Origin of the sequence: Pseudobacter sp. (assembly GCF_051955275.1) — a bacterium.
In the GTDB taxonomy this organism is placed as follows: Bacteria; Bacteroidota; Bacteroidia; order Chitinophagales; family Chitinophagaceae; genus Pseudobacter.
Window position 1 is genome coordinate 1 of record NZ_JBQCGW010000007.1, and the last position, 43,594, is coordinate 43,594.

Consider the following 43,594-nt stretch of genomic DNA (forward strand, 5'->3'; position numbering starts at 1 on the left):
CTGTTCCAGGTAGCGAAACGGATCAGGGGGATCATGGTGGTATCACCGTGTCCGCCAACCACTACTGCATTCAGATCGGAAGGGCTGCAGTTCAGGTGCTGGCTCAGTTGGTATTTGAAACGTGAGCTGTCCAGTGTGCCACCCATACCGATGATGCGGTTCTTGGGAAGTCCTGTTGCGGTCAGAGCCAGGTAAGTCATGGTGTCCATCGGATTGCTGATCACAATGATGATGGCGTTGGGAGAATATTTCAGGATGTTCTCGCACACGGTCTTAACGATACCGGCATTGGTACCGATCAGTTCTTCGCGCGTCATTCCTGGTTTGCGGGGAAGACCTGAAGTGATCACCACTACATCAGATCCGGCAGTTTTAGAATAATCATTGGTGCTGCCAGTGATCCTGGTGTCAAAACCCAGGAGGGTAGCGGTCTGCATCATGTCCTGTGCTTTTCCTTCTGCCAGTCCTTCTTTGATATCCAGCAATACGAGCTCTGTGGCCAGTTCCTTACGGGCGATATTATCGGCACAGGTTGCTCCTACGGCACCAGCACCTACAACAGTTACTTTCATCTGAAAACAATTTATTAATAAAGTGATTCAATGTTTGCGAGGGCAAAGGTAGGGAAGTTGAGGTCATTATTTCAAGGCTTGTAACAGCTTTGAAACTTTCACATTCCCTTCATATGTAGTGATCAGATCGCCTTTTTTATTGTACAGTGCCAGGTAGGGCAGGCTGCGGATATTATAAAATGGAGGAAGGAGGTACTTGCTGTCTCTTCCGATCTTGATATTGGGATACTTTGCCAGCTGGTATTGGTCGTAGAACTTCTTCACTTCATCAGCGGGCTGGTAGGTGGCCAGGATGATCTGCGTGTTGCCGAATTTGTCCATGGATTCCGTCATTTCCTCGATCTGGTGCTGACAGTGATCGCAGGTTGGGCTGAAGAACATGATGATCAGCGGTTGTTTCTTCACATTGGCTTTGGTAAAGCTGGTACTGTCCAGCATTTCCAGCTGTAAAGGCGGAACTGTGGGAAAGCGTTTGTACGGAGGTTCATTGTTGGTCTGAGCCATTGCCAGTTGTACTATCAGAACGGTGCCGAGGAAGAGAACCCATTTTTTCATAGAGTGATCCTTTTTATTGGTTAGTGCGATGGTCAAAATTAACAGTAAAAAACTTTGCTGTTCTACGAATGTTTCGTAGGTTTACGAAAAGTTCGTAGAAAATGGAAAAATTAACGCCCCAGGAAGAGGAAGCCATGATGGCTGTCTGGAAGGCTGGCAGTGGCAGCGTGAAGCAGTTGCTGGATCAGCTGGAAGAGCCACGGCCTCCCTATACCACGCTGGCGTCTACGGTGAAGAACCTGGAGAAGAAGGGGTTCGTGGAAAGCCGTCTGACAGGCAACACCTATTTATATTATCCTTCCATTACGGAAGAGGAGTATAAAAAGAAATTTCTGAACAGCGTGGTGAAAAACTATTTCGACAACTCGTATAAGGAGTTGGTGAACTTCTTTGTGGACCAGAAGCAACTGAGCCCTGAAGAGTTGAAGGAAATACTGAAACTGATCGAAGGCGATAATCTGAAATAATCCATATGGACTTCATATGTAAACTTAGTATAGGCCTGGCCGTTACCTGGCTTTTTTACTGGCTCTTATTGCGCAGGCTCACCTTCTATCGCTGGAACCGGCTCTTTCTGCTGGTGTATCCTGCGATGGCATTTCTTGCGCCGATGATCGATATCAGTGATCTGTTGCATCAGGGGGAGAAGCCCTGGCTCAAGGCCATCCCCGTAATTGAGCGTTACACATTCCGGGCGGAGCCGGAGAGGGACCTTTCGTGGTTGAGCCTCTCTACCATCGGATGGCTGGTCTTTGCAGCAGGTGCACTGTTCATGATCGCGCGATTGGGCTGGCAGTACCTGAGCCTGAGAAAAGCCGTTTCCGGAGCGGTTTTGCTGGCAGATGATGACGCCAGGCTCTATCATGTGGAAAAGGCCATAGTCCCGTTTTCGTTCGGGCGTTCCATTTACCTCAACAAACACCTGCACACTGAAGCTGAGTTGCAGGAGATCCTGCGGCATGAGTTCATTCACGTGAAGCAACGTCATTCGCTGGATATGATGTGGGGGGAACTGCTCTGCATTCTGAACTGGTACAATCCTTTCGCATGGCTATTGCGGAACGCTATTCGTCAGAACCTGGAATTCATAGCCGATCACCAGGTACTGGCCAATGGGGTAGACAGGAAACAGTATCAGTATCTGTTGCTGAAAGTAACGGGCATTGGCAGCTTTTCCATGGCCAATAACTTCAATCTTTCATCCCTCAAAAAGAGAATTATCATGATGAATAAAAAAACGAGCGCAACTGTTCACCTGCTGCGCTTCATGCTGGTTGTTCCGGTGCTGGCGATATTACTGCTGGCTTTCCGGAGTGTAACGAAGCAGGATTTTCCTTCCCCGATGCTGCTGCTGGAAGAGGGCATCAGTTCAGACACTCCTAAAAAAGATATGCATATCACACTGGAAACCGGTGATCGTATCAAACTGGCAAATGGGTATACTGTTACGGTAGACACGGTACCGGCTAAACGAAGATCACCTTTGGCGGACAGTATCGAAAGCATGCATGTTTATAAAAAGGACAATGTCAATAAAGTAGAAATCCGTCTGAAGAATGGTAATACCGAGACGTATGATCTCAACGATCCGAAGCAGAAAGCGGCATTTGAAAAGAAATATGGCAAGATCTCTGCCCCCGTGCCTCCACCGCCACCGCCACCACCTGCAACGGCCAGTCCGGCTGCAGCTCCTGCACCCCCACCACCTCCGCCACCACCTGCAAAAGCCAGTCCGGCTACGGCTCCCGCTCCACCCGCACCGCCCAAAGCCACTGCCAGTAAAGCCGCAGCTGAGCAGCATATTGAACTGGTATTAGAGGACCAGGCCGTGGTCAAGTCCGGAGATGCTACCATGAAAGCAGACAAAGTAGTGGTCAGCGATATGAAGTCCGATGTAAAACTCACGCTTAAACCTACGCCTCAGGGTACCCCTCTGTATGTGATAGATGGAGAGGTCCGCCCGGATGCAAAACTTGAAGCGATAGATCCTAACAGCATTGAAAGTGTATCTGTAATTAAAGATGCAGCAGCTATTGCTATATATGGCGAGGCGGCCCGCAACGGAGTGATAATGGTGAATACTAAAGCTTTCGCCCAGGGGAAGACGAATGTTCAGGTGAATACGGATGCAAAGTCCGATATCCGTTTCCACGTGGAGGGCAAGAACGTAGTGCTGAAGACTACCCCTGCTGTGCCTAAAAATCTTTGTGAGTATGACGCCCTGATCCTGGTGAACGGAAAGGAGATGCCTTGCAAGGAAGCCGAGACTTTCCTGGAAAATAACAAGACCAGGATCGAGTCCATCAATATCATCAAAGGAGAAGATAAAGTGAAGGAAGCCACAGGAAAGAAGGGGAAGAATGCCATCCTGGTGAAAATGAAGGCCAGTTAAGCCTGAAAAAATGAGGGAAATGGCGGGCTGCTCTTCTTTGCCGGGAAAGGTTTTTGCTGTAGTTTTGCCGTCTTTCAGAGACGTATCATTCAAAACTTACTTTAAGTATTATGGCAACTACATCAGATATCAGCCGCGGCATGATCATCAAACTGGATGGCAGCTTATACACCGTGGTGGAATTCGGTGAAAACAAAACCGCCCGCGCAGCCGCCAAGGTTTGGGCTAAATTAAAAGGTGTTGACAACAGCCGCAGCATCGAAAAAACCTGGAACTCAGGTGATAATATCCACCCGGTACGTGTGGAAAGGAAGAACTACCAGTACCTTTATAAGGATGATACAGGTTACAACTTCATGGACAATGAAACTTTTGAGCAGATTGCCATTGCCGAGGCCCTGGTGGATGCTCCCCAGTTCCTGAAAGAAGCCCAGGAAGTATCTGTTCTGATCAATACTGAAACTGAGCAACCGATGAGCGTGGAATTGCCAGACAAGATCGTTCTGAAAGTAACTTATTCAGAGCCAGGCGTTAAGGGCGATACTGCCACTCGTACGCTGAAGCCTGCAACCGTTGAAACCGGTGCCACCGTAAACGTTCCTCTCTTCGTTAACGAAGGAGAACTGATCCGTGTGAACACCAAAACCGGCGAATACGTGGAGCGCGTTAAAGAATAATATACAAATACCGGATTATCAGAGGCCGCCTCGTTTACAGAGGGGGCCTTTTGTTTCACCTGGCAGGCCGTGATTTTATAGGTGATTTGGGTATTATTAGTCCACAATCCTTATCTTAGCCGCCTGTTTTTCCGAAATAACCGTCAAAAAAAATTATTTTCAGATGGATTTTAAACAAATTCAGGAGTTGATCAAGATGATCAACAAATCCAACATCGGCGAAGTAAGCATCGAGGAGAAAGGATTCAAGCTGACCATCAAGCAGAAAGAAGAACCAGCCCAGAACGTGATTGCTGCCCCTGTTCATGCGCCTTTGCAAGCCTATGCGCCTCAACCGGCGGCTCTCCCCCAGACTGCCGCTTCAGCACCCGCTGCTGCCGGATCCCCCAAAGCAGCAGAACCTGCCGCAGACAACCTCATTACCATCAAGAGCCCGATGATCGGTACTTTCTACCGCAGCCCGGCACCCGGCAAACCCGTTTTCGTGGAAGTGGGTTCCGAAGTAGCCCCAGGTAAAGTAGTGTGCATCATCGAGGCCATGAAACTCTTCAATGAAATTGAAAGCGAAGTATCTGGTAAGATCGTGAAAATACTGGTGGAAGATGCTTCCCCTGTTGAATACGATCAGCCGCTCTTCCTCGTTGAGCCTGCCTGATAAGGACCTTTTCGCTTGTCAAATTTCTAAAAAGAATGCATGTTTAAAAAGATATTAATTGCTAATCGTGGAGAGATAGCCCTGCGGGTCATCCGTACCTGTAGGGAAATGGGTATCAAAACCGTAGCCGTTTATTCCACTGCAGATAAAGACAGCCTGCACGTAAAGTTTGCAGATGAAGCTGTTTGTATCGGCCGTCCCGCCGGTGCAGACTCCTATCTGAACATCGCACATATCATGGCCGCTGCCGAGATCACCAATGCAGACGGTATTCACCCGGGATATGGATTCCTGGCCGAGAATGCCCGCTTTGCTGAGATCTGTGGCGAACACAATATCAAATTCATCGGACCCACTCCTGATCAGATCCGCTCCATGGGCGATAAGATCACTGCCAAAGAAACCATGATCCGCGCAGGCGTACCCGTGGTTCCCGGCGGAGAAGGGCTGCTCGGAAGTCTCGAAGAAGCTATCTCCATGGCCAGGGAAGTTGGCTACCCCATTATCCTCAAAGCTACTGCCGGTGGCGGTGGTAAAGGAATGAGGGTGGTATGGAAAGAAGAGGACATGGAGCATAACTACAATACCGCCAAGCTCGAAGCAGGCGCATCTTTCAAGAATGATGGTATCTACATGGAGAAATTCGTGGAAGAGCCCCGTCACATCGAGATCCAGATCGCAGGCGACCGCTATGGAAAGGTTTGCCACCTTAGTGAGCGCGACTGCTCCATTCAGCGCCGTCACCAGAAACTGGTGGAAGAATCACCATCTCCTTTCATGACCGAAGACCTGCGCCAGCGCATGGGTGAAGCGGCTATCAAGGCTGCCTCCGCTATCGGTTACGAAAGTGTAGGTACCATCGAATTCCTGGTTGACAAGCATCGCAATTTCTACTTCATGGAGATGAATACCCGTATCCAGGTAGAGCATTGCGTTACAGAGGAAGTGACCAACTTCGACCTCATCAAAGAACAGATCAAGATAGCCATGGGTGAGCCCATCAGCGGTAAGAATTACGAGCCCCAGATGCATGCCATCGAATGCCGTATCAATGCCGAAGATCCCTATAACGATTTCCGTCCAAGCCCCGGCCGCATCACTACGCTGCACCAGCCCGGTGGTCACGGTATCCGCATAGACTCCCATGTATACGCAGGTTATGTGATCCCTCCTTATTATGACTCCATGATCGCCAAGATCATTGCGGTTGCACGTACACGTGAGGAAGCCATCAACACCATGAGCCGCGCCCTCAGCGAGTATGTGATCGAAGGAGTGAAAACCACTATTCCTTTCCATCAGCAACTGATGAGGAATGAAGATTTCCGCGCCGGTAATTTCAACACCAAATTCCTGGAAGGTTTCAAAATGGTTTAATCGAATTCATTCTCATAGCAATGGGGCAGGCCTTGAAGGTCTGCCCCATTTTATTTCCCAGTGCCCGGTCGCTCGCGTCCCCGCGAACAACGGGGCACCCGCTAATCTGCCAGGCACATGCTGTAATTACCTCATCCAGAATGCAGGAGGCTCAATACCCAGCGCACGCAGGTATACATATCCCTGGCCACGGTGATGCACTTCGTTATCAATAAAATAAAGTAAGGTGCCATATAACGGTCCCTCATATGCGCCAAAGGCCAGATCATTATCCTGGAAGCGGTAAGGAGGGATCTTGTTCCACACTTCTTCGATCACCTCGGTGGTCTCATCCCAGGCTTTCAGCAGCTCGTCTTTTGTTTTATAGGAATGATCGGTCCATTCAAGGTTCTCCCAGATACCGGTGGCCAGTCCTTTCACCCCGGGGCCGGACATCTTGATCATTTCTTCGGCCATCCAGGCAAAGGGGCGCATGCCACCAATGGTGAATTCAAACAATTCCTTTTCGGGAAAGGCTGCGATAACGCGGCGTGTGAGGCGGCGGTGTCCCTGCCATTGATCGAGAACCTGACGGGCGGTAATGACCTGGGCGGTGGCTGTCTTTATCATATGAGTAGTTTTAATGGTTTGCTTTGTTTGTTGATACAAAGTAACTACAAGCTAGTGACAGCCTTATGTCAGTAGTAATCATGGGGAAATAAAAAAAAGCGCCTTTTGAGCGCTTTTTTTGGCTGGTCCAATACTAAATTCTTATTGTTCAGTCTTTTCTGCTTCTTTTTCTTTTCCGTCTTTGTTCTTGCCTTTACCATCTTTCCAGTGCTTTCTGCCATCGCCTTTTCTGTGCTCCTTCCTCTTTTCTCCCCACTGTTTCATCTTCTCTTTTTGCTCGGGATTGAGGATGGCTTCAGTCTTTGCCTTTCTGTCTTTCATGATCTCTGCCGCCTTGACCTTGCGGTCTGCTTCAGTGAGGGTTTTATCGTCGCGCAGGGCCTGCATACGGGCTTTGGAGTCTGCGTGGATAGCCTTCATTTTTTCGCTCTGTTCTTTGGAAAGGTTAAGCTCATCTTTCATCTTAGCTCTTGCATCACCTTTGTAATGAGAACGTATAGTGTCTCTTTTTTCCTGAGCCTGGGCAGATGCAGCAAATTGAATTCCTGTTACTGCAAGGGCCAATACGAGTAATCTTTTCATGTATACTTTTTTAATGAATGATAAATGATTTCCGGTCCGCTGCCGTAGGGGCGCAGGTATTAGAGGGGAGAAGGGACCAGAAGTTTAAAACGGGGATCAGAATTCCCGGGAAAGCTCATCTACCTTATCCTCAACGCCATAAAAAGAGGCCAGCCGGCGGATCACGCCTTCCACCAGCGCATCGGGGCAACTGGCGCCGCTGGTGATGAGGATCCTGGCGGGTGAAGAGGCAGGGAGGTAATCCACTGCAAACTGCTCATCACGCTGGTGATAATTATAATGGAGGATATTCTTGTCAGTGATCAGCTTTTCTTCAGAATTGATGAAATAGGTGGGAAGTTTCTGTTCACAGAGCTCCACCAGGTGGGTGCTGTTGGAGGAATTGTAACCACCCACCACAATGGCGATATCAGCCGGCGTATCCAGCATATGCGTTACGGCCGTTTGATTATCGTTGGTGGCATAACAAAGGGTATCCCGTGTATCGGCAAAACGTTCACCAATGGATTTGTCATCCAGGTTGTAATGGGTGCTGATCACCTGTTTGAGATAATCGGCAATGGCCTGTGTATCGGTGGCCAGCTGGGTGGTCTGGTTTACCACGCCGATCCGCTGGAGGTCCTTTGTTACATCGAATCCTTCGGAGAACCTGCCGGCAAAAAGGGTGTAAAATTCATCAGGATCTGCTGTCCCGGTAACGAAGGCTGCCAGTAATTCCGCTTCCTTCATATCGTTCACCACCACAGAAGGGGCGTTGGAAGCGGCATGTGAAAAAGTAGCGCGGGTTTCCTCATGCTTAGGCTTGCCATGGATCACTATGCTGTACCCTTTCTTAGCGATCTGTTCACTGCGGTTCCAGACTTTCTCTACAAATGGACAGGTAGTATTGTATTTCTCCGTGGGGATGCCCAGGTTATTGAGTTTTTCTTCAATGGCCAGGGTAGTTCCGAAAGCCGGGATGATCACCACATCTTCTGCCGTGAGGGATTCGAAGGGAATGAGTTGCTTTCCGTAAGTGTCTTGCAGAAAGGTAACACCTTTTTCTATGAGGTCTGCATTCACCTGCGGATTGTGGATCATCTCACTGAGCAGGAAAATACGCTTGCCGGGATTCTCTTCGATGGTCCGGAAAGAGATCTCGATGGCATTCTCAACGCCATAACAGAAACCGAAATGCCGCGCCAGATGTATCTGCAAAGGGCCAAGATCAAGCAGGGTGGGAGTGAAGTCTTTCTTCATCTTGTCCAGCTGCTTGCGTTTGTTCTTTACAGCACTGATGAGCGGGCTGCGGTAAATGATCGGGACGTTGAAGGTTTTCATCCGGGCAAAGGTAGGAAATAAGACTGTTTTATTTGCTTCGGGTGTCTCAGTCGCTCGCGTCCCCGCCAGTAATGGCTATTGGCTGGCCTCTGGCGAGCGCTGTGTTGCCGGAGGCGACGGAATATAAGTCACTCGCGGGGACGTGAGCGACTGGCGGCACCGGGCTATTTTGCCTTATATTCGCGCTATGGCAAGAAAATTCCCGGTTGTTCCCTGGATGAACTCCAGTACCCTGTATGAAGTGAACCTGCGTCAATATACTGCTGAAGGCAGTTTCAATGCATTTGCGCAGCATCTGCCCCGTCTGGCTGATATGGGGGTTCAGATCCTCTGGTTCATGCCCATTACGCCCATCAGTGTGGCAGGCAGGAAGGGAACCCTGGGAAGTTATTATGCCGCGGCGGATTACAGATCCGTCAACCCGGAATTCGGAAACCTCGATGATTTCCGCAACCTGGTGCGCCAGGCGCATGACCACGGAATGAAAGTGATCATCGACTGGGTGGCCAATCATACCGGTCTTGATCATGTGTGGACGCGCACGCATCCTCATTTCTACAAAAAGAATGCAGCCGGTGAATTCTATGATACCCATGGCTGGGATGATGTGATAGATCTCAACTATTATGATCAGCCTATGCGTGCAATGCTGATTGAAGCTATGGAATTCTGGATCAGGGAATGTGATATCGATGGTTTCCGTTGCGATATGGCCCACCTGGTGCCCAGGGATTTCTGGCAGCAGGCCCGCAGGGCCCTTGATCCTCTCAAGCCATTGTTCTGGCTGGCTGAAACAGAAGACCTCCATTACCTGGATGTATTCGATACCTGTTATGCCTGGCGCTGGATGCATGCTACAGAAAAATATTTCAGGAAAGAAGCCGATCTCCGCAGCCTGGTGCAATTACTGGCTCAATACGATAAGGATTTTTCTGATGGTACTTTGCCTTTATTCTTCACAGCCAATCATGATGAGAACAGCTGGAACGGCACCGAGTATGAAAAATATGGAGATGGCGCGAAAATGCTTGCACTCTTTTCTTTTACCTGGCATGGAATGCCGCTGATCTACAGCGGGCAGGAATTGCCGAATCACAAGCGCCTGAAATTTTTTGATAAAGATCAGATTGAATGGAATGATCATATTGAATTGCATGATTTCTACAAAGCGCTGATCAGGCTGCATGCTACTGATCCCACCATACTTGCAGCCGCACGTCCGCAATGGCTTGCAACAGACAGGAACGATGCAGTGCTGGCTTTTACAAGATCATATGAAGGCAGGGAGTTACTGGTAGTGATGAATTTCAGCGCCAGTCCGCAGAATATCCGTTTCTCCTCCATGGCCGTTACTGGAAATTACAGAGATGCTTTCACGGGGCATCCGGTTGGACTGGCCACTCCATCCATGCACCTGCCTCCTTATGGTTATTTTGTAGCCACCCGTTAATTGATGTTTCCACTTTATGTCAGGCAATTTTATTCGGCTATGCCGGGTAGTTAGTATTTTATGCAATTTTGTAAAGTAGTTTCCGGTCTTTGTAGTAGAGAGGCTACAGCTAAATGGAAAAGGTCCTACAAATGAAGATAAAACAGTATTCTACCTTTGTGCGCATTCTCTCAGTACCCATTGATTCTGTTCAATAGTTGCATTTTCACCCATACCTGAAATGTTGTTCTGGTTGTAAGCCGGAGCAGTTCGCATATTATGTGCGAGATGTTATCTGCTATCCTTTTAAAAATAATTAAAAACCCTAATAAACAATTCAACATCCTATGTGGAAAGCTCTACCTACGCTTTTTCGGGCGCGTTTATTTGCGCCTAAGCGGTTGTGTATGCTCGTGATCGGATTGCTCTCGGCAGTCTCCACTTATGCTACCAACTTTGTTGTTTCTTCCCTGGCCAATACGGGCGCAGGCACTTTAAGGGCCGCTATCACTGCAGCAAATGCAGACGCCTCAGGCCCACACACCATTACTTTCTCCGTTACAGGTGTGATCAATCTCACCACTTCTTTACCGGTTATTACAAGGATGATGACCATCGATGGTATCGGACAAACCGTTACCCTGAGTGGTCCTGGTGGTGATAATCATATTGCGCTGATCACGCTGGGTACAGGATCAAGTGGCAGCACCATTAAGAATCTCATCCTCCGTAATACAGGCCTGGAACCGGTTCTTATGACTGCTGCCCTTAGTGATGTAACATTAGAAAAACTCACTTTGCTGCAAACAGGCACTCATTATGCCAACCACGGTATCATGGCCAATGCGGCGGTGACCAATCTAACTATCAGAGAAGTGACCATGACGGGTCTGCAGGATAGTTTTGTTGGTGTGCTTTTCCGCGCAGCAGTAACCAACCTCACCATGGATAAATTCAGCATATCCGGTGGCGGCGGCGTTAAAGGCGTTGCTATGCAGTTCCTGGCAGCAGTGAATGGTGCCAATATCACCAATTCATTGTTTGATATGGATGATCCGGCCACTGCCGACGATGGTGATTATGCGGTACAGTTCAATACCAATACAACCAACGTCACTTTCGATAACTGTATCTTCCGTGATGCAGAAATATATTCCCTGCACTTCAAGGCTGGAGTAACTACCAACTTTACCATTAAAAATTCCACCTTCGATAACCTCGATGGTTCAGGTACTGTGCAGATGCTGAGATTTGAAACTGCTACAAAACTTGTAGGCGCTGTCATCGATAACAATACATTCAATGCTGATTTCCGAAACAACATTAATGATGGAGATTACGGCGCTGTACTGGCCAGCGAGAATCAAGAGAACATTCAGCTGACCAATAACAGGTTCATAGAGCATGACGGAGCTGGTGTTCAGATCGGCGGAAACCACGCCGACAATACAGATAAGCTCACCATCAGTGGTAATGCCTTTACCAATAATGGTACAGGAGCAGCCACGCATGGTGGTCTTCGCTTGTATGTGCGCAATGCTACTTCCGATGTGGATTCTGTCCGCATCTTCCAGAATACTTTCAATAACAGCAATGGTTTTGGCATCGCAGTGTTTGGCGGTAACAATGTGCAATCCACAGTGGCCAGATTTGCGATCAGGAATAATACCATCATCAACTCTAAAACTGCCAATGGCGGTATCCGTATACTGTATGTAAACAAAGTGGTGATCAGCCAGAACAGCATTTATAATAATATAGGTAAAGGCATCGAACTGGGTACCGGTGGTAACTGTGCTTATGAGGGAGCCAATACTCCCCAGATCATTTCTTCCACTGAAACCAGTGCAGGTGTGTATTCCCTGGTAGTGAAGATGCCAGCCATCTGCGGAGCAGGCAACTGTTCGCTGGAGATCTTCTCCAACTCCGCAAAAGCAACAGGCGTGGGCGGTCAGCATTATGTGACCACACGTACAGGGCTGGGACAGGGGAATCAGACCATCACTGGTGTTACAGGAACATTCCCTGAGATCAATGTTCCTGCATTTGGTACCTGGACGGCCACGCTGAAACTGAACAATAACTGTGGTACATCCGAGTTCAGCAATAAGATCCGTGTAAAGATCATCGGTCCTGCCGGTGTGAATGCAGGCATCAAGCTCTGGTTGCGTGGTGAAGATATCCTGGCGGCAGGATCAACGCCTACAGCTACCGGCCAGCTGATCAGCGGTTGGGATGAGCTCAGTGGTGGCGGTGGCCCTGGTGCGATGACTATCATCAACAATCCAATGACCAAACTGAACGGTATCAACTTCAACCCGGTTGCCGATATGGACGGGGATGTGATCCGTGGTGCGATTTCAGGCGTTCCTTCCTGGATCACCAATAATACACTCACAACAGTAGCTGCATTCAATCCGTTCTCTATATCTGCCAACGGAGATCGCTATTTTGTTTTGTATTCCCAGAGTGGTATCGATTACAATACCAATCATGCACAGATAGAGTTCTATCGCTCCGGTGATAATATTCTGGGATACCGTGGTAATACAGCCATCAACCCTGCATACGCCGGCCTTACAGGAATCAAGTCGTTCAACAGACCGGGTATTTTCACTTCATATACTACTGCAACCAACCACAGTTCCTACTATAATGGTGCATCGCTGGGAACTGCGGCTTATAACAAAGGAAATTTTGCTATCAGTCAGTGGTTCGTTGGAGGAGGTTATGGCCCGGACGGGAACGGAGGTAACAACTGGTACTATGGCGCCGAAACCGATTTCGCGGAAGTGTTCACCTATAACAGGAACCTCACCGCACCTGAGTTACAGAAAGTACACTCGTACATGGCATTGAAATACGGTATTGCCATGAAGCAATCCTATGTGCTCAGCAACGCTGTACAGGTATGGGATATTACCGCCAATGCCGCTTACAGTAAACAGATCGCTGGCCTGGTGCGCGATGACGTCAGTGTGCTGGAGCAAAAGCAAGCCAAAGCGTTTCATACGGATGAAGTGGTTACATTCAGCGTAGGCGCTGAAGTTGCTGCAACCAATAAAGATAATATCAGTGATATCACCAATGATCTGAGTGTGCTCATGTGGGGTAACGACAGTACCTCCACTGCCTTCACGGTTCCGTACAACGGAACAACTGCCAATACACGCATGACGCGTAAGTGGAAGGTGCAACGCAGTAACTGGGCTGACCAGGATATCACTGTGAAACTGGATAAAGGTGAAGAAGGTCATTTCCTGCTCATCAGTACCGATCCCACATTCACAACAGGTGTGCAGGAACTGCCACTCAATGCCGCTGGTACATTTACTTTCAATTCATCCCTTCTCGCCGATGGGATCTATTTCACATTCGGACGCGAGCAGAAAGCACCGGGCGGTGTGTTGACCGGTCTGGATGCATGGACAAGAGCCGATGTTGGTCTTACCCTCAGTGGCAATGCTACCACGGCCTGGGAAGATTATGGTCCGAGCATGCGTGTATGGAATAAAACAACACATGCAACTACTATCGATCTGAGCCCTGCAGCCATGAACTACAATCCTGCGCTGATCTTCAAAGGGCTCAATACTTCTTATTTCACTTATTCACCCCTGGTTACCACCGGGTATACACAGGGGGAAGTATTCTCCGTGCAGTCCTCTGCTGTGAACAATGTGGCAGGCTTCCCCTTCCAGCTGGGAGGAGCAAGTGGTACAACAGAAGTATGGTACCGCTATACCGATAACAATATGTATCTCCACTGGGGTACCAATGCCAGGAGGAACTTCTCCTTCGGTACAAAGAACATGGCATTGCCAGCCATCCTGAATGTTAATACGGCAGCCAATAGCTGGACGGCCAGCCTGGATGGTAAAGTAATGCTTGGCCCCGCTGCCTATCCTACCAGTTTTGCTTCCACCGGAACCAGCAGCGCGATCGGTGTGGGATATGCTTCTTTTTTCAATGGCCCAATTTCTGAAGTGATCCTTTACAAACGCAAGCTCAATGCTACTGAGCGCTCGCAGGTGAACAGCTATATGGCGTTACGCTATGGTATAACGCTGGATCAGACAACCGCCACTGATTATATCGCCAGTGACGGTGTAACTAAAATGTGGACGGCTGCCGACAATGGTGTGTACAAGAATAATATCGCAGGTATCGGTCGAGATTACAAAGGCTCACTCCTGCAGAAGCAGAGCCGCAGCATCAATACAGCTGCCAGTGGCAATATAATTGCCATGGCCGCGGGCACTGAACTGGCTTCAACCAACCTGCTGAATACAGATACGATCACCAATGATAAGTCATTCCTCACGTGGGCGGATAATAATGGAGCCGTTACTTATACCACCGCAGTGACCGGTGAAAAAGTAACCCTTCGTATGCCACGCGTCTGGAAAGTGGATAAAACAAACTGGGCTGACCGCGATGTGACCATCAAACTCTTCGGCGGCGTATCAAACGCTTACCTGCTGATCGGTAACGATGAAACCTTTGCTACATTCAACCAGGAAATTCCTGTGAATGCAGACAGTACCATTACTCTCAACAGCGATCTGCTCACCGATGGTGTGTACTTCACATTTGCAAAGGAACTGAAAGGACCGGGCTTTGTAAACAACGGTGTTCAGTTCTGGCTCCGCGCAGATGATGGCACCAGCTCCGGTGCTTCCTGGAACGATTTCAGCGGTAACGATAACAATGCATTACAGGCTACTGCCGCCAGCCAGCCGCTGTTTGTGAACAATTCCGTTAATTTCAACCCCTCCTTCAAACTGGACGGTGTGAATGATTTCATGGACTTCAGTACCAATGCAGGTATTTCCGGCGCCAACCAGTTCACCATTGTGAGTGTGGTGAAAAGGAATTCCATAAGTACAGCTGACGCTATCCTGGGACAGCAAAGTGTTGCAACCGGTAGTATGGCAAGTTTATTTACACCTGCCAATAAATATGGATATACCATCACAAACGTCAACACCCTGTCGTCTACAGGTACATATGCAACAGCTAAAGTGCCGATGCTGAATGCCACTACAAGGGCGGCTGCCAATGCATTTGCTATTTATACGAACGGGTCGGCAGATGGTAGTGGTACCTTTCCAACCTTTACTGCACTGACCCTCAACCTTCGCCTTGGTCAGCGTGCAGGAGGAACCGATCAGTTTGACGGTGATATCAATGAGGTGGTTGTTTATAACAGAGCACTCTCTGCCACTGAACTGCAACAGGCCAATTCTTATCTCGCGCTTAAATATGGTATCACGCTCAATAATGGGGCTACCGATTATATCGCAACAGATGGCGTCACAAAAATGTGGACCGCCAGCAAGAATGGTTCTTATAACAAGAATATCGCTGGTCTCGGCCGTGATGAAAAGACCAGCCTCTTCCAGAAGCAATCACGCTCTGCGAACGACAGTACTATCACCATTGTAGCAGGTGCTGTTGTAGAGGCGGACAATCTTACCAATACATCGGATATCGGTGACCTGAGCTTCTTTACCTGGGCCGATAACAATGGTTCCACTTCCTTCGCCACTTCGGTGACCAGTGTTGCCAATGCAACCAACCGTATGGCCCGTGTATGGAAAGTGGACCGTACCAACTGGACTGACCAGGATATCACCATCAAAGTGAAGCCGGGTGGCGAGCGTTACCTGCTGATCCATAATACCGATGCAACATTCGGAGCAGGAACAGCAGAACACCAGATCAATACCATGAACGGTACTGTTACCCTGAATACATCAGAACTGCCTGATGGTGCTTATTTCACCATCGCCACCAAGATCGTTGGTCCGGGTTGTGTGAATACTGGTATCGCCATGTGGCTGCGTTCAGACTATGCTGCTGAAACAGACAGCTGGATCGACTTCAGCGGTAACCAGGCCTCTGCTGCACAATCCAATGCAACCCTGGCGCCTGATTTCAATACAACCATGAACTACAATCCTGCCTATGCCTTCAATGGCACGAATGATGTTCTGGTTATCCCGAATGCATCCATTACCGGTAAATTCCCCTTCGGCGCGTCTGCAAGAACTGTAATAGGAGTGGGTACCCCCACTGCTGCTGCCAGCGGTTATGGTATGATGCTGTCTTATGGTTTGAATGGAACCGGTACTGCTCAGTATATTGGTCAAACAGGTACTAACCAGGCCTCTTACGGAGGATACAATAGCGCAACCTATAATATTTCAGGGGCTGTAAATGGCATGCCGCTTAATAATGCAAACATTCTTGCAGGACAATACAATGGCACTGCTGCCAGTCTGCATGTGAATGGTAAAGCCGATGGAACGCTCACCACTGCCTGGAATACAAACAGCACAACTGATGCCTGGATCGGTATGGGTGTTACAGGTACTCAATACTATGTAGGTAAACTGGGTGAGGTGATCGTATACAACAGAGCGCTCAACGCAACTGAAACGCAACGCGTCAATTCTTACCTGGCCCTCAAATACGGTGTTACCCTGGATCAGGCCACACCAACGGATTACCTGGCCAGCGATGGCGCCACTACCATGTGGAAGGCATCCGATAATACCGGTTATAACCTGCGTATCACCGGTATCGGAAGGGATGATTGCCAGAGCCTCTATCAGAAACAAAGTATCAGCACACACGCTGGTATCCTGGCGGTTGCCATGGGAGATTCAGTTGCAACCACCAACCTTACCAATGCAGCTGAGATCACCAACGATAATTCTTATTTCGTATTCGGTGATAATAACGGAGCTGTTACCTATTCCACACCGGTGACCGGCTTCTCCAATATCACCACCGTTATGCCACGCACCTGGAAGGTGGACAAAACCAATTTCACAGATGCTGGCATCACACTCAAACTCACCGGCGGTACTGATAAAGTATACCTGGTGATGAGTGCAGACAACACCTTCGATGCAACTGATGCTACTTACCAGCTGGATGCAACAGGTACTGTACAGATCTCAACAGCGGATATTCCTGATGGCGCTTACTTCACCTTCGGTAAGCAACTGAATGGTCCGGGTTATGTGAATGTAGGAGTGGCGCTCTGGTTACGGGCAGATGATAATGTGTCAACCAATGAAGCATGGCTTGACTTTAGCGGTAATGACAATGATGCCACACAGGCAACAGCAGCACAGCAGCCTGTTTTCACTTCCGGTATCACCAACTATAATCCGGGTTATGAGTTCAACGGAACGTCTCAGAATATGGCCATGACCGTTTCCAAATTCCCGCTGACCAATACAGCCCGTACACTGATTGCAGTTGGTACTCCCAACAATGTAACAGGCAACAGGTATATGTTCGGATGGGGTACTAACACCACCAGCAACTATAACTCCCTGATCAACGTGGGGGCAGTGGCAACGTACTCCGGATTCGGAAACGATGTCCCCGGTAGCGCTGCATCAGCCGCCATTGGTGTAACGCAGGAACTGACAGCCACCTGGCTTGGCGGTTCCAATACTGCTGCCTTCCTCTACAACAGGAACAGGCAATTGGGAACAGCACTCAAAACGCTGAGCACCGGTTCCGGTGGCGCCTTTATTGGTAAGCTCTCCGATAACACCCAATACTGGAGTGGCTCCATGAACGAGATCATCGTGTACAGCAGAGCTATTGCAGACTTCGAGCGGCTCCGGATCAGTTCTTACCTGTCGCTTAAATACGGGTATACACTGGATCAGACCGCTGCTACCAACTATGTGGCAACAGACTGGAATGGTACTACCGGCACCATCTACTGGAACGGTACCACCAATGCTTCCAATAACAAGAATATCGCAGGTATCGGCCGGGATGATAAAACCGGTCTCTACCAGAAACAGAGCCGCAGTGTGAACACTGCCGCCAATGGGAATATGGTGGCCATGGGCCTCAATAGCATCGAATCCACCAATGCTGCCAATACAGCAACCCTGGACGATGATATGAGCTTCCTTGTATGGGGTGATGACGGACAGATGGGAGTGAAGAATACAGAATATCCTGCCGCACTGGATCCCGGTGGTTGCAGCAAGATCACACGCCTTAGCCGCGAATGGAAAGTGCAGAAGACAGGTAATGTGAACAGCCTGCAACTGAAAATGTTCCTGGCAGGGCTGGTGCCAAGCAGCACCGCTTCCAGCGATATCAAGCTGCTGATAGATGCTGATGGTGATTTCAGCGCTGGTGCTACTACTATCACAGACCCTTCTGCATACGATGCCGCTACACAAACGGTAACCTTCGATAACGTGAATTTCAACGATGGTGAATACTTCACGCTGGTAGTAGATCTCACCAACCAGGCTCCCGGTGGTATCATTACCAATCTTTATACCTGGTACCGCGGAGACAAAGGCATCAATGCAACCGGTACAGTGCTGAACAACTGGTACGACCAGAGTGCTTCAAACGTTCACCTGACACCGGCAGTTGCAGGAACGTCCAACCCTGCATACAATGGTCTGATCAACTTCAATCCAACACTCAACTATGATGGTACCAATGATGTGATGATCAACAGCGCCATCACTCACAATGCAACAGCCGGTGAAGATATCTTTGCGGTGGTATTGCCAAATGCGGTAGCTGCACAGCACGATATCGTTGGTCTGGGAACCCTTGCCAACACCAATACTGCTCTGGAATTGCGCTTCGATGCCAACAGGCTTCAATACCTGGCTAACAACGGAGCTGTAGCCAGCATCACAAGCACTGCAACATCCAATGGCATAGTGCAGCTTGCCAATGGTAACAGGAGTGGTGCGGGAGCAGCGTCCCTGCTGATGAATGGTACTACTGTAGCAACAGGAACGATCGCTCAGTTCCCGAATGCTACCCAGATCAATATCGGCTCAAGAAGAGCAGCCGCTGCCAACAGCTTCTACTTCAACGGTCAGATCGCCGAAGTGGCTGTTTACAAACGCCAGCTCTCCGCATCTGAAAGGATCAAGGTGGCTTCTTACTTTGCATTGAAATTCGGCATCACATTGCCTCATGATTATATAGATCCTGCCAATACCGTAATGTGGAGCAGTGCAACCAATACTGGTTTCGGTTACAATATCACAGGTATTGGTCGCGATGACTGTAATGGTCTCCACCAGAAACAATCAAAGAGTGTGAATACCGCTGAAGCACTGGTTACGCTTGGTCATGGTTTGGGCATCAGCGCCACCAACGCTGCCAACTCCAATACCATGGACAATAACACATCCTTCATCATCGGGGATAATAATGGGGCGAGGAATGCCTTCACTGCTACAGGAGCTCCTGCCGGCCGCGAGCGCATCGCCCGCGAATGGAAAGTGCAGGAAACCGGCACATTAGGTACTGTTACCATTCAGGTACCGGCCAACACCGCCACTGGCGTGAAACTGCCACTCGAAAGAGATGGAGCGGTTTACCTGCTGGTAAAGAGCGATAATGATTTCACCACAGGCGCCATCGAAGTGCCTATGACACTCAACGGTACCAACTGGGAAACCACTTATGATTTCACAACCGGTGATCATTTCACTTTTGCTACCAATGATGAGTGCGTGAGTACTACAGCACTTCTTTCCAATTACAATGAAGTAACTACGGCAACCATCGACAAATGTTATGTGAACGGCTGGATCCTCTTCAAAAATCCAACCGATCCTTCACAATACATTGCAGCTATCTATGACCCCGCAGGTCTGATAGACCGTACCAGGATCAGTGCGCTGGTTGACGTGGATGCTAACCTGTTGGATCTCGGTAAAGGATCTTCCACACAGGCTGCCCGCCTCATGCGCCGTCTTTTGCAGATCGATTGTGCAAGCTGTTACGATGCCGTGGCCAATCCTGCCCCCGGCTTCACAGTCCGTATGTTCATCGATCCCAACGAAAAAGCAGGCGCTGAAAGTGGTGAAGCGAACAGTATCACAGATATCAAAGCCACGTACAGTCTCACTGATCCAAGTGTCTTCAAATGGTTTAAAGCCTCCGGCAAAACTGCCAATGAGGTAGTTAGCGGCCTCACAGCCAATGGTGGCATTGCAGCCGGTGGCCAGGAATGGGCGGATGGTGTACTTCCCACGGGTCAGGCCGATGGTGTTGATTATGTAGACTTCACAGGAGTGAATGGCTTCTCAACTTTTGGTGGTATCTGGCTGGTGAACATGCCGCAGGCGCTTCCCGTGACCTGGCAGCATGTACAGGCCACACCGGTTGACAGTCGTACCATCCTGGTGAAATGGAGCACTGCCTCAGAGCAGAACAATGCCGGTTTCACTGTAGAAAGAAGTGAAGACGCTACCAATTTTGTCAGCATTGCCACAGTGAACAGCAGAGGCAACAGCAATACTGTAGCCAACTATTCCTTTAACGATAATAAGGTGCTGCCCGGCATTAAGTACTACTACCGTATACGCCAGACCGATTTCGATGGCCGCACTGCCACCTCGAAGATCGTGACTGCTTCACTGGACGCACAGGGTGGATTCTATATGCGCATTGCTCAAAATCCTGTCCGTAACCAATTGTACGTGGAAGTAGCCATGGATAAGCAACAGAAGCTGCAGACATTCATCACGGATGTGAATGGTAAAGTGCTTGGCAGCCGGGTTATGACGGTACAACAGGGCAAAAGCACAATTGCTTCTGATGTGTCTTCATTCAGCGATGGCGTTTATTTTATCAAAGTAGTAACTGCTGATGGAAAAACAAGAACGGAAAAATTCACGATACAGAAAGGAAGATAAAATGAGATAATATAGCTCAGGAATTAAGGATCAACAGATGAATTGGAGGCCGCTGGTAATACTGGCGGCCTCTCTGTTTTTTTGCGGGAGGGAGAGGGCTTCCTTCTCCTTTTTTAAAACTAAGGGAACTCACTTGATTACACTAAGTATATTGATGTAGTCCCTGTTTTTTTTGATTTAAGCGAATGATCCTGGCCGTTGACTTCAGGAACTTAAATTTATGTATGAAAAAAACGATTCTTTTCTCTTTGTTTGTTGCTGCCGCAACCTTCAGTTCCTGGATGCCGGCAATAAAACAGCAACTGTAAGCAGGATTTCATTTGATCAGTATTTGCTGCTTCCTGTTACGCCCTTTGCTTCATATGGTTCATTGTCATATACAGCTACTGCGTCTCCTTCTCCAACTGTAAGTTCTGACCAAACCCAGGCCTCTTGCAGTCAAACCACTGAAGTGAACGTCCCGAATATCGGACGCTGAGATCCATAAAAAATCCCCGGCTACTGAAAGCCGGGGATTTTAGATATTTGAAAAGAGATTAGTTATTTCCTGCGTTGTTCAGATTGATCACAATCGGATAGATGCCTTCATATCCGGGATACATACCTTCCAGCTTCACTGAACCTGTAGTTTCATCAAGTATTTTCCTGAGCTCTTCAACACTCTTCACTTCCTTGTTATTGGCTTTCAGGATCACATAGCCTTCCTGGATACGAACTTTGCTCAGTACTCCGCGAGGGCTGATGGACCTGATGATCACACCGCCATTGATACCGAGTTCCTTCGATTCATTTTTTCCGAGTGTGACCAGTTCTGCGCCCAGTTTATCAAGGCTGGACGTTTTTACCATATCGGTATTACCATCGAAGTTACGCAGGGTAACATTGGCATTGTATTCTTTACCGTTTCTCTTGTAGGTGATCACTACCTTGTCTCCGGGACGGTAAGTTGCAATCTGACCTACTATATCTGCACCATTGTTTACGGTCACATTGTTGATTTTGGTGATGAAATCACCTTTCTTTATGCCTGCTGCTGCAGCCGCACCGTTGCCGGATACGTCCATTACATAGACCCCATCCACATCATTACCTCCGTTCTTTTCTCTCAGTTCTTCATAAGTTGCTTCTGTGGGATAGTTGATGCCAAGGAAGGCCCTTTGAACTGTACCGTGTTTCATCAGATCGGAAACGATCTTCTTCACAATGTTCACAGGAATGGTGAAAGAATAACCTGCGTAAGCGCCGGTAGGGGATGCAATTGCTGAGTTGATACCAATCAGTTTACCATCAGTGGTAATGAGTGGACCACCAGAGTTGCCGGGATTCACGGCAGCATCCGTTTGAATGAATGATTCAACGGGACTGTTGCTCTGGCGTTTATTGATCTCCAATGTACGACCCTTGGCACTGACGATCCCGGCAGTAACAGTGGTTTCAAGTGTGAGGGGATAACCTACAGCCAGCACCCATTGTCCAACCTTTACGTCATCGGAGTTGCCGTATACGAGGAATGGCAGGTTCTTGGCTTCGATCTTGATCACCGCCAGGTCACTACTGGGATCGGCGGCTACCAGTTTTGCTTTGAATTCTTTCTTATTGTTGAGCGTAACATTTATCTCGTCTGCACCATCTATTACGTGGTTATTGGTAACGATATACCCATCTTCACTGATGATAGCGCCGGAACCGGAAGCCATCTGAGGAATGGAACGCATTCCGCGGCCACCACCACCTCCGAAGAAATCATCCAGATCCATGTCAAACAGTTCGCTGAATGGGCTGCGGGGCAGGTTGTTGGTAACCTGGCGTGTTGCCTTTGTTTTGATATGCACCGTTGCAGGAATTGCTGCACTGGCGGCTGCAGTGAAATCTACTGTTGCTGCATTGTTCAGGCCATTGAAGCCGGCATAATTGGCGGGTATCTTGCCGGTGTCGTTGTTATCCGAATTGTTCTGATAAACGTAGGTTCCACTTTTGTTGAAGTGGTTCCAGGCCCAAAGCGTAGCAACAGTAGTGGCAGCACTAAAGAATACAACCGCTACAATTTGTTTCAACTTCATATTGCGACAATTTTAGAAAAATAGTTTTTAAATGTAGTAAACCCGTTTCAAATTATATGCCTAAGCACAAACAAATTAACGCCTAAATGTAACGACAGTTAAACCGTGAAACACGTTTAACAATTAATTTACTAAAGTCTTCGTACTTCGTGAATACAAATGTAAACAAAGTCAGGATACAGTGAAAATCTTCTGCACTCTTGTCACGCACCCGGCTGATTATGTCATAGTTCCAGCAAAAATTGCAGTGTGTCAACTCCATCCGCGTAGTCTGTGAGCGAAGGCTGTTGCGCTTCTCCGAATGGAAGATGGCCAATCCCTGCAATGGCCTGGATATCGCCGTTGTTGCGGAGCGATTCTTCTACAGACGCGATATCGGTATAGAACTCATAATTGAGCTGGCTGATGGGGGAGAACACGGATGGGTTCTCATGCAGGATGATGCTTTCGTTGGTCATATAGTACTGCTTGTTCAGGATCAGTACTGCCAGCTGGTAATCGTAATTATTCCTGTATTTGTTATGGTCAGCAAAGTGGTGGTATTTCCTGAATGCGTTGAGCAGCGGGAGGAAGTCGTAATCTTTGGGGACGTAGATCTTGGTGATATTGCGGCAGCCCATCCCGAAATATTCGTGTACATCGTCAGCAAGTTTAATCAGTTCTTCTGCTGATTCATTTCCTGTGAGAATGGCCACTGAAGTGCGGTTGCGCCGGATAATATGCGGATATTTCTTGAAATAGTAATCAAAATAGCGGGCTGAGTTATTGCTGCCGGTGGCAATATAGGCATCGCAGCCTTTGAGCATGGTTTCAAAGAGGATCAGTTCCTTTGTTTGTGCATCCCATTCATAGAGGCGCTCTACCAGGTGTTTGAGCAGTATCTCATCTCGGGAGCTGAGTTTGATGGTCTGGCGGTGGCCGCTGATGAATACGCAGAGGAAATCATGGAAGCCTACCAGGGGGATATTGCCGGCCATGATGATGCCTGTATTCTTTGGAGCGGGGTTTTCGGAGGGGATCCGGTAGTGTGATGCCCAGGCAGAAAGCTTATCCTTAGCTAAAAAATGGGTGGCAATGCGGTTGGCCGCCAGATCTATGAATTCTGTTGTGAACCAGCCATTTTGCCTGGAAGCCCGTTCCACTGCGGTTTCCCACTGTTCATTGCCTTCCAGAATATACTGTCCTAATTTTTCCAATAAATCAAGCCTGTTTTGTAAATTCATTACAACTTATATTTGTGGTGCAAAAATAGGATTCAACCCATTAAAATTGATGAGCATATGGCAATCAAAATAACTGATGAATGTATCAACTGCGGGGCCTGTGAACCGGAATGTCCTAATAATGCCATTTATGAAGGTGGTGTAGAGTGGGCTATTTCTGATGGAACCAGCATCAAAGGACCATTTACCCTCCTGGATGGCACTGTTACGGATGCGGATGAGCGTCATGCGCCTGTAAGCGTGGATACTTACTATATCGTTGCTAATAAATGTACTGAGTGCCAGGGATTTCATGAAGAGCCTCAGTGTGCAGCTGTTTGCCCTGTAGACTGCTGTGTTCCTGATGAAATGTACCAGGAAACAGTGGAAGAGCTGATGGCCAAAAAAGAGAAGCTGCACGTATAAAAATTGCCGCTCCCATGCCAAATTTGCACCCTGTAAATTTGGAAAAGGCCTCTCCTGAGTTGTAACTTAGAAGAACACAAATAGTGAATGTAGCCTCAGTGCTACTTACAACAGGCGGGTGATATTTCCCGCTATGAAGGTGAAGGGATAACGTCCTTCACCTTTCTTAGTTCCGGCAACCTGTAATTGATTGTAAAAAATCCTGGTAATCATACAACAGGCATTTGTTTTTTCGTTTATTTGCTGAAAATTCAGACAAAATACATTAATGAAACCTGTTATCGCCTTTGTTACCGGTGGCTATTCTTCTGAGGCCGTGATCTCCTACAAAAGTGCTGTTACCATTGAGAATAACCTCGATAAAGAGAAATATGAGGTGTACAGGATCGATCTTACCCCGGAGGCCTGGTTCCACCAGACTGGATCGGGTGAGAAAGTACCTGTGGACAGAAGCGATTTCTCCCTGCTTATCAACGGAAAAAAGGTGCAGTTCGATGCCGCTCTGATTGGTATCCACGGTACTCCCGGCGAGGACGGCAGACTGCAGGGGTACTTCGATCTGCTGAATATTTCCTACAATACCTGTGATACGGCCAGTTCGGCTATCACTTTCAATAAACGTTACAGCGTGGCAGTGGCCGGTTTTGCCGGTGTGAACGTAGCCCGCTCCGTACATATCTTCAAAAGCCATCCGCTCAGCGCCGCACAGATCCTTGAGCAGCTTTCCCTGCCCGTATTTGTGAAGCCCAATAACGGCGGATCCAGTATCGGGATGAGTAAAGTGAACAAAGCGGAAGATCTGGCAGGAGCTTTGCAAAAGGCTTTTGCGGAAGACGACCAGGTACTGGTGGAAGAGTTCATCCAGGGCCGGGAATTCACGGTAGGCGTTATCAGAACCACCAAAGAACTGCTGGTATTGCCAATCACTGAAGTGAAGAGCAAGAATGAATTCTTCGACTTTGAAGCCAAATACCAGGGCCTCAATGAGGAGATCACTCCGGCGCAGATCAGCGAGGAGATGGCGGAGAAAGTGAGGTCTACAGCCCGCAGGATCTACGATGCCCTGAACTGCCGCGGTGTGGTGAGGATGGATTTCATCTATAACGAAGCGAAGGACGCACCTTTCTTCCTGGAAGTGAACACTATTCCCGGTCAGAGTGAGGCCAGCATCGTACCGCAACAGGTGCGTGCCATGGGCTGGAACCTGAAAGGGTTGTATTCCGATATGATCGAAGAAGCATTGGGCCGCAAAGCGCGTTCATAATTTTATATCATTTAAAATCAACATCGTTTGTTCAAATTCATAACCGGCAAACCCCTCTGGGCAAATATTCTCTTTGCCATCGGACTGGTTGTAGTGGTATTATTCCTTTTCCTGTTTTCCCTGAATTGGATCACCAGGCATGGTGATACGCTGATAATACCCGCTGTTACCGGCAAATCCTTTGAAGAAGCCAGCAAGATCCTTGAAGAGAAAGGATTTGAAGTGGAAATCCAGGATTCCGTTTACAACGATACGGCCAAAGCTCTCTCCGTACTCCGTCAGTTCCCTGATGCGGATGAGTACGTAAAGGAGAACAGGACCGTTTATCTTACTATCAACAGGGCGGTGCCTCCGCTGATGGAGATGCCCAACCTGGAAGGACTGAGCTTTCGCAGTGCGGAAATCGCCCTGAAACAATACCATCTCAAGCTGGGAGATACCACCTATAAGCCTGATTTTGCAAAGAACTCTGTACTGGAGCAATCATACAATGGTCAGCGGATCAAGGCAGGGGCCAAGCTGCCCCAGGGTAGCAGCATTTCGCTGGTACTGGGAAGCGGACTGGGTACAGATGAATTTGCAGTACCTGATCTTTTCGGAATGACCTGGGCTGAAGCCAGGGTATTGCTGGAGTCCATCGGACTGACACCCGGCGTACCGGTGCTGGATCCTTCAGTCCGTGACACATCAAATGCGTATATTTACCGCCAGGAACCGGAACGTTTCGGTCCTGACCACACTACAAACCGCATCCGCCAGGGCCAGGTGATCAGCATCTGGCTGGGACCAACCAAACCCGAAAGGCCTGCCGGCGATTCAACACTGCCGGAATGATCCAGCTAACGATTACTCACAGAATAAAACTGAAAGAATGCAAAATATCACTGCAGAAGAATTGAAGGCCCGCCTCGATGCCGGCGAAAAAGTAAACCTCGTTGATGTGCGTGAACCAAATGAGCACGCTGAGTTCAATATTGGCGGTCAGCTGGTACCGTTAGGAAACATCAGGAATTTTCAGGTAGATGAACTGGAGAACCTGAAAGACGCAGAAGTGATCGTTTACTGCCGCAGCGGTAACAGGAGTGGGCAGGCAGCCATGCTGCTGGAGACCATGGGCTTCAGCAATGTGAACAACCTGGCTGGTGGCATGATGCGCTGGCAGGAACTGTACAGCTAGTACATTCAATCTTTTTATATCAGGAGGCTGGCCATTTTGGTCAGTCTCTTTTTTTGTGCCCGGGATCAAAAAAAATGAGGCCGTCAGGGTGCTGCGGCCTCATCTTGTTAGTCTATGGTTCTTCCGGAATGTGCTCAGAATTTAACCTGCAGGGCCACCAGGAAATTGGTGCCTGCCATGGGGAAGTAATTGTTCACTACCTGCAGTGCTGTTCCATCGTCATAGCTGTACGTATATCCATTAGGGGTATACATCTTGTTGAATACATTGTTCACCTGTACTGCCAGTGTTGCTTCCCTGAACAGGAGCTTGCGGAAGGTGTAAGCCAGTTTCGCATCCTGCACATAGAATTCCTCCAGGCTGTTAGCCTTGTTGGAGAAATTGGTGAGGTACTGGCGGCCTACATATTTGGCAGGCAGGCTGATCTCCAGGTCCTTCACGGGAAGGATCGTGATCACTGCACCGCCGGTCACATTGGGAGAGAAGGCAATGTCCGTTGTTTTCTTCTCCGGTCCGTAGTCCCTGATCTTATTACTGCTCAGCGTAAGGTTGGCGCTTGCCTGTAACCATTGCGTGAAGCGGTTCCTGGCCTGCAGTTCAACGCCCATACGATAGCTGTCTTTCACGTTGGCGCGCAGGTATTCACCCACATCGTTGATGTTTCCTGTGAGCACCAGCTGGTCTTTGTACTGCATGTAATAAAGCGTAGCGCCATAAGAGAATTTATTATTCCTTCTCTCCAAGCCCAGTTCAAAATCATGCATCTTCTCGGGTTTGAGGTTTTCCCCAAGATTCGCTTCAAAATCATTCCTGTTTGGCTCTTTGCTGCCCATGGAATAACTGAGGTAAGCGAAGTAATCATTCTTCGTATACGTGATACCTGCCTTGGGGTTCACAAAATCATAGGTTTCGCGAACGAATGCATCAGGCGTTTTGCGAAAGCCATTCATCTGATACAACACGCGGCGGTACTGCACGTCGGCAAACGCTTCGATATTGCTGCCGAATTTATGAGAATATTTCGCATAGCCGTTTACGTCAGTTTTGAAGGCTGTGAGGTTGTACCAGCGATGTTTGTAAGGGATGCCCATTTCGGCCCACATCAGCTGACCGAAATGATGATTGTCGAAACGGTTCCAGCCGCCGCCGGCGGTGAACTGGTTGTTATCACCCTTGTACTGCACGGAGAAGATCTGACCATAGAAATCATTCTTGAGGTGGAGCTGGCGAATGAGGTCTGTTTCGGTAATGGTTTCGCTGCCGAGGGTGAAGTTGGGCCTGTTGTAATCAGCGAAGGCCTGACCCGCTTTGTATTCTTCATAAAAACCTGCGCCCTTTGTGAGGAACACGGCAGTGTTCACGGTCAGCCTGGGGTTGAACTGGTGATTGATGAAGAGCTGGTAATGGTCCTGCTGATAATTATCGGTCTGGTTATCGTAGGGATCGCCGGGTTTTTCCATGCCTGCATAATTGATGCGGCGGTTCGTTTTCAGGTCTTCGTCGGAAACGCCGTACCAGCTCTGGTAGGTCTTTTCTTTTCCGGAGAAGATATTGAAGCGGACTGAAGTGTTTTCGGCAATATAGGCCCCTGATAAATAGAAGGCGCGGAGATCGCTGGCGGCGCGGTCTACATACCCGTCACTGCTTACTTTGGAGAGGCGTGCATCAACGGTCCAGTGATTATTGATGAGTCCTGTTCCGGCTTTCACGGTGTGTTTCCAGGTATTGAAGGAGCCGGCGGTGTTGTTGAGCTCTGCATATGGAGTGGTGTTCACTTCATTTGTGCTGAGGTTGATGGTGGCGCCGAAGGCGGTGCCTCCGTTGCTTGAAGTGCCCACACCGCGTTGTACCTGGATATTGTTAACGGAAGAGGTGAAGTCTGGCAGGTTCACAAAAAAAGTACCCTGTGATTCTGCATCATTATAAGGGATACCGTTGAGGGTAACATTGATGCGGGTGGCGTCTGTACCGCGGATGCGGATCCCCGTGTACCCCACGCCTGCGCCTGCATCAGAGCTTACTACGGTGGAGGGCAGCTGGTTCAGCACAAAGGGAATGTCCTGTCCGAGGTTCAGTTTCTCGATCTCTTTTTTGCTGAGATTGGTTTTAGTGAAGGGCGATTTATCGCCTGCCTGAATGGCCTTCACTTCCACGGGTTGCATGAAGAGGTTGAGCCTTTCCAACCTGAATTCCAGGGCGCTTCCCGCTGCAACAGTGGTGTCTACTGCCTTGTAGCCCACGCTGGAAATGCGGAGGCGGTAATTGCCTGGTTTGATCTTTCTGAAAACGAAATCACCGGACGGACTGGTGGTGGTGCTGGCGATATTACTGAGCTCAATGGTGGCTGATGCTACGGCAGCCCCTGAGTTGAGGTCGGTTACCTTACCCGCAATCTGCTGGGCGGTCAACCATTGGGAACATAATACATAGCATATCCCCAAAAACAATTTTTGCATGTCCATTTTTTTAATGGTGGGAACTGTCTTCCCGTGATAAAATTGATTTGAGAGAAATGCTGCGGGAGCGAAAAGTAGAAGTTGAATAGACTTGACCTACCTTCCCTGCGCAGGCATTACCCTGACCAGGTTCAACGGGTATTATCTCAGCCGCCTGTTGTTACACGGGCAGCACCCCGGGGAATCTGAAATTTCTCTTTGGCCAAAGAGGGCGTAAAGATACAGGCAAAAGATCAATCACCGGCTATTTTTCATTTTCCCTTCATCTTGGGGGAATAGGTTTGTGTTGTAATCTATTTGACGAACTAAAATCAAAACGTATGAAAACAGGAATCATTATTATTGCAATGGCGCTGGTTTCCGGCACAGTAATGGCACAGGACGCAAAAGTAAAAACTGAGGCTGCAGTGAAGGTGAATGCGAAGGAAAAAGTGGAAACAGCAGGCAAAGTGGCAACCGCCGCAAAAGCACAAACATCAGATCAGGTAAAGGCCATTGCTAAAACAGCAGAGCAGAATAAAGGTCAGCAGGTGAAAGCGGTGGCTGCTCATGGGCAGGAAGTAAAGGCGGCAGTTGATATTGCCAACGACAAACCTGTGAAAGTGAATTCAAATGTATCAACCTCTGCGGCAACAAAGGTAAAAGTGAAACCGGTGAAAGCCACTCCTGCAAAGGCTTCCGTAAAAGTAAACGGGGCAGCCAGGATAGGTCTCCATTAATGAAGAGGGGCATAATATGAAAGCGAATAAGTACTGCTATTTTGGAGTTTTGATCATACTCATGATCTGTACCCATGAGGGCCGGGGCAGTGTGCAAAAACCACTGCCCTGGTTTTTAAGCCAATCCGGCTTCAGCTGGCATGTTCTTAGCGCTGATACCATTCCGCCCAAAAAACAGGCGGAGAACCAAAAGAAAGAGCAAACGGACAAAAAAGAGCAGGAGGCGGAGAAGCCGGTTCAACCGGTTAAAGAGCTGCCACAGACGGATCCTAAGACAGGAGAAGTGATCAAGGTGATCAAGCAGGTCCCCAAAGCCAGGAAGCAACCCAAGCCTGTGGCTGTTCCAATTCCCCAACTGCCTGTAAAAGTACCCGTGATAAAAACGCCCAAAGTGATCAAAAAGATCAGACTTTGACCTTACCATCACAACTACATCTATGAAAGAGTTTCTAACCATCGCTGTACTGGTCTTATGCTGCTCGGTTGTTGTGGCGCAGGAAGAAAATGAAGGGAAGGCAACCGACAGCACACCAGCAGCAAGCTCAACTTTCACTGCTGGTGCATTATATGCTACCAATGCCAGTTATTACGGACAGAAAGCGGAAGAAAAGACGCCTTATGTTGCCCTGGTGGCATCTTACCGGCACCGTTCAGGTTTCTATGTGAACGGTATGGCGTACCGCCTGCTGAACGACTCTTCAAAGCTGGCTTCTGCATATGCTGCAGGTGCGGGGTTTGAATTTCCTTTAAGTAAGAAGTTAACTGCAGACGTCGGATATTCGTACACTTTCTTTCCTACACTTTCGCCATTCCTGCAGGCGGCCAATCCACATACAGCCAGCGCTACGCTCACGTATGAGAACTGGCTTACAGCCTCGCTGAACGTGGATTATACATTCGGTAAAACCCAGGATATTTTTGTTACACCGGCCATCAGTAAACAGGTTGTGCTGAAAACTTTTGATTCAGTCACTTTCATCCTGTTCACACCGGAATTCAATGTAACGGCCGGCACGCAGAGGTTCTATGAGTATTATGAAAGCGATAAGCAAACGCGCGACAGTCTGCTGGGGAAACTGCTGGACAGGCTTCCGGTAAACCTGCCTGGCAACAATCCTAACAATCCCAACAATCCTGGTAATTCAGGAACCACTGTTGAAGTGAAGGAGGCTAACCGGTTCAACCTGCTGTCTTATAATTGCAAACTGCCGCTGGCTGTGTATCGCAAGGGCATGATGTTTGAACTGAGCTGTCAGCTGTCGCTGCTGGGAAACAGGGTGCAGTCGCGCCCCGGCAAACTCAATACTTTTTACGGCGCAGCATTCTATTACCAGTTTTAATATGAAAGTACTGATCATAGAAGATGAAAGGTCCATGGCGCTGGAGATGGAAGATTTCCTGAAAAGGTCATCCTATCTCTGCGACCTGGCATTCAATGCCAGACAGGCAAGAGAGCAGATGGAGCAGAGCGGATATGATTTTATTCTGCTTGATCTCGGATTACCTGACAGGGATGGATTGCAGGTATTGGAAGAAGCAAAGCGGATATGCCCGGATGCCTCCTACATCATTCTTACTGCAAGAGGCAAACTGGAGGACCGGATTGCGGGGCTTGATCTGGGCGCAGACGATTACCTGCCCAAGCCTTTCTCCCTGCTGGAGTTGCAATCACGCATGCAGGCCATTTCAAGGAGAAAGTCCGGGTGGAAAGACAGTTCTGTGGAACTGGGTGATTTCAGCATCAACCTGGTTACGCGCGTAGCCAGTTATCAGGGAAATGATGTGGGGCTTTCCAAAAAAGAATTCGATCTGCTGAGTTATCTTGTACTGCATAAGAACCGCCCTCTTACAAGATTACAGTTGGGTGAACATATCTGGGGCAGTTTTTCAGATGATGATTATGATTCGAATTATATAGATGTACATATCAAAAATATCCGGAAAAAGATGACGGCCTTTGCTCCGGTAGAATGGTTGCAGACCATCAGGGGCGTAGGTTATAAGATCAAACTCTGATCACTGAATGAAACTGCTGACCAAACTCACTTTATTTGCCACCATCTCGAAGCTGGCCATCGTGCTGCTCTTCGTATGGTTATTGCCATTGCTGGTAGATAAGGTAGCGATGGAATATGCCAATCACCGCTTGCGCCAGCAGGAAAAGAAAGTATTCAATGTGATCCGGCAGAACGGCATCGAGTATTACCTGGAAGGCGATTCCACCTATGGCAGTTATACCATGCTGAAGGAAGAGTATGTTTCGCTGGAAAGGAACAGCAATGTGCAGATCCCCGATACCATCCTGAATTCCCAGCGGATCGTTGAAGGTGATACGCTTAACTACCGCACGCTGATTTCCAATTTTGAATATGGGGACCATCAGTATACACTTGAGATCGGCAAAACGGTTGACAGTATCAGGCTCTACAATGCGCCCCTGCAGCGGATCGCGCTCTGGGTGCTGGCGGCACTGGTATTGTTCACGTTGTTACTGGATCTTTCAGTAACACGTATTCTCATCAGTCCTTTGCGGAAGATCATCCGTTCCAGGCTGGTGAATGCAAGAGTGCCTTTCACGAAAAATTCTCCTCCCGTTAAGACCTCCACTTCCGATTTCAGGTATCTTGATGAAAGTCTTATCGGTCTGATGCAAACCATTACAGATGATTTTGAACGGGAACGTGCCTTCACTTCCAATGCATCCCACGAACTGATGACGCCCATCAGTATCCTGCAAACAAAACTTGAAAACCTGATGCTCGTCAGTCAGGATGAAGCCACACAGGAAAAGGTGCTTGACATGATGAAGATACTGAACCGGCTGAAGAAGATCGTGAATGCATTGCTGATGATCTCCCGCATAGAGAATGCCCAGTATCTCCGCAGCCACACTGTACGATGCAGCCAGCTGATCCCTGAGATCACCAATGAACTGGCAGGTAGAATAGCCAACCGCCACCTGACCCTAACCATTTCGTTAAGGGAAGATATTCAGCTGATCCGCCTCAATCAGGATCTGGTGTTTCAACTGTTTTACAATATCATCACCAATGCCATCCGGTATAATAGGGAAGGAGGATGTATAAGTATAACAGATAGTATGGGTGCAGGAGGGGAGTATCTTGTGTCTGTAAAAGATACGGGTGTGGGAATTTCCGCTGAAGAACAGGAGAGTATTTTCGACCGCTTTAAGAAAGGTGGTTTTGCCCGGAATGAGGGGCATGGACTTGGCCTGTCGATTGTCAGAAGCATAGTTACCTACCACGGGCTGGATCTCAGCCTGGAATCGGAGCCCGGCCTGGGCTCAGTCTTCACTGTCAGCTTTCCTGCCGGCATCGTGGAAAAGACCGGTCCTGAAACTTTTTGAAAAAATTGTAACATTTCTTTCCCGCTGCACGTCCCTATAGGAGTAAACCCTTTCAACTCAAAATGAATGATCATGAAAAAAATCGCTTTAGGCCTTGCAGCCCTGCTTTTTACGGTATGCTTAATGGCCCAGAAGACCTTCAATGACCCTAATGCGGAATTACGGGATGTAAAAGGTTTCAAGGGAGTGACGGTGGCCACTGGTATTCAATTGTATATCACCCAGGATGCGGCTGAGGCGGTGGCAATCAGTGCTGAATCGGCAGAAATAAAGGACCGGGTGAAAACGATCGTGCAGGATGGTGTATTGCGGATCTTCTTTGAAAATACAGGATTGAAGTTCAAGTTCAAATACCTCAAGAAAAATGTAAAAGCCTATGTTTCCATTGCCACTGTAGAAAAACTGGAAGTATCTTCGGGGGCGTACATGCAGGTGGAAGGCACTATCAAGTCTGACAAACTGTTGCTGGAGGCGCATAGTGGCGGAACTTTCAAAGGGAATGTAGAGGCATCGGCTTTGTCTGTAGAGCATGCGAGTGGTTCCGTAGTGAAGATCTCCGGTTCGGCAGGAAAGATAGATGTGGATGGAAGTAGTGGCAGTGATCTCAGTGGATATGAGCTGGTAACGGAGAAAGCGAATGTGAAGGTGAGCAGTGGCGCCAGTGTGAAGCTCACTATCAATAAAGAAGTATCTGCCAAAGCCAGCAGTGGCGGAGAACTGGTGTACAAGGGCGATGCTTCCCGCAATGATGTGCATACCAGCAGTGGTGGAAGTGTAAGCAACAAAAAATAAGCAGCAAACAGATTTATGATTATGAAAAGGTGGATAATTCTCATGGCGGTATTTTTCCCGCTTGCCCTTATGGCGCAGAAAGTGATCATCAATGATCCCAATGTACAGCCAAGAGAGATCGGAAGTTTTCATTCGATCAGGGTATCCAACGCTATTGACCTGTTCATTTCACAGGATGAGACCGAGTCTCTGGCCGTGAGTGCTTTGAAGGAAGAGTATCGCGACAGGATCAGGACTGTAGTGGAAGATGGAGTATTGAAGATCACGTTTGACAATAAAGGATTCAATTTCCATGGGAATATGAAACTGCGTGCCTATATCGCTTTCAGAGAGCTTAAGAAACTTACTGCATCAGGAGCCAGTGATGTGATTGTTACAGGGACCATCAAGGGATCTCAGCTGAGTATCGAGATGAGTGGCGCCAGTGATTTCAAAGGGGCTGTAGATGTGGGCACGCTGAATATCCGCTTGTCAGGCGCTTCCGATGCCTCTTTGAGCGGAACGGCTACCACTGTTTCCGTTAATACCAATGGCGCCAGTGATCTGAAGGCATATGATCTGAAATCGGATTATTGTGATATAGAAACCAGCGGTGCTTCCGATGTTCAGATCACGGTGAATAAAGAAATAAGCGCCCGTGCTTCAGGGGCCAGTGATGTGAATTACCGTGGTGATGCTGTGATCAAGAATCAGCAGAGCAATGGTGCCAGCAGTGTGAGAAAAAGAAACTAGTACTGGTCATCGGCCGAAGGCCCAGACCATGAATTCAGGAAATGCAACGCTCCAGTAAGGCCAGTCGTGCTGCCCCTGGGGCGTTTCTTTATATACGATATCTGCATCCGGTATTCCTCTTTCTTTGAGCGCTGCGATCACATCCTTTGTGTCGTCGATGGCGTCGATGATGCCATCTCCGTCGCGGTCTGAATTTTCTTCTTTCGCTCCAACATAGAACCAGTATTGCTGATTGGGCTTTTTGCGGGATGCTTTGAGCCGCGCGATCATGATGCGGTTTTTATCATTATTGTAAGTACTGTCTTTGGTGTCTTTATCTCGCCACCAGAAGGAACCGGAGAAGAGTCCGAGCTTCTGGATCTTATCGTTATGCGTATATCCTATATCCAGTGCACTTAGTGCGCCGAGCGACATACCAGCGAATGCCACGGATTTGAATTTGCGGACACCTGCTTTCTTCTTGATATATGGATAGAGCTCATTGTTGATGAAAGCATCGTAGTGATCTGCTTTGCTGCCTCTTTTTTGATAATCGGGTTTACCGGCCACGCCATATTCCTGCATTCGGTCTGCGGCATGGATGGCAACGATCACGAGCGGCTGGATGGCTTTGGCTTTTACGAGGCTGTCGGTAATGGCTTTTACCCGTAGCCGTTCAATATCCTGTCCATCGTTGAGGAGGAGCAGATGTATTGTAGTACGATCGTCGGGAACCGGGGTATTGATCACCGTTAGGGCTACCTTGCGTTGAAGGTGGCGGCTGTAAAGCTCGTCCTGTTGCTGGGTTACGCCTTTTCCGCAGGCGAAGAAGAGGGGAGCGATGAGTAAGAAATGGAAAAAAGATTTCATACAATGAATATACAATTTTGTAAAAATTTGAAATTCATTTTGGTGTGAATGAAAAAGCTCCTATATTTGCACTCCAATACATCGCGAAGTAGAGCAGCGGTAGCTCGTCGGGCTCATAACCCGAAGGTCCCAGGTTCGATCCCTGGCTTCGCAACAGAAACAGAACCAGTCGATATCGGCTGGTTTTTTGTTTTTTATCTTGTGAACTCAGGTTTCGCTAAGCTTCCATCCGCTATAACAATGCTCTTGTTGTTACTTTAGAAGAGCCAGAAGTACATTCATTTCCAAAATTCATCAGCCAATTAGCTGGTGAGATCATAAGCACTCATAACCGGCAATTTTTTGTTGCAACTCATAGTCCCTGTTTGTTGAACAATCTAATCGAAAATACCCCTAAAGGTGATCTGGCAATTTTCGTTTGTGGTTATAACAGTAAGCAATTTGAAACAACAGTGCAAAAGCTCACCGATCAGGATCTTTCCGAGCTTTTAGATTATGGCGTTGATATATTCTTCAATATCAATCGTTGTTATAGCGAGAATAATCTCATTCTGAAAAAGCACAAGGATTTTCAACAATACCTCATTCTTATTTGTCCTGAAATTGAAAAGTGGTTGCTTAAAGATGCGATGGTAATTAACCTGGATCCAGCAGATGAAAAGTTCGGGCTTCCACCTGGATTGAAAGGGTTCAGAAGTATCAGTAAAACTCAGGATATGGATCGTAATGATGGGTTCAAGCGTTTTATCAAAGCTTTGATAAATAATAATGCACCTTCAGTGTCAACTTTGCAAAGTTGGCTGGATTTATACAAAAGTGGAACAATCAATAACTTATGCTCTGCTTGTTCTCAAAAACCAACCTGATCTTCTGATATTTGTCCACTTACCAGTACCTGAAAAGACTGAGAAATAGGCCTTCCAAAGAATTGTTTTTCCCTACTCTTATCGCGGATTCCCTGATCAATATACTGTTGTACTCTTTGTTCATCCGCGGGACAGCCGCGGGTTGCGGGAGTGGTAAGCCTTGTTTGCCGCGGAAGGGTAGCCCGGTATTACTGCTATGTCCGCAATAACGTGGCAGAAGAAGGTCGCAACCATGGTGCTGAATGCCTTCGGGACCTACTCCGGATACGGACAATCAGTAATTTAACTCCACTTCTGGTTAAACTTTACCCTGTTGCCCGGCCTGTCCTTGAAGATTAGCAGCTCTCTCCCCTTATTATTCTTTACCTTTGCACCTCTTAAAACGGTATGAAAACAGGTTTTGTCACCATATTTGGCCGGCCCAATGCCGGGAAAAGCACGCTGATGAATGCTCTGATGGGCGAGAAGCTGGCCATTGTATCACCCAAGGTGCAGACCACCCGTCACCGTATCCGTGGGATCCTCACAACAGATGATTATCAGATCATCCTGTCAGACACGCCCGGTATCATCGATCCCAAGTACAAGCTGCAGGAGAAAATGATGATGGCTGTGAAGAGTGCCATGGAGGATTCCGATGTAGCCGTTCTGCTGGTGGATGCCAATGAAGAGCTTGAAGAGGCCAACCAGATCTTCGAGACGCTGAAATTGCGCGTGCCCAGTATAGTGGTGATCAATAAAATTGATAAGGCCAGCAAAGAAAGGATCGAGGAAGTGTATGCGTTCTTCGGATCCAAATCATATTGCAAAGAGCTTATCGGCATTTCCGCCCTCAAAGGATCCCAGCTCAATGAACTGCTGCAGGGCATCCTCAAATACCTTCCAGAAGGCAACCCTTTCTTCGACGGAGAGGAAATGACCGATCTTCCCACCCGCTTTTTTGTAGCGGAAATGGTCCGCGAAAAGATCTTCTACCTGTACAAGGAAGAAATACCTTATCACGCCACGGTGATCATCACCGAATTCAAAGAAAAATCAACTTTAACCAAGATAGTGGCCGACATCATCGTGCAGCGTGAAACACAGAAAGTGATCCTGCTGGGCGAAGGCGGAAAAATGATCAAACAACTGGGAACCCAGGCCAGAGCGGATATTGAAGCCTTCCTCGGAAGGAAGGTATTCCTGGAACTGTTTGTGAAAGTGCGCCCGAAATGGCGCGACAATGAGTTCATGCTCAAAGAATACGGATACTATTAATAAAATCAGGGATAGTCATGGCAGGTTTTACTGTAGCAATTGTCGGGCGACCGAATGTAGGGAAAAGCACATTTTTTAATCGCTTGCTGGAGCAGCGCAAGGCCATCGTGGATGACCAGAGCGGTGTTACGCGCGACCGCCAGTACGGCGTTTGCGAGTGGAACGGCAAAACCTTCAACGTGATAGACACAGGAGGTTTTGTACCGCAGAGCGAAGATGTGTTTGAGCGCGAGATCAAAAAACAGGTGATGATAGCCGTGGAAGAGGCCAATGCCATCATCTTCATGGCTGATGCCGCTACTGGTATCACTGACCTGGACGAAGCCATGGCGGATGTGCTCCGTCGCGCTTCCAAACCAGTATTCATTGCAGTTAACAAGGTAGACAATCCCGAGCGCCTGCTGGAAGCTACCGAGTTCTACAGCCTCGGCTTCGATAATATCTTCTTCGTTTCTGCCATGTCTGGCAGCGGCACCGGTGAAATCCTGGACGCGGTGACAGGGATCATGACCGAGAAAGAATCCGAAGAGCAGGAGCAGATCAATGATCTTCCCCGCTTTGCCATCATCGGGCAGCCCAATGTGGGCAAATCATCCCTGCTCAATGCCCTGGTAGGACAGGAGCGCACCATCGTAAGCGATATCGCCGGCACAACCCGCGACACTATCCATACCCGTTACAATCTCTTCCAGAAAGATTTCATGCTGATCGATACGGCCGGTATCCGCCGCAAGACCAAAGTGCATGAAGACCTGGAATTCTATTCCGTGATCCGGGCCATCAAAGCCATGGACGAAGCCGATATATGTTTATTGCTGCTGGATGCTGAAAAAGGGATCACACAACAGGACCTCAACATCTTCAGTCTGGCTGCCAAGAAAGGCAAGGGCATCGTATTGCTGGTGAACAAATGGGATACGATGGCAAAGGAAACCAATACTGCCCGCGATTACGAAAAAACATTGAAAGAAAGGATCGCACCCTTTACGGATGTACCTATCCTTTTCATATCCGCTAAGGAAAAACAAAGGATCCACAAAGCGATAGAACTTGCGCTGGAAGTGTATGCCAACAAGCAGCAGCGGATCCCTACCTCCAAGCTGAACGAGGTGATGCTGAAAGCCATCGAAAGCTACCACCCGCCGGTGGTTCGTGGAAACCCGGTAAAGATCAAGTTCGTAACCCAGCTGCCAACGCATGTACCTTCCTTTGCATTCTTTGCCAACCTGCCTGACGATATCAAGCAGCCGTACAAGAATTACCTGGAAAATCAGTTGAGGCAAAACTTTAATTTCAAAGGGGTGCCGGTGAGGCTTTTCTTCCGCAAAAAGTAGAAAAGTTTTTAATGATATATGTCAAATCACTTGCATAATATCAAAAAGCTTATACCTTTGCGCCCATCTGATTAAACTCTAAAAAGCAAGTTCGCATGAAAAAGTTATTCGCAATTTTGGCTGTAGCTGGTGTACTCGTAGCCTGCAACGACAGCGGTAAAACTGAAGAGCCTAAACAAGACACAACTGCAGTTCAAGCTCCAGCTCCTGCACCAGCACCTGCTGACAGCACTGCTACTCCAGCTCCTGCTGACAGCTCTGCTACTCCTAAAGTTGATTCTGCAGCTAAGCACTAATATGCTCCCTGCATAAACTTCTTGCAAGAAATTATGCCCCGGGCTTTTCCGGGGCACTTTTTTTGTCCCGGGAGCCTGAAAAATGCGGCAAATTCCCCGTTCTGGGATAGTGGAAACTTTCCATTCACCTATTTTGCCTCACCCCTTGCATGGTATCCTGTTTTTATTGTATATTGTCCCCCGAACCACACTTAGTGCTATAATTCCATTCTGTTTCCTACCGCAAAGACCTCTCGGAATCCACTCTCCTGTGCATTTTTTCGCATTCTGATTCTTAAAATACTTCATGTATGAAAAAACTCTACATGCTTACCTTAGCATGCACCCTATGTTGCATTGCTACCACTCATGCACAAACGAGATATTGGAGAGGGGCAGCAAATGGATTATGGAGCAGCACTTCCAACTGGTCCGCTGACGGTGTATCAACCGGGGCATCAGTACCCAATTCTGCTACCTCTATCGCCATCTTTGATCAGGGTACACCCACTGTTGAAGTGAGCGGTTCCGTGCAGCTCCTTTCTCTGGTTGTTATGAATAATGTAACAGCCAGGATCACGGCAACTGGCAACACTAATTTTCAACTGATCGGAACCACAACCACCAATTACGCGCTGCGTATCGATGCAGGCAGCCGGCTGGAGAGTATCAATGTTCCCAACGTTGGATTCGTTTCCGCATTTGCCAATAACGCCAAAGGCCTGGTGAACGGCACCTGGTATTTTGGTGCTACCGGCGCAGGCGGTGGTGGCAGTGCTTACACCCTGCCATCTGCAACCGGCCAGGGCAACAGGCTGGATGTGAATGGCACCATGATCCTTGGACTCGGATCCATTCCTCATACACTGGCTTCCGCAGCCGGATACTGCTTTTTCAATGGCGGCTCTGAATGCCGTGTGGAAAGAGATGGTGGAGGCACACCCGTTGCCACCTGGGCCAGCACTTCTACCATTAATATAACAGGCAATACCGGTTCGTTAACAACCATCAATACAGTTTCTCCTTATACTATAGGTAACCTGGTCTTCAACTGCCCTGCACTGAATGCTGATATTACCTGGGCACTTCAACCCGGTCTTATAATCGGTGGACATTTCCAGGTACTGAATACAAACAACAGGAACGTGACGATGGGCTTTATCGGTAGTACCGGTGCAACCATCAATTACACTGTTACCGGTAATTTTGAACTGGGCGGAACTTCTGTGGTTACACTCGGTAACAGTAATCCGGGTGCAGATGCCAGCTGGATCCTGCAGGTAAATGGCAACTACAGCCAGACAGGTGGTACTTTCAACCTTCGTGATGCCGTTGTTACTACTGCTTCTTATCCCACAGAGCTAAGGGTGAAAGGCAACTTCACACAAACCGCCGGTTCATTCGGCGCACCTGCTTCAGCAAATCCTGCCAATGCTGAGATCTACGCTGTAGAGTTGAATGGAAACGCTGTACAAACGATCAACATCAGTTCTGGCACCATCGATAATGCTAATAATGTAGTTACCCTCAGGATGAATAACGTGAACGGCGCTGTTCTTGCCGCTCCGCTTTCTGTAGGAAGGCTCAGCTGGGCTACTACCAATAAAGGAAAGATCAGCTCCGGTTCAAACCTGCTGATGATAAACAACACAGCGAATGATGCCTTGACTGTGAACGGTGCAGGCACTAACGCCTTTGTTGCCGGTCTGGTGGGTCGCAGAACCAACACTGCAGCGGCGCTTACTCTGCCAACAGGTGGTAATGTTTACCGCCCAGTTGACGTGATCCCCAATACAGCCACGCTTTCATCTTATTCTGGTCAGTATGTTGCCGGTTCTTACGGCGTTACAGCTGTATCAACACCTCTTTATAAAGTATCTAATGCTGAATACTGGAACATTTCAAAAGTTTCAGGAAGTGATGCCGCAGTTAAGCTGACAGTATCAGGCGCAGTGCCCGGAGCATTTGGTCCGGATAAACTGGTGGTAGCACATTTCAATTCCGTTGACAACAAGTGGGAGAGTGTAAAAGGCCTGACAGGCAATGAGCTCACACCAGGCAACAGCACCACCGGTACTGTTACTTCCGATGTGCTCAGCAGCTTCAGTCCATTTACCTTCGGTGTAGTGCCCGGTTCTCCGTTGCCTGTATACCTGCTGTCGTTCAACGCGAAGAAGGTATCCAATACGGCTGCTAAACTCGACTGGAACATCACTGCCAGCAGCAACCCTGACAGGTTTGAAGTACTGCGTTCAGAGGATGGCACCAACTTCAATGCTGTTGGAACTGTGAAAGCCGCTACACAGCAACTGACATTCACATTCCAGGATAATCAACTGCCGAAGAAGACCACTTACTACCAGCTGCGTATGATCGATCAGCAGGGTGTGGTAATGATGAGCAAGATTGTTACTGTATTCAATAACGGAGAAGGTTGGTTGATCAATTCCATGATGCCTACACTGGTTACCAGCCAGGCCAAACTGAATATCAGCGCTTCCTCAAGGGCTACTATCAGACTTGCGGTTACCGATATGTACGGCAGGATCGTTCACCAGCAACAGTCTGCCCTTTCAGCCGGCAGCCAGGATGTATGGCTCAACCTCAGTGCACTGCCTGCAGGTGCGTACCAGGTGACCGGAATTCTTGACAATGGTGCGAAGACCGGAAGCATCCGCTTTGTGAAACAATAGAAGTTTACCAGGTTTTAAATATGCCTTCAGGGTGCCCCGGAACAGATCGGGGCACCCTTTTTCATTTATGCTATTTATCATTATTTTTATATGTGCACCTGCTGAAAAAATATCTGAAAAAGACGGGCTATATCTTATTTGTGATCCTGGTAACAGTTCTCTTTTTTGAGATCTTCCTCAGGATCTATAACCCTTTTCAATCGCGGCTGCGAGGAGATAAGATCGTACTTACAGCCAATAAGCAGTTTGATATAGAGAACAGGGTCAATCCCAAACTTGATAGCGTTATCCATGTCTCTCTCAATGAACTCGGGCTTCGCGGCGATCCCAAACCCTTTCATTACGATTCAGTGATTTCCATCATTACAGTCGGAGGCAGTACCACTGCCTGCAGCTTCTTAAGTGATCAGAATACATGGCCCTACCTGCTGGGGCAACGGCTTAAGCAGCAACCGGGTAATGTATGGGTGAATAATGCAGGCATGGATGGCCACTCCACCTTCGGGCACCAGGTGTTGCTCCAGGACCATCTCCTGGCGTTGAAACCCAAAGTGGTGTTGTTTCTTATTGGAGTGAACGATGTGGAGAATGCCAAACCCACCAGAACGGAACAACTGGCCAGGAAAGATCAGTACACGGGCTTCCGGTATTTCCTGAATAATAACAGCGAAGTATTCAACCTCTGCCTTAACCTCTGGCGGCAATGGCGCGCCAAAAAACTGGCCGTAACCGGAACCGATCTCATCGATCTGAAAGCATTGCCAACCATACAGGTGTCAGACGAAACACTCCATGCCCGTTTACAACAGCAGCAGCCTTTTATCGAGGGCTATCGTCAACGGGTATTGCAACTCATAGATACATGTCTGCGTCACCAGATCGTTCCTGTGATGGTCACCCAACCCTGCCGTGGCGGCATTGGTATAGACAGTATTACCGGTGTAAACCTTGAAACGGTAAAGGACTGGCAGGGTAATGGTAAAAGCAGCTGGGCCATACTGCAACTGTACAATCAGGAATTGAGAAAGGTATGTGAAGAGAAGAAAGTATTCCTGATAGACCTTGCCACATCGCTGCCTAAGAACAGTGTTTATTTCTACGATCATATTCATTTTACCAATGAAGGCGCCGCTAAAGTGGCTTCTGTACTTGCGGATACGCTTGGGCCTTACCTGCATTCCCGTTTCCCCAGGTAAGTGCAGGTTGTATGTCCATTTCTTTTTCTGTAAATTC

General features: G+C 48.3%; 33 protein-coding genes, 1 tRNA gene and 1 riboswitch. Of the genes, 25 read left to right on the forward strand and 9 right to left on the reverse strand.

The window, feature by feature from the left end:
• Both ACTHMC_RS00670 and ACTHMC_RS00675 read right to left on the reverse strand, forming a co-directional pair.
• Positions 1-572 (reverse strand): lactate/malate family dehydrogenase (locus ACTHMC_RS00670; RefSeq protein WP_440409952.1); only part of this gene is annotated, 572 nt, incomplete at its 3' end.
• 66 nt (positions 573-638) lie between these two features.
• The gene (locus ACTHMC_RS00675) at positions 639-1,127 is read right to left on the reverse strand and encodes a TlpA family protein disulfide reductase (protein WP_440409954.1); all 489 of its coding nucleotides are present in this window, start codon (positions 1,125-1,127) and stop codon (positions 639-641) included.
• 101 nt (positions 1,128-1,228) lie between these two features.
• Between ACTHMC_RS00675 and ACTHMC_RS00680 the strand changes: the two genes are divergently transcribed.
• The 5 genes from ACTHMC_RS00680 (at position 1,229) to accC (ending at position 6,228) form a co-directional block, all read left to right on the forward strand.
• Entirely contained in the window at positions 1,229-1,594 is a 366-nt protein-coding gene (locus ACTHMC_RS00680) for a BlaI/MecI/CopY family transcriptional regulator (RefSeq protein ID WP_440409956.1), read from the forward strand.
• Positions 1,595-1,599: 5 nt separating this feature from the next.
• Positions 1,600-3,519: a M56 family metallopeptidase gene (locus tag ACTHMC_RS00685; RefSeq protein ID WP_440409958.1), complete on the forward strand. Its 1,920-nt coding sequence runs from the start codon at positions 1,600-1,602 to the stop codon at positions 3,517-3,519.
• A gap of 110 nt (positions 3,520-3,629) precedes the next feature.
• The gene (gene efp, locus ACTHMC_RS00690) at positions 3,630-4,196 is read left to right on the forward strand and encodes an elongation factor P (protein ID WP_440409960.1); all 567 of its coding nucleotides are present in this window, start codon (positions 3,630-3,632) and stop codon (positions 4,194-4,196) included.
• Between the two features lie 163 nt (positions 4,197-4,359).
• Positions 4,360-4,851, forward strand: a complete 492-nt coding sequence (gene accB, locus ACTHMC_RS00695) for an acetyl-CoA carboxylase biotin carboxyl carrier protein (RefSeq protein ID WP_440409962.1) — start codon at positions 4,360-4,362, stop codon at positions 4,849-4,851.
• A 39-nt stretch (positions 4,852-4,890) separates the two neighbouring features.
• The gene (gene accC, locus ACTHMC_RS00700; RefSeq protein ID WP_440409963.1) at positions 4,891-6,228 is read left to right on the forward strand and encodes an acetyl-CoA carboxylase biotin carboxylase subunit; all 1,338 of its coding nucleotides are present in this window, start codon (positions 4,891-4,893) and stop codon (positions 6,226-6,228) included.
• 126 nt (positions 6,229-6,354) lie between these two features.
• Here the strand turns inward: accC and ACTHMC_RS00705 are convergent, their stop codons facing one another.
• The 3 genes from ACTHMC_RS00705 to ACTHMC_RS00715 form a co-directional block, all read right to left on the reverse strand.
• Positions 6,355-6,837, reverse strand: a complete 483-nt coding sequence (locus ACTHMC_RS00705) for a DinB family protein (protein ID WP_440409965.1) — start codon at positions 6,835-6,837, stop codon at positions 6,355-6,357.
• A gap of 141 nt (positions 6,838-6,978) precedes the next feature.
• On the reverse strand, positions 6,979-7,419 hold the full coding sequence (locus tag ACTHMC_RS00710; RefSeq protein ID WP_440409967.1) for a hypothetical protein: 441 nt from the start codon (positions 7,417-7,419) through the stop codon (positions 6,979-6,981).
• 96 nt (positions 7,420-7,515) lie between these two features.
• Complete coding sequence (locus ACTHMC_RS00715) at positions 7,516-8,739, reverse strand: 4-hydroxy-3-methylbut-2-enyl diphosphate reductase (protein WP_440409969.1); 1,224 nt, start codon at positions 8,737-8,739, stop codon at positions 7,516-7,518.
• A gap of 187 nt (positions 8,740-8,926) precedes the next feature.
• On the opposite strand from ACTHMC_RS00715, the gene ACTHMC_RS00720 reads away from it, so the two are divergent.
• The gene (locus tag ACTHMC_RS00720; RefSeq protein WP_440409970.1) at positions 8,927-10,189 is read left to right on the forward strand and encodes an alpha-amylase family glycosyl hydrolase; all 1,263 of its coding nucleotides are present in this window, start codon (positions 8,927-8,929) and stop codon (positions 10,187-10,189) included.
• Between the two features lie 386 nt (positions 10,190-10,575).
• Positions 10,576-20,892 carry a LamG-like jellyroll fold domain-containing protein gene (locus ACTHMC_RS00725; RefSeq protein ID WP_440409971.1) on the forward strand — a complete coding sequence of 3,439 codons (10,317 nt, stop codon included), beginning with the start codon at positions 10,576-10,578 and terminating at the stop codon, positions 20,890-20,892.
• Between the two features lie 536 nt (positions 20,893-21,428).
• Here the strand turns inward: ACTHMC_RS00725 and ACTHMC_RS00730 are convergent.
• The gene (locus ACTHMC_RS00730) at positions 21,429-22,952 is read right to left on the reverse strand and encodes a trypsin-like peptidase domain-containing protein (RefSeq protein ID WP_440409973.1); all 1,524 of its coding nucleotides are present in this window, start codon (positions 22,950-22,952) and stop codon (positions 21,429-21,431) included.
• A 224-nt stretch (positions 22,953-23,176) separates the two neighbouring features.
• Entirely contained in the window at positions 23,177-24,175 is a 999-nt protein-coding gene (locus tag ACTHMC_RS00735) for an acyl-CoA reductase (RefSeq protein WP_440409975.1), read from the reverse strand.
• Between the two features lie 57 nt (positions 24,176-24,232).
• Here ACTHMC_RS00735 and ACTHMC_RS00740 point away from each other — a divergent pair, with 57 nt between their 5' ends.
• From ACTHMC_RS00740 to ACTHMC_RS00755, 4 genes are all read left to right on the forward strand, one after another.
• Positions 24,233-24,580 carry a 4Fe-4S dicluster domain-containing protein gene (locus ACTHMC_RS00740; RefSeq protein WP_440409977.1) on the forward strand — a complete coding sequence of 116 codons (348 nt, stop codon included), beginning with the start codon at positions 24,233-24,235 and terminating at the stop codon, positions 24,578-24,580.
• Between the two features lie 268 nt (positions 24,581-24,848).
• The gene (locus tag ACTHMC_RS00745; protein ID WP_440409979.1) at positions 24,849-25,844 is read left to right on the forward strand and encodes a D-alanine--D-alanine ligase; all 996 of its coding nucleotides are present in this window, start codon (positions 24,849-24,851) and stop codon (positions 25,842-25,844) included.
• A gap of 27 nt (positions 25,845-25,871) precedes the next feature.
• A complete protein-coding gene (locus ACTHMC_RS00750; protein ID WP_440409981.1) occupies positions 25,872-26,678 on the forward strand; it encodes a PASTA domain-containing protein in 807 nt (268 codons plus the stop codon).
• 37 nt (positions 26,679-26,715) lie between these two features.
• Positions 26,716-27,021 carry a rhodanese-like domain-containing protein gene (locus tag ACTHMC_RS00755; protein ID WP_440409982.1) on the forward strand — a complete coding sequence of 102 codons (306 nt, stop codon included), beginning with the start codon at positions 26,716-26,718 and terminating at the stop codon, positions 27,019-27,021.
• Between the two features lie 134 nt (positions 27,022-27,155).
• Here the strand turns inward: ACTHMC_RS00755 and ACTHMC_RS00760 are convergent, their stop codons facing one another.
• On the reverse strand, positions 27,156-29,477 hold the full coding sequence (locus tag ACTHMC_RS00760) for a TonB-dependent receptor (RefSeq protein WP_440409984.1): 2,322 nt from the start codon (positions 29,475-29,477) through the stop codon (positions 27,156-27,158).
• Positions 29,478-29,562: 85 nt separating this feature from the next.
• Positions 29,563-29,666, reverse strand: a riboswitch (TPP riboswitch).
• A 131-nt stretch (positions 29,667-29,797) separates the two neighbouring features.
• On the opposite strand from ACTHMC_RS00760, the gene ACTHMC_RS00765 reads away from it, so the two are divergent.
• From ACTHMC_RS00765 to ACTHMC_RS00795, 7 genes are all read left to right on the forward strand, one after another.
• Positions 29,798-30,196, forward strand: a complete 399-nt coding sequence (locus tag ACTHMC_RS00765) for a hypothetical protein (protein ID WP_440409985.1) — start codon at positions 29,798-29,800, stop codon at positions 30,194-30,196.
• Positions 30,197-30,245: 49 nt separating this feature from the next.
• On the forward strand, positions 30,246-30,611 hold the full coding sequence (locus tag ACTHMC_RS00770; RefSeq protein WP_440409986.1) for a hypothetical protein: 366 nt from the start codon (positions 30,246-30,248) through the stop codon (positions 30,609-30,611).
• 22 nt (positions 30,612-30,633) lie between these two features.
• Complete coding sequence (locus ACTHMC_RS00775; RefSeq protein WP_440409987.1) at positions 30,634-31,536, forward strand: outer membrane protein; 903 nt, start codon at positions 30,634-30,636, stop codon at positions 31,534-31,536.
• Between the two features lies 1 nt (position 31,537).
• The gene (locus ACTHMC_RS00780; protein ID WP_440409989.1) at positions 31,538-32,212 is read left to right on the forward strand and encodes a response regulator transcription factor; all 675 of its coding nucleotides are present in this window, start codon (positions 31,538-31,540) and stop codon (positions 32,210-32,212) included.
• A gap of 7 nt (positions 32,213-32,219) precedes the next feature.
• A complete protein-coding gene (locus tag ACTHMC_RS00785) occupies positions 32,220-33,563 on the forward strand; it encodes a sensor histidine kinase (RefSeq protein WP_440409991.1) in 1,344 nt (447 codons plus the stop codon).
• 72 nt (positions 33,564-33,635) lie between these two features.
• Entirely contained in the window at positions 33,636-34,355 is a 720-nt protein-coding gene (locus ACTHMC_RS00790) for a head GIN domain-containing protein (protein WP_440409993.1), read from the forward strand.
• A 21-nt stretch (positions 34,356-34,376) separates the two neighbouring features.
• Complete coding sequence (locus ACTHMC_RS00795) at positions 34,377-35,087, forward strand: head GIN domain-containing protein (protein ID WP_440409995.1); 711 nt, start codon at positions 34,377-34,379, stop codon at positions 35,085-35,087.
• 6 nt (positions 35,088-35,093) lie between these two features.
• Here the strand turns inward: ACTHMC_RS00795 and ACTHMC_RS00800 are convergent, their stop codons facing one another.
• Positions 35,094-35,936, reverse strand: a complete 843-nt coding sequence (locus ACTHMC_RS00800; RefSeq protein ID WP_440409997.1) for an alpha/beta hydrolase — start codon at positions 35,934-35,936, stop codon at positions 35,094-35,096.
• Between the two features lie 82 nt (positions 35,937-36,018).
• On the opposite strand from ACTHMC_RS00800, the gene ACTHMC_RS00805 reads away from it, so the two are divergent.
• From ACTHMC_RS00805 to ACTHMC_RS00835, 7 genes are all read left to right on the forward strand, one after another.
• Positions 36,019-36,090, forward strand: a tRNA-Met gene (locus tag ACTHMC_RS00805).
• Between the two features lie 214 nt (positions 36,091-36,304).
• Complete coding sequence (locus ACTHMC_RS00810; protein WP_440409999.1) at positions 36,305-36,802, forward strand: hypothetical protein; 498 nt, start codon at positions 36,305-36,307, stop codon at positions 36,800-36,802.
• A gap of 387 nt (positions 36,803-37,189) precedes the next feature.
• Entirely contained in the window at positions 37,190-38,059 is an 870-nt protein-coding gene (gene era / locus ACTHMC_RS00815; RefSeq protein WP_440410000.1) for a GTPase Era, read from the forward strand.
• 17 nt (positions 38,060-38,076) lie between these two features.
• Entirely contained in the window at positions 38,077-39,393 is a 1,317-nt protein-coding gene (gene der / locus ACTHMC_RS00820) for a ribosome biogenesis GTPase Der (RefSeq protein ID WP_440410002.1), read from the forward strand.
• A gap of 95 nt (positions 39,394-39,488) precedes the next feature.
• Positions 39,489-39,689, forward strand: a complete 201-nt coding sequence (locus tag ACTHMC_RS00825) for a hypothetical protein (RefSeq protein WP_440410004.1) — start codon at positions 39,489-39,491, stop codon at positions 39,687-39,689.
• A 290-nt stretch (positions 39,690-39,979) separates the two neighbouring features.
• The gene (locus ACTHMC_RS00830) at positions 39,980-42,361 is read left to right on the forward strand and encodes a hypothetical protein (RefSeq protein ID WP_440410006.1); all 2,382 of its coding nucleotides are present in this window, start codon (positions 39,980-39,982) and stop codon (positions 42,359-42,361) included.
• A 92-nt stretch (positions 42,362-42,453) separates the two neighbouring features.
• Positions 42,454-43,557 (forward strand): SGNH/GDSL hydrolase family protein, encoded by a 1,104-nt coding sequence (locus ACTHMC_RS00835; protein WP_440410007.1) that lies wholly within the window; start codon positions 42,454-42,456, stop codon positions 43,555-43,557.
• Positions 43,558-43,594: the final 37 nt, after the last annotated feature.

What these genes read in the sequence shown, in the direction of transcription:
- ACTHMC_RS00830 (WP_440410006.1), top strand. Translation starts at nt 39,980, where the DNA reads ATGAAAAAACTCTACATGCTTACCTTAGCATGCACCCTATGTTGCATT.
- ACTHMC_RS00740 (WP_440409977.1), top strand. Translation starts at nt 24,233, where the DNA reads ATGGCAATCAAAATAACTGATGAATGTATCAACTGCGGGGCCTGTGAA.
- ACTHMC_RS00745 (WP_440409979.1), top strand. Translation starts at nt 24,849, where the DNA reads ATGAAACCTGTTATCGCCTTTGTTACCGGTGGCTATTCTTCTGAGGCC.
- ACTHMC_RS00685 (WP_440409958.1), top strand. Translation starts at nt 1,600, where the DNA reads ATGGACTTCATATGTAAACTTAGTATAGGCCTGGCCGTTACCTGGCTT.
- ACTHMC_RS00785 (WP_440409991.1), top strand. Translation starts at nt 32,220, where the DNA reads ATGAAACTGCTGACCAAACTCACTTTATTTGCCACCATCTCGAAGCTG.
- der (WP_440410002.1), top strand. Translation starts at nt 38,077, where the DNA reads ATGGCAGGTTTTACTGTAGCAATTGTCGGGCGACCGAATGTAGGGAAA.
- ACTHMC_RS00725 (WP_440409971.1), top strand. Translation starts at nt 10,576, where the DNA reads ATGCTCGTGATCGGATTGCTCTCGGCAGTCTCCACTTATGCTACCAAC.
- ACTHMC_RS00755 (WP_440409982.1), top strand. Translation starts at nt 26,716, where the DNA reads ATGCAAAATATCACTGCAGAAGAATTGAAGGCCCGCCTCGATGCCGGC.
- ACTHMC_RS00715 (WP_440409969.1), bottom strand. Translation starts at nt 8,739, where the DNA reads ATGAAAACCTTCAACGTCCCGATCATTTACCGCAGCCCGCTCATCAGT.
- ACTHMC_RS00800 (WP_440409997.1), bottom strand. Translation starts at nt 35,936, where the DNA reads ATGAAATCTTTTTTCCATTTCTTACTCATCGCTCCCCTCTTCTTCGCC.
- ACTHMC_RS00825 (WP_440410004.1), top strand. Translation starts at nt 39,489, where the DNA reads ATGAAAAAGTTATTCGCAATTTTGGCTGTAGCTGGTGTACTCGTAGCC.
- ACTHMC_RS00720 (WP_440409970.1), top strand. Translation starts at nt 8,927, where the DNA reads ATGGCAAGAAAATTCCCGGTTGTTCCCTGGATGAACTCCAGTACCCTG.
- ACTHMC_RS00775 (WP_440409987.1), top strand. Translation starts at nt 30,634, where the DNA reads ATGAAAGAGTTTCTAACCATCGCTGTACTGGTCTTATGCTGCTCGGTT.
- ACTHMC_RS00730 (WP_440409973.1), bottom strand. Translation starts at nt 22,952, where the DNA reads ATGAAGTTGAAACAAATTGTAGCGGTTGTATTCTTTAGTGCTGCCACT.
- ACTHMC_RS00760 (WP_440409984.1), bottom strand. Translation starts at nt 29,477, where the DNA reads ATGCAAAAATTGTTTTTGGGGATATGCTATGTATTATGTTCCCAATGG.
- ACTHMC_RS00780 (WP_440409989.1), top strand. Translation starts at nt 31,538, where the DNA reads ATGAAAGTACTGATCATAGAAGATGAAAGGTCCATGGCGCTGGAGATG.
- ACTHMC_RS00795 (WP_440409995.1), top strand. Translation starts at nt 34,377, where the DNA reads ATGAAAAGGTGGATAATTCTCATGGCGGTATTTTTCCCGCTTGCCCTT.
- accC (WP_440409963.1), top strand. Translation starts at nt 4,891, where the DNA reads ATGTTTAAAAAGATATTAATTGCTAATCGTGGAGAGATAGCCCTGCGG.
- ACTHMC_RS00705 (WP_440409965.1), bottom strand. Translation starts at nt 6,837, where the DNA reads ATGATAAAGACAGCCACCGCCCAGGTCATTACCGCCCGTCAGGTTCTC.
- ACTHMC_RS00680 (WP_440409956.1), top strand. Translation starts at nt 1,229, where the DNA reads ATGGAAAAATTAACGCCCCAGGAAGAGGAAGCCATGATGGCTGTCTGG.
- ACTHMC_RS00710 (WP_440409967.1), bottom strand. Translation starts at nt 7,419, where the DNA reads ATGAAAAGATTACTCGTATTGGCCCTTGCAGTAACAGGAATTCAATTT.
- era (WP_440410000.1), top strand. Translation starts at nt 37,190, where the DNA reads ATGAAAACAGGTTTTGTCACCATATTTGGCCGGCCCAATGCCGGGAAA.
- efp (WP_440409960.1), top strand. Translation starts at nt 3,630, where the DNA reads ATGGCAACTACATCAGATATCAGCCGCGGCATGATCATCAAACTGGAT.
- ACTHMC_RS00675 (WP_440409954.1), bottom strand. Translation starts at nt 1,127, where the DNA reads ATGAAAAAATGGGTTCTCTTCCTCGGCACCGTTCTGATAGTACAACTG.
- ACTHMC_RS00765 (WP_440409985.1), top strand. Translation starts at nt 29,798, where the DNA reads ATGAAAACAGGAATCATTATTATTGCAATGGCGCTGGTTTCCGGCACA.
- accB (WP_440409962.1), top strand. Translation starts at nt 4,360, where the DNA reads ATGGATTTTAAACAAATTCAGGAGTTGATCAAGATGATCAACAAATCC.
- ACTHMC_RS00735 (WP_440409975.1), bottom strand. Translation starts at nt 24,175, where the DNA reads ATGAATTTACAAAACAGGCTTGATTTATTGGAAAAATTAGGACAGTAT.
- ACTHMC_RS00790 (WP_440409993.1), top strand. Translation starts at nt 33,636, where the DNA reads ATGAAAAAAATCGCTTTAGGCCTTGCAGCCCTGCTTTTTACGGTATGC.